The following is a 51,018-nucleotide window of genomic DNA, read 5'->3' on the forward strand; positions in this document are numbered from 1 at the left end:
TTGAGCTGCACGTTCGCGACGGATATTGGGGAAAGCCTGCGGCACAGGATGTCACGGTGCGCTATTTCCCAGACACCATCTCCTCGGTCAATGCGCTGCAGGCCGGCGGCGTGGACGTGGTCTGGGGCGTGCAAAACCCGGAGCTTCTCGACGACGTCAAAGACGGCATCGCTACCGAGGTCGGCACCACCAATGGTGAGGTGCTGTTGTCCATGAATAATGCCCGAGCCCCCTTTGATGATCCGCGTGTGCGCCAGGCAGTCGCCTATGCCGTAGACCGCAAGGCAGCCAATGACGTGTTGTGGAATGGACTAGCCAAAGACACCGGCGGCGCACCGATCCCGCCTACGGATCCGTGGTTCGAGGGTAAGCACTACTACGACCACGACCCAGAAAAGGCCCGCAGGCTGCTCACGGAGGCCGGCGCAGAAGGGGCCGAAATCACGCTGACCACACCGACGTTGCCCTATGCCCAGACCGTCGCCGAGCTACTGTACTCGCAACTCACCGAAGTTGGTTTTAAGGTGACGCTGGAATCCGCCGAATTCCCGGCCGTGTGGCTAGGCCAGGTGATGGGAGCAAAGGACTATCAGATGTCGCTCATCTCCCACGTGGAGCCGCGCGATGTGCCCACCTTATTCGGCGATCCGGATTATTACCTCAACTACGATTCCCCGCGCACCCGCGAGCTTTTGGCCCAGGCCGATTCCGCACCCGAGAAGGACTACCCCAAGCTCATGGCACAGGCCGTGGATCAGATCATGGCTGATGCCGGCGCGCTGACTTTGATGAATATGCCCAATATCGTGCTCACCCGCGCCGGCGTGCGCGGATTGCATCCGGATCAGGTCACCGACGCGCTCATCCTGCGCGACCTGACTTCTGCCGACGCGGACGTGGACGCCAAAGCTGCCGCCGCAGATAACATCGAAAAGGAGGCCCGATGAGTTCCCTTCGCAATACTGGGCGCGCCATCGTGCGCCCGCTGCTGCGCTTTGCGTTAACGCTCTTTGCCGCCTCCATCATCATCTTCGCGCTCATGCGCGCGGTGCCAGGCAACCCGGCGCGGGTGGCGCTGGGAGTGAATGCGACCGAAGAGGCCGTCGACGAGCTCAGCTCTGAGCTGGGGCTGGACCGCCCGCTGCTTACCCAATATTGGGAGTGGGTAAAGGGCTTATTTACCGGCAGTTTTGGGCAGTCTTTGTCCTCGCAGCAGGATATTACGCCGCTGGTGGTAGACCGCGTCCAGGTCACGCTCATCCTCATTGGCCTGGCGATGCTGCTTGCGCTGGCCGGGGCTATCCCAATGGGCATGTGGCTGGCCCTGCGCAATCGTACCCGCAGCGCGGATGTGGTTTCGGCCGGCACGCAGCTGGGCATTGCGGTGCCCAGCTTCCTGCTCGGCATCATTCTGGTGGCCATCTTTGCCGTCCATCTGGGCTGGCTGCCGGCCAATGGGTGGGTGCCGCCGAACCAGGGCGCGGGTGAGTTTATCCGCCACCTTATTTTGCCGGTCATTGCGCTGGCCGTGGTGCAGGGCGCAATGCTGACTCGCTACGTGCGCTCGGCGGTGCTTGATGTGCTGCAGCAGGACTATATCCGCACCGCTCGTGCGCTCGGCCAGTCCCCGTGGGAAGCGCTAAAGCGCCATGGCCTGCGCAATGCGGCGCTGCCGGTGCTTACCGTGGCCGGCGTGCAGCTAACCACAATGGTCGTGGGTGCCGTGGTGATCGAATCCGTCTTTGTCATCCCCGGTATTGGTTCCATGCTCTTGGACGCGGTATCGGTGCGCGATCTGACCACGGTGCAAACCCTGGTCATGCTGCTCGTTGCCTTCGCCTTGGTAGTCAATGCCTTAACGGATGTGGCCTACCGATTCATCGATCCGCGCATCACGGCAGGTGAGAAGTAATGAAGCTGCGTTTTTCTGGCTGGCTGGGAGCCATCCTCGTCGCCGCCACGGTACTGGTGGCGCTGGTTTCGCTGGTGTGGACGCCCTATGACCCGACGCTGGCGCACCCGGATGTGCGCCTTGCCGGTCCCAGCGCCGAGCACCTCCTGGGCACGGACCGCTTTGGGCGCGATACCGCCTCCCGCATCATGGCGGGAGCCCAGATTACTGTCTTCGTCGGGCTCATTGCGGTGGGTATCGCCGCCCTCGTGGGCGTTCCATTGGGCATCCTCGCCGGCATGCGCCGCGGCACGTGGGCCGATGCGCTGGTGATGCGCGGCGCGGATTTGCTGCTTGCCTTCCCCGCCCTGCTGTTGGCGATTATTGCCGGCGCGGTCTGGGGCCCATCGACGCTTACGGCCATGGTTGCCATCGGCATCGCCGGCATTCCCTCCTTCGCCCGCGTGGCGCGTTCAGGCACGCTGCAGGTCATCACGCAGGACTATATTTCCTCCGCGCGCATTTCCGCGGTTCCGGGCTGGAAGGTAGCATGGCGCCATATCCTGCCTAATATTGCGGGCCTGCTCATCGTGCAGGCCTCTGTCTACTTCGCCCTCGCCATCCTGGCTGAGGCCGGCCTGTCCTACCTCGGCCTGGGCACTGCCCCACCGGCGGCCTCGTGGGGCCGGATGCTGCAAGATTCCCAATCGCTGCTGGGCACCGCTCCCCTGCAGGCCTTCTGGCCGGGACTGGCCATTGCGGCAACGGTGCTGGGCTTTAACCTGCTTGGCGACGCCCTCCGTGACCTCCTCGATCCCCGCCTGAAAGGATCCGCGCGATGAGCCTGCTCAAAGTAGATAACCTGGCTGTGACGACCCCCGGGGCCACCACTGCCCTTGTGGGGCCGCTTAACTTCGAGCTCGCGGCCGGTGAAAAGCTCGGCATAATTGGTGAATCCGGCTCCGGAAAATCGCTCACTGCGCTATCCATCATGGGGCTTTTACCCGATGGGGTACGCGCGAGCGGCTCCGTCACCGTGGATAGCCACGAGGTAGTCGGCGCACGCGATGCCCGCATCCGCCCCCTGCGCGGGAAAACCATGGCCATGGTCTTCCAAGAACCGATGAGCGCGTTGGATCCGCTTATGCGCGTGGGCAAGCAGCTGGCTCAAGCCGGGGTGCGCGATGCCGCAACCGCTCTCGAAGAGGTGGAGCTTGATGCCGACATTGCCTCCCGATTCCCACATCAGCTCTCCGGCGGCCAGCGCCAGCGCGTGCTCATTGCCATGGCCATGGCCGGCCACCCCGATCTGCTCATCTGCGATGAACCAACCACCGCGCTGGATGCCACCACGCAAGATGGAGTGTTGCGCGTCATCGAGCGCGTAACCAAGGCTCGCGGCACCGCTCTGATCTTTATCACCCATGACCTGGGCGTCATTCGCCGCATGTGCCCCAACGTCCTAGTCATGCACCAGGGCGCGGTGGTGGAATCCGGCCCCACCGAGCGCGTGCTTGGCCAACCCGAGCATCCCTATACCCGCACGCTCATCGTCTCCTCGCGGCCGCCGGAACTTAGCCTTTCTCCGGCCACGGCGGAAGATGCGTTGGTGACACTACGCGGGGTCAGCAAGGTCCACGGCGCACATGCAGCACTCGATGGCATTGATCTGCGTGTGCACCACGGCGAGCGTCTGGGCATCGTGGGCGGCTCCGGCTCGGGCAAGACCAGCCTGCTCAAACTCATCGCCGGGCTCGACCAGCCCACGAGCGGTGACATCGACGTCCGCGGCCGCGTGCAGATGGTCTTCCAAGACCCACAAGGCTCGCTCAACCCGCGCCTGAAAATCTGGAAATCCATCGCAGAGGCCATCCCTGGCAACCCCGGCAAGGCCGACAAGCGCGCTCGCGCGGCGGCCGCGCTCGAAGAGGTCGGGCTGCCATCCGAGAGCCTCGATCGCTTCCCGCACGAGTTCTCCGGCGGCCAGCGCCAACGCATTTCCATCGCCCGCGCGCTGTGCGGCGAGCCGGATATCTTGCTGGCCGATGAAGCCGTCTCTGCCCTCGATATGTCGGTGCGCGCACAGGTTTTGGAGCTACTGGCAGAGATCATCGACAAGCGCAAACTCACCTTGCTCTTTGTCACCCACGATCTCGCGGTGGTGCGCCACCTGTGCGAGAGCGTTGCGGTCCTTGAACGCGGCCGGCTCATCGAGCACGGAGCGACCGACTCCGTGTGGGCCTCGCCCAGCACGAACTACACGCGCCGGCTTATCGCGGCCGCCGAGATGTAAAGCGGGTGGCTTCGGGCGTAAGGTAGTCGGGTCAGATAACTCCGCCGAGAAAGGATCCTGCTGCTCCGTGGCCACCCAGCTTGATTATCCCATCCCGCAGCGCCCCAGCACCACCCAATTGCTCACCGCGTTTAATAGCGCCTCGGTGCGCTGGCCTGGTGCCCTGCGCGCGGGCTTGGCGATTCTCTTGCCCGGCGCCATCGCGCTGCTGACCGGCCACGACTACGCCATCCTGCTCATTTCCACCGGCGCGTTCACCGTCATCTTTGGCGAGGGCCACCCTTATCGCACCCGCCCGCGCGTTATGCTCACCGCCGGCACCGCACTCATTACCGTCGCGGCCGTGGGCGTGCTGGTAGGCCACCTCATCTTTGCGCCTGGCCACGGCCATTGGTGGCTGCTGCTGGCGGGCCTGTACACCACGGCATTGGCCGCCGTGTGCGGCTTTGCCCAAAATGCCCTGCGCTTGCCGCCGCCGGGCACCTTCTTCTTGGTCATGGTCGGCGGCGGTTCGGTGATGCTTGCGCGCACCGATGTCACCGTGGGACAGCTGCTCTTTTGGGCGCTGACCGGCATGGTAGCCAGCATCGTGCTCGGCATGGCGCCGGCGCTTATTGACGCCCACGGCCCCGAGCGCCGCGCGGTTGCCGCACTCGAAAAGGCCGCGGCCGCCTTCAAGGATGACCGCGACGATTCCTTGGCCCGCCACCACCAGGCGCAGACCGCGCTCTTTGCTGCCTGGCAGGCGCTTTCCGACGCCCACATTATCCGCGGCGGCCGCATCATCGACTCCCAAGGTGCCCACCTAGTGGAGCGCGCCCTCGCAGCCCAGCACACCATCGTGGCACATAACCGCGCCCTCGACCTCGGCTCCGATTCGGATCAGCTCACCGATAATGTCACCGACGTCGATCCGGATCGCACCGCCATCCCGCACACCCGCCCCACCGGCCGCTACCGCTTGTATCGCGCCGCGGTCCGGGATTCGCACGCCATGGTCACCACCCAAAAGGTTGTCCTCTCGGCGGCCATTATCGTGCTGGTGGGCCTCTCCCTCGGCTTCGACCGCCCGGACTGGGGCGTGGTCTCTGCTTTCCTCATGCTGCAATGGGGACCCGACCATGTGCCGGGTACTGTCCGCGGCATCCACCGCATGCTCGGCTCCGTCGTCGGCGTGCTGCTGTTTTCTATTCTCCATTACTTTGGCATCAGTGGCTGGACGCTCCTGCTCGCGCTGGCCGCGTGCCAATTCTGTGCCGAAATCTTCGTGGCCAAGAACTACGCCATCTGCGTTATCTTCTCCACCCCACTTGCCCTCCTCATGGGCAACTCCGCCACCCGGCCCCTGTGGCCCACCATCCAGGCTCGCTGCGGCGAGATCGTCCTATCCATCCTCGTCGCCACCGCGGTGCTGTGGCTATGGCAGCGCAGCGCCCCCGTGCGCAATCAGGCCCGCCTGCAGGTCCGCGCGATGGAGTCCATGGCCACCCTGCTCGGCCTGCTCTTTGTTAATACCCCAGATGCCGTACTGTCCGCGCGCCGCGACCTGCAATACGAGCTGCTCTCGGAGCGCCGCGCCATCCAGTCCCTCGCCGTGGATAACCCCGATACTGTGCGCCAATTCTGGGCACGGCACATTGCCGTACAACACGCCGGCTACTTCCTGCTAGATTTCTGCACCACCCACCCAGACCGCACGGCTACCCGCGCGGAGCTCGATTCCCTGGTGCACGAAGTCCGTGCGGCCCGCGCCGCCTAAAACAGCGGATACTCCTCCATCACCTCGTAGCGTGGGCCCCCACCACGGCCCTCACCGAGGTGGGATTGCATAAGGCAGACCCGGTCCGCGCAAAATTCCGGTCCCCGATACACCGAAAGTGCGCGCACATAATCCGCCAGTGCCCACGGCTCGCGGGTCCGCCGGCCGGCACGCGCGACGGTGAGGTGGGGGCGGTGGTGGCTAAAGGGGACGTCGGCAAACTGGCACTCCGCCATTAACTCCCGCACACCGCGCGCCTGCCCGCCGACGCCCACCCACAGCGTGCGCTGCTCAAAGCTCCCCGCCCCGCTTAAACGCACATCCAACGCCGCGCGCCCTGCCACCGCGTGAGCTAAGTGCTCGCGCACCGCCGCGGCATCATTGGGCTGCTCGCCATAAAACGCCACGGTCAGATGCCAATTATCCGGATCCGTCCAGCGCAGCTCATTAGTAGTTGCCGCGTGGATGGGACGCAGCGTATGCACCAAATGCTCGCGCGCGGCAGCCGAGGGCAATAACGCAGCAAAGACGCGGATCATGGCCTAGCTGGCACAGACATTGAGGCGCAGTTCCGCGTCCAGCACGTGTTCTTCCTCGCGCTCAAAGACGGCGAAGGCATGCAAAATATCCGCAACAGCGGTGGAATTATCATCAAACTCGGGCATGCGATTACTTCTTTCAAACCACAAAGGAGGCACAAGAATCACGCTCGATTCTTCTGCCTCCACATAGTAGCTGACAATGATGTAATTATCCGCCCTTGACCACCGTGACCTGCCAACCAGCATCGCCCGAGCGATGAAAATCACGAATCTCGTGGCCCTCATCGGCCGCCCACTGCGGAATGGATTCGGTGGCCTGGGTGCAGTCAAAGTCAATAACCAGCGCCTCGCCTGGCTCCAGCTCCGCCATGACCTGCTTGGCCTCAATCAGCGGGAACGGGCAGACCGCGCCGAGGGTATCGAGCGCATAGCGCCCGCCGCCTAGGGCACGGGCCTTATCCTTCGCCTGCGGTTTGGTCTTGAGCGCTACCGCCCCGGTGGCAGTGGCAAAGCTCGGCAGCACCTTATCCTCGGCGGAGACCACCGAGTTATCCACGGATTCCTCGGTGGAGTAGGTCTGCGGCTGCTGCGGCTCACTCTTGGGTTTCAGCCACAGGCGCGCGCCCGCGCCGACGCCCAGGGCCATAAAGAACAGCGCTACCCATCCCTGGAAGCTAAACAGGGAGGTCTCCACCATGCCATTGCCCACGGTGCAGCCGCCGGCCAGCGACGCACCCACGCCCATCATGATGCCGCCCCAAATAGCGCGGATTGCAGTCTGTGCATCCGGGACACGCACGCGAAACTCACCGGCGGTCTTGGCGGCGATAAAAGCGCCCACCAATAGGCCGATGACCAACAGGGTGCCCCAGTTCATGCGCGCGGAATCGCCGGTGGCGCTCCAGCGGACGATGTCTGCCGTCGGCGTCGTGATGCCGAGGCCGCCATTGCGGCCAGCGTTGGCCGAAAGCACAAAGCCCACCGTGCCAATGATGCCAACGAGCACGGCCGCGATGTTCATGTTCAGCGGCTTGGCGTACCACGGCTGACCCAGGTCCACCTTGGGGCGGCCGGCGTCTTTGGCGCGATAGTGGCGCCACAGCAGGAAGGTCACGACCCACAGGACCGCCACCAGGATCCACGGCGAGATGTGCAGCGCGTCGTGGATGGTGGTTACCGGGAGGCTCCACTGCTTGAACCAATCATTGGCACCGGACAGCGGGCCGGACTTCATGGCCGCGGCCGAAAGCCCATAAAACAGCAGCGCAATCCACGAGCCGACCAGGCCCTCGGCCGAGCGGTACCACGTGCCGGACGCGCAACCGCCGGACAAGATGATGCCGAGGCCAAAGATGAAGCCGCCCACGATGACGGCTACCGGCTTGAAATCGCTAATCTCCGGCGAAAGCACGCCCGTGCCAGTCAACAGCGTCAGGCCAAAGGCATGCACCGAAATCAAAATGAGCAGGGCGGTAAAGCCGCGCCACGTCTTATTGAGGAAAATATCGCGCAGCATACCGGTTACGCAGAAGCGCCCGCGCTGCAGCACGGCGCCGAAGACGATGCCAGTGAGAAGTCCGGTAATAATCACTATTTCTCCTTGTTTCGAGTTAAGGACTTCAGCCTACGACACCTAAGACAGAATTGTCTATAATTGACGTACAACCCGGTTCTAAGGTGGCAGATTTCCGCGTTTCCGTCGGCCTTCCCTATGCCACCTCAGGCGCCCCAGCCGCTCCGGGCACGATTAAGGAGAATTAACCTATGGGAATCCCAGATGACGTAGTACTCGATGGATATACCCTCATCGAACAACACGCAATCGACCACGAGTTCTTGCTACGCGGCTCTCCGCTGGGCACCGAAACTCCCCTCCTCTTCACCCTGACCATTGCGGGCGTACTGCTGGTTGCGGCGAGCTTCTTTCTGCGCGGTGGCGCGCGGGTTGCCACCGGCCTGGTGGGCGCGATCCTCACGCTAACCAAGCTCTGGTGGATGCCCTTCGCGCTATGGCAGCAGTTCGACGACGGCCAAGTATTCGGCTACACGCTCAAGTACTTCCCGCAGTACTGGCCGGCAGCCTCCATCATCGTTGGTGTCATTGCGTTCATCGGCCTAGTCTCCGCCATTTTCCGTCGACCCTAGCCGGCCCCGCCCCCAGCAGGAGCTAGCCGCCAAGCACTGCAATGGCGATGTGCACCCGGTTAGTGCCATCGATCTTGGCCAGGATGTGTTTCATGTGCGTCTTGACCGTGGTCAACGAGATGAATAGCTGCTCGGCAATCTCGGCGTTGCTCAGTCCTTGGGCCACCAGCTGGGCGATTTCATTTTCGCGCTCGCTCAGCTCGGCCAGCCCGCTGGGCTGAATCATCTCTTGTTCCGGCTGCGGCGGCGTGTCCGCCAGCCCCACCAGGTTCCTTAGTACCTTCGGGCTGAGCTGTTGCTGGCCTTGGGCCGCCGCTCTTACCGACGCCACCAGCGCCTCCGGCGCCGTCGTCTTCAACAAGAAGCCCACCGCCCCAGCGCGCAGGGCGTGCAGGATGAATTCGTCGGTATCAAAGGCGGTGAGCATCACCACCGGGATATCACGCGCGCCGGCGAGCGAATGCAGCTGCGCCGTCGCCTCAATGCCGTCCATGACCGGCATGCGGATATCCATCAGCACCACGTCCGGCTCCTCGGCCAGGATAAGTTCGATGCCTTCCTTGCCGTTGCCGGCCTCGCCAATGACGCTAATGCCCGGCGCGCCTTCCAAGATCATGCGCAGCCCGTGGCGCAGCAGCGGCTCATCATCGACGAGCACCACCCGAATCTCACTCACTGTATTTCCTTCCTCGGCAGGCGCAGCGTCCACGAGAAGCTTTCTTCCTCGTCCTTTACCTGCAGCGATCCGCCCACAACACTAGCGCGCTCGCGCATGCCGACGATCCCATACCCGCCGCTGTGCACGCTGCCCTTCTCCCCAGCCTGGGCTGTGGGGTTAGACATGGTGATAGACAGGGCGTCGGCAAGCGTAGCGATGGTGATGGTGACCGGCTCGCCCGGTGCATGCTTGCGGGCGTTGGTCAGGCCCTCCTGGACCGCGCGGTTGAGCGCGTGGCCGGCCATGGTGCTCAGCTCTTCCAGCGATTGCGGCCCCGCGCCCGCCTGGTAGCGCACCTCCACTTTCATGCCCGCCTGGCGGGAACGCTCCACCAGAGATTCCACGCCCTCGCGCGGATCTATGCGCCCCTCACTGCGCAGCGAGTGCAACGCCTCGCGCAGATCTCCCACGGCTGCCTCGGCTTCATCGCGAATCGTACGCGCGGATTGCCGCGTCTCTTCCGGATCTAGGTCCTTGCGGTAGGCCAGCCCACCTGCGTAGACCGCAATCATGCTCAGCCGATGCGAGAGCGTATCGTGCATATCCCGCGCAATCCGGTCGCGCTCTTCCTGCCGCGCAAAATTCTCCCGAGTGGCCATTTCCTCGTGTGTGAGCTCCGCCTGCGCCTGCAGCGCAATCGTGCGCTCTTTTTGGTTCGAACGAACCAACCCGACTACTAGAACGACTACTGCTGGGAGGATGTAGCTAGAGAAAAATCCCAGCTTCCCGGGAGCACTAAGCCCTTCGCTTCGAGATAAATCGAGAGTGACCAGCTTCGAGGCCACCATGGCCGCACATACCGTCGCCATCCACAACCGGCTCCGGCGCGAGGCCACAGAAAACGCCGCCATAAATACCGAGGGGCGGGGCTCAGCAATCGTCACCGTCGCCGAAATAATGGTTGCGGCTACCAACGCGCTGCGCGGGCCAGGCTGTGCGCTGCGCGGGTCACGCTCCCGCGCAGCATGCCGGAGAGCAAAGGGCAATAAGATCCACGTTCCGATCGTCGCCGCGAAAAGAATAAACAGCCTTTCGGGCGATCCGTCGCTCTCGCTCACGCGGACGGATAAGACGGCAAAATCGCCTAGCACTGCCACCGCCGCAATGATGAGCTTCCGCCACAGCGGGCGCCGGAGCATCTCGTCGGATTTTCGGAATAACTTCATAACGCGCACCAGTCTAAGCCGACCCGCCGCCAGCGCGGTATCCCCCGCAGGGAGGATTCTCCGGCGTTAGCCGCGCGCCTCTAAGACCATAATGGCGATGTGCACGCGGCTCGTGCCGCCGATCTTTTTCAAAATGTGCTGCATATGAGACTTCACCGTGGCCATGGACACCACGAGCCGGTCGGCAATCTCCTGATTATTCAAGCCCTGGGCCACCAGCTCGGCGATTTCCCGCTCGCGGGAGCTAAGCCTACCTAGGTGGTTGCGGGCGGTGCGGGCGTGGTGTGAATGGGCGTCGGAAAGCGCGGGGCTTTGCATGCCTACCAGCTTGTCGACGACCTGCGGGCTCAACAACGGCTGCCCCGCCGCAGCCGCGCGCACAGCCGCCATGAGCGATTCCGGTGGCGTCGACTTGAGCAAGAACCCGGCCGCCCCGGCGCGCAGGGCCCGCAGGATGAAGGAATCGGTATCGAAGGCCGTGAGCATGATGATCGGCACTGTGTGGACGGACAGAATCTTCTCCACTGCTGCGATGCCATCCATGACCGGCATGCGAATATCCATCAGCACCACATCGGGCTGCGCGTCGAGCACGGTAGCCACCGCGTCTCGGCCATTGCTTGCCTCGGCCACGACCTCGATATCGGGCGCGTTGGATAGCAGCAGGCGCAGGCCGCTGCGGACTAGAGCCTCGTCATCAACGAGCACTACGCGCAGGGCATCGGCCATCATGCTCCCTTTCCCACTGGTTGATTCCACCGCGCGCGCCACATTTGTGACGCGACGGGCGTATACGCCACTGTAACCGCCACCACTGCCGCAAGCGCTATCGGCACGATTCCCACATGGCCGGCCACTACGCCGTTGAGGAACGAAGGCACGAGAATATCGTTTAGCTTTTCGAAGAATTTGGGGAAAAATTCGATGACTAGCGTGGCCGCAATGAATGTCAGCGCAGTCTGCAGGAGCAACGTCCACAGACTTATCCGGTGCAGCTGCTTATCGATGTCCGGCTTCCCCACCGCCGCAAACATCACCCTCGCGCCTTGCCCGCGAAACTCCGGCACGACGTAACCGCGGCGCTCCACCAGCTCGACGCGGTCTGTGTCTTCGGGCGCGTTATCGTCGCTGTGCCCGCGCAGGAATTCCACGCTATAGGCCGAGTCATCGGTATCGGTATAGCTGAGCTTGCGCGAAGTTCCGTCAACGGTGGAGGTAAAAAGACTGCGCTGAAAGTCTAAGTATTTTCCCGTCCACCCCTCACGGGCCGTGGTTTCTTCTAGGTCGATGCGCATGAGCCCGTATTCGGGATGGCGCAGTTGCCAGCTCATCTCGCTCATTGCGCAGCCTCCTTGTGCGTTAGCGGTAGCTGGATACTCCAGCCGAATTCCTCGCCTTCCTTTCCTTTCGGACTTCCCTGGTTAGTTGCGATGCTCATGCGCCCGCCGGAAAGCTCCACACGCTCGCGCAGGCCCACCAGTCCGTACCCACCTGAGGTGTCCGCGCCGTAGCCCGTGTCGGCTCCTGGGGTCTCGCGCGGCACTGGGTTTCGCATCTCGATGTCCACCGCGCCGGACGTCTCGCGCACCGTGATGCTTACTGGCTGGCCGAGCGCGTGCTTGCGTGCGTTCGTCAGGCCTTCTTGTACTGCGCGGTGCACGGCGTGCTGCGCCATCGTGGACAACCCAGTAAAAATATCCGGGCCGGCACCGTCCGCGTAGGTCACCGTCACTTCCGTGCCGGCCTCGCGCGCGGCCGCGACCAGCTCCTCTAAGCCGCTGCGTGGATCCTGGGAAAGGTCTTCGCGCAAGGCGCTTAGGACGGTGCGCAAATCCTCGACCGCGTTCTGGGCCTCCGTGCGGATGGTGCGCGCTGCGTCTGTGAACTCGGCCGGCACGCCCTCACGCGGATAGCTCAACGCACCCGCATGAATGGCCACAAGGCTCAGCCGATGCGAGAGCGTATCGTGCATGTCCCGCGCGATATTCTCGCGCTCCTCTTGCCGCGCGCGTTCTACCTTGGCACGCATCTCTTCGCGATTCATCCGGGCTTGTTGTTCCACTCGCCACCGCTTTTCGCGCAGATTGGCGCGCTTTTGGCCCACCAATAACCCCGCGACCATCACGACCACGACGAAGATGGCACCAAACCACCCGATCTCGTCCCAGCTCATATAGGGGTTGAAGATGGTATCAATCGCAAATGCCGCCACGAAGCACGCCACTGCGGCCACCGAGCGCGAGGTCGAGCGGCGCGAGACCATGGAAATAAAAGCCACGAGGCCACTAGCCGCGCCAAAATAGGAGCTAGACCCCAGCAACACGATGCAGCCAGCGATGAAGCTGCGGGTGGAGCCGGCATAGTCGACGTCGGAAAGCTCGCGCGGCTGGTGCTCCAGGGCAAAGGGCAGGGCGATAATCCCCAGCACGCCCACCGCAAACCCGGTGCAGATATAGGGCCCATACTCCGCAAACGACGGCGAATACTCCTCAATGTCGAGGTTCATCAGCACCATGCCGATGAGCCAATTCGCCACCGCGCAGGCAGCCACAATGCCCGCCGTGCTCCACTTCGTTCTGATCATGGCCTCAAGCTTAAGCCGGCGGCCATAGTCCCTAGGGATGAATTATTTTTGCACCCCGGCCGCATCGCGCATGGCCTTCGTCTGCGCGGACGGATGCTCATTTTCGGTGGCTAGGCGCTCAAACGCCACGGCAGCCAGCGCCGCGGACTGCATTCCCAACACCGAGTCATCGAAACGCATCATCGGCGAGTGGTTCCACTCGCGCTGATTTTCGGGCTTGTCCGGATTGGCCGTGCCCATCCACATAAACGTGCCCGGCACCTGCGCGAGGACATAGCCGAAGTCCTCCGAGGCCATCATGGGGGCGTCGAAGGGCTGGACGTTCTCCGCGCCGAACATCTGACCCCACAAAGTGGCGGCGAATTGATTCTCGCGCGGATTGGTCTTGGTGGTGGGGTACAAAATCTCGAATTCCACCTGCGCGGTACAGCGGTGCGAGGCAGCGACGGAGCTGGAGACCTCCGTAATCATCTGCCGCACGGCGTCGATCTTCTCATCGCGCAGTACGCGCACCGTAGCGCCCAAGGCCGCACGCTCCGGGATGGCGTTATACGCGCCGTCTCCCGCCCACAGGTTGGTCACGGTAATAACGATGGGCTCGAGCGCATCGAAGCGGCGGGTCAGTGCGGTCTGCAAAGACATCTGAATCTCCGCCAGCGCCGCCACCGGGTCGATGGCATCGTGTGGGCGGGAGCCGTGCCCGCCCTTGCCCAGCACAGTAATGGTCAGGTTGGATGAGCTAGCCATCATCGGGCCTGGCACGTAGTGGAAGGTGCCGCGGTCCTGCGGGCCAACGTGGAGGCCGTAGGCGGCAATGGGGCGTCGGCCAGCGGCGTCGAGGACGCCCTCTTCAATCATCGGCAACGCGCCGCCTGGGCCCTCTTCCCCGGGCTGAAACATAAAGGTGACATCGCCGTGCAGCTCCTCGCGGTGCTCGCACAGAATCCGCGCCGCGCCCACCAGTCCGGCGGTGTGCAAATCGTGGCCGCAGGCGTGCATATAGCCATTCGTCGAGGCAAACGGGCTGCCGGTCTGCTCGCGTACTTCGAGTGCGTCCATGTCCGCGCGCAAAAGCACCGACACCGGCCGCTCGCCGCGCTGACCGCCGCGCAGCACGGCCACCACCGAGCTCAGATCCTGGCCCACGTGGATCTCCAGCGGTAGGCCCTCGAGCGCTTCCAGGACCTTCTTCTGCGTGCGCGGCAAATCCAGGCCGATTTCCGGATTGCGGTGCAGGTCGCGGCGGAAGTTCTGCAGCTCCTCGAGCATCTCCTCGCCCATTTCCTGGAAGACCTCGGTGGCCATCCGCTCGCCAATGCGCGCCCGAGTCACCGGCAGGGGCGGCAGCTGCTGAGCCTGGCGCGGCGCGGCCAGACGTCCGGGGGTGGTGGGGCGAATCCGCTTGGTCGGGTCAGTCATGGGGGCTCCTTTTCTCGCTTTCGCATTCGAGGGTACCGCAGGTTATCCACAGGCCGCCGAGCGGGTTCGGGGTTGGTGTGACAGGTGGGGCGAGTTATCCACAGGCTGGCGTGGGTGGGCTACCACGGTCTTGCGGGGTGACTTAGGCTCACCGGCATGACCCGCTTGCAGGACTACGCCCGCCAACTTAACTCGCCGATGGAGCTTCTCGGCGAGGTCTCTGGCGCGCGCGAGGCCGACCTGCGCCGGCTGGGGCTTCCCCGTCAGGAGGCCCGGAGCCTGCTTGCGCTTGCCGACGTCTACTTTGGCCCCACCTCCTTCACCCGCCGGCAACGCTCGTGCCGGGCGACCAAGCATTGCTTGGCGACGTTGAAGATCATTGAAAAGTACGTTTCGCGCACGAGATCCAAGCGGGATGCGTGGGCGCTGCGCGCTGAATTATGCGCGACCGACCAGGACGTGGAGTGGCTCGCGCGCACGCGGTTGAAAGAGCTCTATCCGCCGCGACAGCCGGAAAAGGGCGTACGGATGACGCGGCGCAAGGGCGGCCCGTCGACGCTTTCGATTACCGGTGATTCCGATTTCATCGCTGACCTGCACGCCAGCATCAATGAGGAAAAGCCGCTTGATTCCGTAGAGAATATCTTCTTCCGCGGCGGGGCTACGGCGCGGCCTACTGCCACGACGAATATCATCATCCAGCTCGATGAATTGGATGAAATCCTCGACGGTGGAGGCGAGGAAATTACGCTGCGGTTGACCAATGGGGCCGAAATCAGCGGCGCCAAACTGGTGGAAAAGCGCCTTGCCGACTGCGGGCTCGTCACCCTCGTTCATCCTTATGAGGGAGCGGTAAACCTGTATCGCACCTCGCGGCATGCCTCGGAGAAGCAGCGGCTCATGGCGGGCGCGGAAAACCCCACCTGCCCGTGGGCCGAGTGCAACTATCCGGCAGATAAGTGCCAAATCCACCACCTGCAGGCGTGGAAGCACGGCGGCGAGACCAATATGGCGAATCTCAGCGTGGCGTGCCCGTATCACAACGGCGTCAACGACGACGATCCGCACGCGCCGCCGGTGCGCGGCCGGTTAGAGCGCCGGCAGGGCCGAATAGTCTGGGTCCCGCCTTGGACCAATTCAAGCTGAACGCCCTGCCTCGCTATTTACGAACTCAGCTCACCCTGCACAGTTTTCGCATATACTGCAGGGCAGCGAAGCTTGCCTAGGCTTGGAGGAGCGAGCGGCCGAAGAAGTCGGAGTCGTCGGCAACGCCGGGCAAAGCATAGAAATAGCCGCCGCCGTAGGGGCGGATATAGTCCGCGAGCGGTTCGCCCTCGAGGCGTTTTTGCACCGTGATGAACTGACGCTCTAAGTCCTGCTGGAAACAGATGAAGACCAAGCCGACATCAAGGGTGCCGTTGTCACGCACTCCGTTGTCATAATTATAAGCGCGACGCAACATGAGCTGGTCGGAGGTTTCTGGCGTGCGCGGATTGGCGAGGCGAATATGCGCATCGGTAGGGATGACGTCACCGGTGGCATCGTCGAGGTAGTTCGGCTCAGCGTACTCGTCACCACCGGAAAGTGGGCCGCCGGTAGCACGGTCGCGGCCGAAGATTTGTTCCTGCTCGGCAATGGAGATGCGATCCCAGAATTCGGTATACATAGCAATCAGGCGAACCACCATATAACTGCCGCCGGCGGCCCAGTCTGGCTCGTCCGCGCCGGCCCACACCAGCTTGTCTTGATCCTTTTCGGCCGGATTGACGATGCCATCTTTGAACCCAAGATGATTTCTTTGGGTACCAGAAGGCCGCGGCTCGTTCATATAGCCGTTTTGGCGCCAGCGCACGGCGACGTCGCCGCGGGTGTGCCGAAGGATATCGCGCAACGCGTGAATGACGGTATCGTGCTGATCGGCGCAAATCTGCAAAGCTAGGTCGCCGTGGCACAGCTCGTCCTTCAAGGTGTCATCAGCGAAAGCCTGCATAGAGCTCAGGTGGCTAGGCTTGTGGGGTTTTAGGCCAAAGCGGTCGTCGAAAAGCGAATCGCCCACGGCAAGGGTTATGGATAGACTATCGGTGGGAAGCTTTGGACCCAGCTCGCCGGAATCACCGGCGGGATAGGCTATGCCATCGGCCGCGGCGGCTCCGCCGGTGGTAAGAACGCGGGCGCGCTCGGTGATGGTACGAAACAGCTCTTCCAAGCGCGATTTTCCTGTGAACTGTATGTCGAGGGCGACGACCTCGGAATACTTTTGGGCTGGGTTGACAATGCCCTGCTGGTGCTCGCCATGGAAAGGAAGACCGAGGGGGTCATCCGCATTGGTGCGCGGCGAAGACACAGCGGGGTCGACCGAAGAATCCTTGCCATGCTTTGAGGAACCGAAGGAGGAACCAGCAAAGCTTGACTGCGCGTTGGCGGCCGCGGCTGGGCCGGTAAGCGCGGCGGTTGCAGCAAGGCCAGAGAGAAAGGAGCGGCGGGAAAAATTAAACGGGCAGGGCACTAATCCATCCTTCTAATAACGGTCATCGTGGCGACTGGGGCAAGCAACTCATTAGCACGGGCAACGGCCGACTGCAGGCGCATCCGATCCTTTTGCGACCATTTGTCAAAAGCGGTGTCATACTTTTCATCGAATTCACCGGCGATCTTGTCGAGCTCATCCAGCTGGTCATAGATTGGCGCGGTATCCAACCCACGGCCCTCAACGAGGGAGCGGACGGCATCCAGTGTCAGCCGAGTGGAAGTAACATCGCCGCGCAGCGCGGTGGGCAGAGCATGAGCGCCGAAGTCACGCTCGCCACGCATGTCGAAGCGCTCAAATTCCTCCATCACCTCGTGGGTGCGCAGGCCGTAATCGGGTGCGGGAATGGCGAAGTGGGAGGTCTCGAGGGCACGGGCGGTTTTATCGACGGCGTCGGCAAGCGCGCGGGCAGGCTTGGCCGCATCCTTGACAGGACGCTTGGACCACAGCAGCTTTTCAACCTCCGCGTACCCCTCCAAGTCCGGCCCAGGCCACATTTCGCTGGAATCGTCGAAGGAGCGGTAGGTCTCGAGATAATCGAGGTAGGCCGCTCGGGCGGTGGGACGGTCTTTAGAGGTGGCATCGGCAAGAGCATGAGCCTTTTTCTGCAGCTCAGGAACGCGCTTTTTCTGCGCAGCTGCCTGCTGGATAGCAACGGCTGCGACCTCGCGGTCAGTAATAGGAACCATCTTGGGGGCTTCGGTGAAGGTGGAACCAGTGACCGTGAAATCATCAGACTTCACGGCCGAATCATTGTGGAAGACACAGGTGAGGTGGTAGGTGCCGTCCTGCAGCTTCGGGGCCCACGCGCGCTTGGCTGGAGTACCCACGCGCTCTAGAACTTGGTAGGCATTGCCCGCATCGTCTGCAACGTAGACGGTAAGCGCCAGTCCAGAGGTGTTATAGACCTTCCACTCCGCTTGCCTCTGGACTTTGTCGGGGGTAGGGCACGAATACACGTCGCGCACATTTAGCTGCGGTTCTTTCGGCTTCGCGCTTTTGCTTGTCGACGGCGCCGCCGACTGCGAGTCTCGGGAGCTGGAGCCGAAGGAGCTTAGGGAGCTTTGGGCTACAGCATTTGGGGATACGGCCGCGATGGCAAGCACCGCAGCCGTGGCGATGTGGAAGGTCTTCATGGGTTAGAACGGGAGGTTAGGCAGTGGTGGGAGCTTGAAATCCTGCAGCTTTTTCAGGTCCAAGCCGGGGTGGCCATTCATGTACCAAGCTACGATGCCAGCGCCTACGCCTAGGGCAGTAAGGACGGCCGCAATGACGCCGCCCTTGGAAGAACCAGCAGAAGAATTGGAGCCCGAGTCGGCAGGCTTGTTCGTGTCAGGCCGCGGCTTGGACTCTTGGTGCAACTTAGTGATGGAAGGCACGCCCTGTTCAGTAACCTTCGGGTCATTCATGTCCTCAACAACGTCCTTGAGGTTAGTGCCAGCGCGAGAGGAATTATCCACCTTTTCGATAGATGCGTAATCCTTAGCAACGGTGCCATCGGTCTCGTTCAGGAAGAGCTTCGGTGCCTTCTCGCCGGCGTTGAAGTCGAACATGTTGTTCAGCTCTCCGGCACGCTCGTCAAAGGCGATTCCACCCAGGCGGCCGAGGCCCCAATTGTCCTGGATGAACTTAGTGACGGAGGTCTGCTCGGTGTAGGTGGAGTCGATGTGATTGGTCTTTGCGTACGGGGAAATGACCAACAGAGGCTGGCGGGTGCCTGGACCGCACTGGCCATGCTTATCGCCGGCAACGCCTACCTTTGCTGCGGCGGCGGTACAGATTTCCTTGTCCTGATGCGGGTCATTGGAACCATTGCGGATTTCTGGGGCCTTGTGGTCGTACCAGCCATCGGAGTCATCGTAGGCGATAACGACCGCGGTGGAATCCCACTCTGGGGAATTTTGCAGCTCATTGATGTAATGGGTGATGAAGGCCTGCTCGTCTAGCGGGTTGGAGTAACCGGCGTGTCCGTCTTGGTAGTTGGCAGCCTTCAGGAAGGACACGGCCGGCAGGTTGCCCTGCTCCAGAGCGGTATCGAAGTCCTGCAGATCGTACTGGTGGTTGGCGCGGTCAGTCTTGCCAATCATGTCATCGCTCGACGGCGCCAAGTGGTGCGGATTCGCGGTGGAAGCGTAGTACTGGAACGGCTGGTGGTGCGGGTTATAGTCCGTCTTGTTCTGGCCGGTCAGCGTGGTGTGGGAGGCGCCGCAGCGTGCGCGAGCGTCGTCTGTAGCTTCCTCGGTTGGCCGGAAGCCGCCTTGGAACCAGCCCCAAGTGACGTCCTTGTCATTGAGCTGGTCACCGATGTTCTTGGAGTGCATCGCGGTGACCTGGTTGGTGCCGGCGGAAGAGTTATTCGAGCAGTCGTCGTAAAGCGGATCTGGGTCGCCGACAACAGTGGCGGTCTTGCCATCCTCAGATACCCCAGCGAGGGCGTGGTTCTTGCCAGGTTCGATCTTCTTCTGCTCGCCCGTGGCTGGGTCATGCATGGTACCGCCGGCCACAGTTCCGGAAATCAGATTCAGCGCGCCTGGGGTGGATGGGCCGAAGATGGTGGAGTAGCTATTGTCGTTCATCGCGAAGTTCTGCGCATAGTTCCACATACCGGTGACGGTATTGCCGTCGTAGTAGCCCATGGTCATGCCTGGGACGGCGTAGTAGCCGTTGGAGGATTTATCGATGTCGGTAGACACGGTCTCCGGGAACTTGTCCATCTTGCCGCCGTTGTACGCGGCCTGCTCATCGCCGTAGTGGTGGTTCTGGTCCGTAGTCACTGCATGGTCTGGCCCGATGCGGAAAGGTTTGACGGAGTTGGGGTTCTTGTCCCCCATTACGCCATCATTTTCGAGGTTTTTCGCCTTAGGGGTGTCTTTCTTGGCGGTGAATTTCGGGGCGTCCTTCTCGCTTCCTTGCAGCTTTTCGCCGTCCTTGTTTAAGGCATTCGGATAGGTTCCGAAGTAGTGGTCGAAGGAGATATTCTCCGAGTAAATGACTACAACGTGTTCAATCGGGGTGGTGGTGGCCGCCTGGGCGATGCCGGGGACGAGTGAAGTGGTGGCGGCTGCGGTAGCGCAGACGGCCACAGCGCGAGAGCGAAGCTTCATGAAAAATCCAACCTTGGTCGAGAATTAGCGGGGCAGGTCGAAAGTGGCTGTGGCTCACCGGCGAGTCATCGGTCGCTTTCGAGTCGAGATTTAACGCCGCTAAAACATAAACCGCAACTAGTTTAAAAGGGCGCCCCCAGCCGAGAGGACGCCCTAAAGGGGCAGCTCACCTTGAAATTTTTGACGGCCACACCCCGGGGGTTGTTAACGAAGAATTAAGAATCTATTTGGATTCGCTTTGCCAATAGGGGGTGCGAGGTTAATCGTCGGCGTCGGTAGACAGCGCGGCCACGAAGGCCTCCTGCGGCACCGAAACGGAGCCCAGCGTCTTCATGCGCTTCTTGCCGGCCTTCTGCTTCTCCAGCAGCTTGCGCTTACGGGAGATATCGCCGCCGTAGCACTTGGCCAGCACGTCCTTGCGCATAGCGCGGATGTTTTCGCGGGCGATGATCTTCGAGCCGATGGCTGCCTGGACGGGCACCTCGAACTGCTGGCGCGGGATGAGCTCCTTGAGCTTCTTGGTCATCTTATTGCCGTACCACTGGGCGGAATCGCGGTGGACGATGGCGGAGAAGGCATCGACAGGGTCACCGTTGAGCAAAATGTCGACCTTGACTAGGTCCGCGAGCTGCTCGCCGGCCTCTTCATAGTTCAGCGAAGCGTAGCCCTTGGTGCGGGACTTGAGCATATCGAAGAAGTCGAAGATGATTTCGCCGAGCGGCATGGTGTAGCGCAGCTCCACGCGATCCTCGGAAAGGTAGTCCATGCCGCCCATCTGGCCGCGCTTGGACTGACACAGCTCCATGGTGGGGCCGACGAATTGCTCGGGCACGATGACGGTCATCTTCACCACGGGCTCATAGACCTCGTTAAGCTTTCCTTCCGGCCAGTCAGACGGGTTATGGACCCACTTTTCCTCGCCGTCTTCAGCCACCACTCGGTAGGTCACCGAAGGCGCGGTGGAAATCAGGTCGAGGCCGAACTCACGCTCCAAGCGGTCGCGGGTGATTTCCATGTGCAAAAGTCCCAAGAAGCCGCAGCGGAAACCAAAGCCGAGGGCGACGGAGGTTTCGGGCTCGAAGGTTAGGGAGGCGTCGTTAAGCTGCAACTTTTCCAGGGCATCGCGCAGGTCCGGGAAGTCGGCCTGGGAAATGGGGAAAAGGCCGGAGTAGACCATCGGGTCCGGGTCCTTGTAGCCCTTGAGTGGGGTGTCGGCACCACCGTGGGACCAGGTGACGGTATCGCCCACTTTGGTCTCGCGGACGTCCTTTACGCCGGTAATGAGGTAGCCCACCTCGCCGGGGCCCAAACCCTCACACTTTTGCATCGTGGGCGAAACGATGCCGATTTCCAACAGCTCATGGTTGGCGTTGGTCGACATCATGGTGACCTTCTGGCGTGGGGTGAGCTTGCCATCCACCATGCGGATATAGGTCACCACGCCGCGATAGGTGTCGTAGACGGAGTCAAAAATCATGGCGCGGGCCGGCGCATCGGCGTCGAATTCCGAAGACGGCGGCGGAACCAGCTCGCAGACTTTGTCCAGCAGCTCGACGACGCCCTCGCCGGTCTTGCCCGACACGCGCAGCACCTCTTCCGGCTCGCAGCCGATGATATTGGCGATTTCCAGCGCGTATTTTTCCGGATCAGCGGCCGGCAAGTCGATTTTATTGAGGACCGGGATGATTTCCAGGTCGTTTTCCATCGCCAGGTAGAGGTTGGCGAGGGTTTGGGCTTCGATGCCCTGGGCGGCGTCGACAAGCAGGATGGCGCCTTCACACGCCTCGAGCGCGCGGGAGACCTCGTAGGTAAAGTCCACGTGCCCGGGGGTGTCGATCATCTGTAGGACGATCTGCTCCCCCTGCGCGGTGCCGGACTGGGGCACCCAGGGCAGGCGCACGTTCTGCGCCTTAATGGTGATGCCGCGTTCGCGCTCGATGTCCATATTATCGAGGAACTGGTCACGCATATCGCGCTCCGCAACCACCTTGGATAGCTGCAGGATGCGGTCCGCCAGCGTCGACTTGCCGTGGTCGATGTGAGCAATAATGCAGAAGTTTCGGATTCGAGCGGGATCCGTAAACGTCGTGGCCGCAAAGTTTTCAGACATACGTCTACAATAGTCGACATGAAAAGCGCCATGCTCACCCGTCTGCGCCAAGCGCTGGGAATCAGCGAGCGCGAGCCGATAGACACCGGCCTGAGCCGCATTAATTCCCGATTGGGGCTGGATAGGTCGGATGAGTTCCACGAGCCGCGAAAGGCCGCCGATATCCAGATAGAGGCCACTGCCTCCCACCCCCGGTCCATATTTTTCACCCCCGATATGGACGGCCAGGCTGATTCCGGCGAGGTGGTCTGGGTGTGGGTACCGGCCGAAGGCAAGCAGGCGCCACCGCGCGAGCGCGCCATTTTGGTCGTCGGCCGCACCCGCACCACGGTGTTGGGTTTGCTTATCTCCCCCAACCCAAAGCACGCGCTTGACGACGCCTGGCTGGAAATCGGCTCCGGCGAGTGGGACGAGTCCGGCTGCGATTGCTGGGTGCGCCTCGACCGCCTGCTCGAGGTATCCGAGGAGCAGGTGCGCCGGCAGGGCACGCTTTTTCCGGAACGCAGGTTCGAACGAATAGCGAATAGGTTGCGGGCGCGCTATCACTGGGCCTAGCCGCCGCGCGGCCGGCGGATAGGGAGCCAGCGGGCTGGGAGCCAACAGCCTGGGAGACGGCGGCCACGGGGAGGGTTTTGGCAGGTCGGGTTCGGTACTGCTATTGTGTGTTGGTTACTTACTTGCCGGGCGCGTTGGTCGGGGCGGGCAGGACCTTGGGTTCGCTCTTCGAATACCAGCGCCGAGCGCCAGTGAATGCTGGCCGCGGGAGTAGTCCGAGTAGGTCGGTTTCTACGTCAATCATTTTCGATTACTAAGAGGTATTTTTCATGGCAAATATCAAGTCCAAGCAGAAGCGCGTTATCACCAACGAGAAGGCACGCCGCCGCAATAAGGGCGTTCGCTCCGCCGTCCGTACCGAGATCCGCAAGTTCCGCGAGACCGTTGCCGCTGGCGACAAGGCTGCTGCTGAGAAGCAGCTGCGCGTGGCATCCCGCGCCCTGGACAAGTCCGTGTCCAAGGGTGTCTTCCACCGCAACACCGCAGCCAACAAGAAGTCCGGCATGGCTTCCGCGTTCAACAAGATGGACTAAGAGCCATTGCACAGATCATCCCCCGGTCGCACTCTACGGAGCGCGCCGGGGGATTTTCTTGGCCCACTTTAGGCCGCGGAACCGGCAGGCAAGGCCGGGCGGGACTTAAGCGAGGCGCTTAGGCCAGTTCGTCGTTGAAATAGTCTTCGAAGATGGCACCGGCGTTGCGGAAGGCGTCGGCAAGCGAAGTGCCGCCGCGGGTTTCCACGAAGGTCTCGAAGGCGGTCAGGAACTGGATGTAGATGATGTTGACGGTCGGCGTGAGCCGCGGATCGGAGGACTTCCAGCCCTCGCGGGCCTGCACGGCCTGGCGGACGCGCTGAATGATGCGGCCATTGCGCTGGCAGTACAGGGCACGCAGTTTCGTATCCTTAGCCAGCGCCTGGGCCGTGAGCTGAGAAATTTCGGGGAAAAACTCATCGCCTACGGCACGGTTAAACTCGGCCATGGCTATGATTTCGGAATCTTCGCGCAGGCTTCCGGTGGGCAAGCCGGCGGCGAAGTTTTGGAATTGGTTCTCCACTTCCTCCGACATTTCGGGGCCTAAAACTGCCGATTCTTTGTCTTTTATGTAATTAAAAAGCGTACGGCGGGAAACGCCCACTTTGTGGGCGAGTTCCTCCATGGTGAACCCGTCATAACCATTCTCGATGACGAGGTTGAGCGCAGCGACTCGGATTTTTGATATACGCGGCATGAATGCCCCTTTCTGTCCCGACGCTCTACAAGCTTCAGTATCTTTTCTTTCGCCCCACGGAATTGCGCGGAAATTTTATTTTGTCTACAAACTAAGGGATTTTGAGGCGATTTTATTACCTTATATTCGGTCAGGGAAACCACTATGCGCGCCATGGAAATTCCCCGCCGGTGCGTCTGCACATTTTCGCCCGTCATGGCACTATTTGGGAAAACTGTGACGTTAGACAACCAAAGGCACTAAGCCCGCCCGGCCGCGCACCCGATTTATCCGATCGCGCGTTCGAAAGCCCGATGGTGCTCGTGTCCGGTAGGGCGGCTAAGATGAGTCAACGATGAAAAACGTTAAGCCACTGGTCAAATGGGCGGGCGGGAAGCGCCAGCTCTTGCCGCATATCCACGCCGCCCTGCCGGCGGATGCCCCGCGGCGTTTTTATGAACCCTTCATCGGTGGCGGCGCGGTGCTTTTCTCTCTCGAGCCGGCCAGAGCACGGGTCAACGATCTCAACAGTGAACTCATCAACCTCTATGAGGTGGTGCGCGACGGCGTCGATGAGCTCATTGCCGAGCTCGCGGCCTATCCCAATGAGGCAGAGTTTTTCTATGCGCTGCGCGCAATGGACCGAGATACCCAGCGGTTTGCCGCCCTCTCCCCTGTTGAGCGCGCCGCGCGGACGTTGTACCTCAACCGCACCTGCTATAACGGCCTGTATCGCGTGAACGCGGCGGGGCAATTCAACGCGCCGTTTGGGCGTTATAAGAATCCCACCATCTGCGATGAAGGCACGCTGCGCGCGGTCCACCGGTATTTTGCGGATAATGATGTGACCTTCTCGCAAGGCGATTTCGCCGCGGCGGTGGCAGAGGCACGCGAAGGAGACTTTGTGTACTTCGACCCTCCCTATGACCCGGTGAACGTGACGAGCTCGTTTACCGGCTACCAAAAGGGCGGCTTTGACAGAGCGGAGCAAGAGCGGCTCAAAGAGGTCTGCGATGACTTGGATAGGCGCGGGGTGAAGTTCCTCTTGTCGAATTCAGCTACCGATTTCATCCGGGAACTGTACGCGGACTATGAAGTAGGCATCGTGGGGGCGACGCGGGCGATTAACTCCGTTGGCTCGAGGCGGGGCAAGGTCGACGAGGTCCTGGTACGCAATTACGAGGTCCGCGGTGACTAGCGGGTCACAGGCGCAGGAGTTGCGGGAGCAGGAGTTGCGGGCGCGCTTTGGCGTGCCGGAATCGATGAAGCTCGGCGTCAATGACTGGGGGTGGCTGCGCATCCTGGCGGCGGGATACGACGCGGAGCTGGAGCGGCGCGGGTATTTCTATATCGGCGCGCGGGAGCTAGAACAGCTCTCGGGCCGGCAGCCACGGCTGATGGCCAAGCATGATTTCTCTACCTCGCGGCCGTGGATTTTTCAGCGTCTCCAGCTGGGAATCGTGCCGGTCAGCCGGAGCGAATACCTGGTGGGACGATTCAACCTGTACGAACGATTTCCAGAAACGCAGCGCGGCGAGGTGCGCACGCTGGAGCTGCCGGCGGGGCTGGACACCCTCTCGTTGGAGGCAGTGAGCTCGGAGGCAGTGGCGTTAAATGGGGCGTCGGCAAGCGGGATGCTGGAGGACTTCCTGGGGTGCGCGCCGTTGCAGGCCACGGTGGCGGGGCGCATGTCCACGCACGGGCTTAAGGTGCGGCTGCCGGACTTGGGCGTGGATGTAGCGGTGGACCGCGCGCAGATGGAAATCGACGGCGGCTTTGAATCGCTCGAGCACCTAGTGCTGGTGGAGGCGAAGAACCACCTGTCGGAGGATTTCAATATCCGGCAACTGTATTTTCCGTATCGGCGTTTCCAGCAGCGCCTGGCCAAGGATGTGGTGCCGGTTTACCTGGTGTATTCCAATGGTATTTTCCACCTGTACCGCTATGAGTTTCGGGACCCGGCGGATTTTCGCAGCATTTCGCTGGTCGATAGCGCCCGCTACGCGCTGTCCTCCTCGCACTTGGATGCGCAGGCGGCGCTCGACATCGTGCGGGCGGTAGCGCCCGAACCCGAGCCGGCTGTGCCCTTCCCGCAGGCCAATAGCTTTGAGCGGGTGGTCAACTTGCTGGAGCTCATAGCGCTGCAGCCGTTAAGCAAGGCGGAGATTACCCAGCGCTATGATTTCGACCCGCGGCAGACGGATTATTATGCCAACGCCGCGCGCTACCTGGGCCTAGCGGAGCCGGTGGAGGACACGTGGGAGCCGACGGAGCGCGGGCGGCGGGTTATCGAACAGCCGCAGCGCGACGCCCGGAATGGGGCGCTCATACGGGCGCTGGCGGCGCGGCGGGTTTTCCGCGAGGTGCTTGAGCTCAGCCTGGCCCGCGGCGCGGTGGCTAGTACCGCGGAAATTTGTGCGGCCATGGATGGGCTGGGGCTCAGCTTGGCGACGTCCCGGCGGCGCGCCTCCACCGTCGCCCGTTGGGCCCAGTGGGTGCTGGACACGGTGGCCGAGGGCACGCCGCGCCTATTTTAAGCCAGCAGGTTCTGCCCGCCGGAGATGATGAGAACAATGCCGGCGATGACGAAGAAGAGGCCCGAGCCGATGTCGATCCACGGTCCGGCGGCGATGAGCTTGCGGCGCACGGCATTGGTGGAAATTACCGTGGCGACGACGAGGAAGAAGAGGAAGGCCGACAGCGAAAGCGAGAGGGTCAGCGCAATCGCCAGCCAGACGGGTGGGCTGGCCGGGAGCAGTGGGGCGATCATCGCGGCGAGGAAGAGCACGATTTTTGGGTTGGACATATTGGTAGCCAGGCCGACCTTGAAGGCGGTGCGCAGGCGGCCGAGCTGGGCGGCTGCGTCTTCAAGGTCTACCGGTGGATTGGCGCGCTGGGCAATGCCGCTGCGCAACGCGCGGGTTCCCATAAACACCAAGAAGCAGCCACCGACGGCTTGGACTGCGCCGAGGATTTCTGGGAAGGCGGTCAGCAGCGCGGCGGCGCCAAAGACGGTGGCGGCGCACCAAAAGAGCACGCCGATCTGGATGCCGACGGCCGCGGCAATGGCGTGGCGGCGCGAGCGGGTGGCGTAGCGGGTCACCAAAATAATGTCCGGTCCCGGCGAGGCGACGCCCACCAGGTTCATCAGCAAGAGGGTGAAGAAGGATGTCCAGGTCACTCCCCCGCCTCGCTTTCGAGCCGCGGGATAAGGTCCTCGCGGCCAAACAGGCGGGCGGAATCCAGCGCGGAGGGATGGCCGGCGGTGGGGTCGGCGTGGGCGGAAAGGAGGGCGTCGATAACCGCGTCTTCCTTCTTGAAGATGGCACCGGCCAGCGGGGACTGGCCGCGGTCATTGAGCAGGTTGACGTCCGCGCCGGCGCGGGCAAGTGCAGAAACCAGCTCGGCGTGGCCGTGATAGGCGGCGAGCATAATAAAGGACTGGCCTTCGTGGTTGACGAGGTCAATATTCACGCCGTGGTCGATATAGGCGAGGAGGTCCAGGTTGCCCTCGCGCGCCATGTCAAAGAGTCGACCGGCGAATTCTTGCACTTGCGTCTCAGACATAGTTTCTAGCTTATCGCGCCAGTTCCGCGACGCGTTTGACGGCCGCCTCTACGGCGAATTCGGGCTCGCCGCCTTGTCCTTTGACGGCGGCATCGAGCTCGGAGACAAGGATAACCGCCTTGGTGACATTATCGGCGGACCAGCGGCGGGCCACCGGCTGGGTTATCTTGACCACGTAGGGCGCTAGGCCGGTTTGGCTCGCGAGCGAGTACTGGTCCCCGCGCGCGGAGTAGAGGCGGGCGACGGCGCCGACCTTATTGGCCAGCGCCGCGGCAATCGCCACGGGGCTCGCGCCCAGCTGGAGAGCGCGGCGGCAGGTGGATACGGCGGCTTCGACGCGGCCGGCGACGGCGGCGTCGGCAATGTCCCAATTGGCTACCTCGGCCACGCCGACGTAGTAGTTTTGCACCGCCTCGCGGGTGACATTGCCGCCGGTATCGGAGACCAACTGGGAGATGGCTGAGGCCAGCTCGCGCAGATCAGAGCCCACGCCCTCGAGCACGGCATGGATAACGTCCGGGGTCGGGCGCACGCCGTGGCTGGAAAATTCGCGGGTGGCCCACTGACCCAGCTCATTGGGGTAAAGCGAAAAGACCTCGTGGACCTCCGCAATCTTGCGCAGCTTGGCCACGAGCTCGGGTTGTTTCTTCTTTTTCTTCAGCGTCTTGGCCGTCACGGAGTAGATAATGACCATGGTCATGCCCGGCGCGGGATTGGCGCAGGCGCGCAGAAGGATATCGACTACTTCTTTGTCGGCGCGCTCGCAGTCGCTGATGACGATGACGCGGTTATCGCCAAACAGCGATGGGCTGGTGGCCTCGAGGATCTCGCCCTCAGAGACCTCGGAAGCTTTGAGCTTCGTCAGCTCGGGCCGGGCACCGGTGGGGCCGCTCTCCTCGGCCGCGGCGCGCTGGATCTGCAGGCGGGCGCGTTCGGTGAGGAATTCATCGTCGCCGAGGATGAGGTGTACTGGAGGCATGCCCGCCATTCTAGCCTGCGGCCAGGCCGAGCCAGGCGATGCCCGCCAGCGTCAGCGCCAGGGTAAGCCACGGGCGGTGATAGAGGAGGCCGGCGATGATCCAGGCGTAAGCAAGCAGCGTAAAAAGCGGGTTGGCGGGGATGGTGACCACGGGCAGGTGGGCCACGCCGTGGGCGATGGTATTAATCCACCACGAGAAGGGCTCAATGAGGCGCAGCAAGCCGGCGCCCAGCACGTCCAGCGGGCCGAGCTGGGCGAAGATGGCGGCGATAAGCCCCACGATGGTAATCGGCACGGTGGCGGGCTCGACGAGGATATTGGCCAGCACGGAGACGACGGAGACCTCGCCGGACATAAGCGCGACCAGCGGGAGGGTGACGATATCGGCGGCGATGGCCACAGCGACCGCGCGCAAGAAAATGGCGGGCCAGCCAGTCACGGCCAAGTGCTTGTAGATGAGCGGGCTAAGCGCCACGATGCCGAGCGTCGCCGCGCAGGATAGGGCAAAACCAAAGTGCACGGCAAGGTCGGAATCCACAAAGAGCAGCGCGATGATGCCGAGGCTTAAGGCATGGATGGGCTCCATGCGCGTGGAATTGAGCACGGCGAGCAGCCCCACTACCCCAGCGACGGCCGCGCGCTGGACGGAGGGCTCGAAGCCCACGAGCAGAACATAGGTGGCGAGGGCGCACAGGGAGGCGGCCACGCGGGCGCGGGGCCCGAGCGCGAAGGCGGCGCAGACCACGGCCGCGGCGGAGCAGACTATGGCCACATTGGCGCCAGATACAGCGCTTAAGTGTGAGAGCCCAGTGGCGATATACAGGTCGCGCTCGGCGGTATCTTGCAGCGCGGTATCGCCGAGCACCATGCCAGGAATCAGGCCTTGGCTGGAGGGTCCTACGGTATCGAGGACCAACGCGCGGAAATTCTCGGCCACGCCGGCCGCCCAACCGTCCAGGCCTTCGGGCTCGGCGGTTATCTGCACGTCAGTGGCATTGGCACTGAGCTTTCCGGCGCCCGCTCTATCCGACTCCCCTACCTTCACCCTCGCCGTAATTTCGGCACCCGCGGCAGCCGGGACCGGATCCGGGCTAAAGACCGGCAACTGGGTGGGATACCCCGGCACCTTCAGCCGCAGCAGCCAGCCGCCCGTACTGGTCTGCGTCGGTGCGGTAACGAGTCGCCCGGTGACTTCGGTACCGAGGTCGAAGGCGGCGGCGCGGGCCTGGCGTACCGCGGCGACGAGCGCCGCACCCCCAGCGACCGCCCCGCAAAAGAGCGCCTGGCCCCACTGGCGGGCAACCAGGCACAGCGAAACGACGACTACGATGAGTGCGATGGCCCAGCCGCGGCCGGCGAGCAGCACGGCAATGACAGCCAGCCAGGCGGTGGCCGCGCCGGGGACGAGCCGCAGTTCTCGCATCGCACGCTCGAGCTCGGGTTAAAGCTGGACCTGGTCTTTAAGCTGTGCCAGCTTCGCCGGTCCGATGCCAGAGACCTCGAGGAGCTCTTCTACGTCCTTGAAGCCGCCGTGCTCTTCGCGGTAGGCCACGATGGCTTGCGCAGTAACCTCACCAACGCCCTTGAGCTCCGTCAGCTCCTCGGCGGTGGCGCTATTGAGGCTCACGCCGCTGCCGCTAGCGCCACCGCCGGGGCCGCTAGAGTTGCCGCCGGCTGGGGCGGGCTCGCCGGATGCGGGAGGTGGGGCGGCGCCGGAGGGCAGGATGTGGAGCTGTTGGCCGTCGGAAAGCCGCTGAGCGTGGTTGAGAGCCAGGGTCTCGGCGCCGGGTAGCGGCTGGGCGGCGTCGAGGGCATCGGCCACGCGCGCGCCGGGCTCGAGCGTTTTCAGTCCGGGCTCAGCCACCTCGCCGATGACCGAAACGATGATTTCACTGGGTTCGTCGCTCGGGGCCACGCCTGGGCTCATAGCCGCAGGCTCGGGCATGCCGGAGGATTCTTCGGAGCGCGCATTGATGCCGAGCCAGACCACCACGCCGATAACGAGAATGACCGCCACTGCGCAGGCCTGCCAGGGGCTGATGCGCAGTCGCGGGCGCGGGTAATCGACGGCGAGGAGCTCTTCCTCGCCGGTGGGTTGGGTAAATTCGCGGAGTCGTTCGCTGATCTTGGGTGCCGCCATGGCGCTGAGACTAAGCGCGGGCGCAAACAAGTGGTAGGTCGAGCGAAGGTGGGCTGTGGATAACTTGTTGTGGGCGTCAACTAACCCGGCGCGTTGGGTCTAGTTATCCACAGATCGGCGTGGCGGGAAGGCGCGGGGTCGACCACGTGTGTGAGAATGCACAGGTTCCGCGGGCGGCTCGGAGCTAAACACGGCGGAGACGCCGATGGCGGAGGGGCCGGCGTGGACAGAGAGGACGTCGTTAAGCGGAGTGCAAATAAAGGACGAACCCTGCGGCAGCGCCACTGCAAGGAGCGCCTCCAACTTGGCGGCCGCGTCTTCGGCCTGGTTGTGCTGGATGGCGACAAAGGCCGGCTCACCGTCCGCGCGGGAGGCGATGAGGTCCACCAGCTTGGTAAAAGCCTTGGTCTGGGTGCGGGTCTTGCCCACCAGCTCCAGCTTGCCACGGGTAATCGACATAATCGGCTTAGTAGCCAACAACGCCGTAGACAGCACAGCCGTGGCCGGGGAAAGGCGGCCGGATCGGCGCAGATCCTCCGTGGAATGCAGGTAAACCCAGGTAGCCGCACGCTTGAGTGTATCTATGGCCGCGGCGTAGCACTCGTCCAAGCTGGCGCCCCGGGAGGCGAGCTTAGCCGCGGACATCGCGGCCGCACCCATGGCCATGCCGGCCGAACCGGAGTCAATCACCCGCACCGTGTGCGGAAAGACGCCGGAGGCCGATACCGCAGCGGCATAAGTGGAAGATAGCTCTTTGGACAGGTGAATGGCCACCACTCCCTCATCCTGGGCGCGCTCCATTTCGCGGCCGTAGGCGGCGGCCAGCTCTAGCGCGCTCAAGCCCGAGGTGGAGCGCTCCAGGCCATCTTTGCCGTGGCTTTCCATGAGGTGGAGGTCAATGACCGTGATGGATAGCTGCTCCGCCAGCTCTGGCGGCAGGCCCGCGGAGGAATCCGTAATGACGCGAACGGCCACTAGATATCCGCCCCGCCGTCACCGGTGACCTCTCCGCCCATATTCCAGCCGTCGAAATACCACTGGGCGCTGCCCACATTATCTGGGGTGAACTCCAGCGAAGACAGCGGCGTGTCCGGGTTGAAATCAGGGCGAGCGGTCAGCTGTGACCAGTGGGTATTTTTCAATCCGGAAAGGATTCCGTACTGCGCGTGGTCAAGGCCCAGCAGGTGGCAGGTCAGCGCCGAGATAGCGCCGCCATGGGCCACGATGAGGACGGGGCCTTGGTCCCAGCCAGCGAAGTCTGCCATGAGCTCATCGACGACAGGCCGGGCACGCTCGGCCACGTCCACGCGGGATTCGCCCTGCGGCGGGGCCCAAGTGGGGTCGTGGCGCCAGATGGCGCGCGCGCCGGGGAACTCGGTATCTACCTCGGCGGAGGTTCTGCCCTGCCACTGGCCTAGGTGCGTCTCGCGCAGGCGGGCATCCGTGGTGAAATCCATGCCGAGGGCCTCGGCGACCACGCGCGCAGTTTCGCGCGCGCGGAGTAGATCGGAGGCGACGATTTTAGACACGCCCTGATCCTGCAGCAGGCGCGCGGCCGCGCGGGCCTGCTCATAGCCCAGCTCGGACAGCTCAGTGTCCAAGTGGCCCTGCATGCGGCCGGTGGCGTTATAGGTAGTTTGTCCGTGGCGGATCAGGATCAGGCGGCGGCTCATGCGAGTTTAAAGCTCCTCGTCCTCACCAGGGACCTTATCGGCCAGTGGGAGCTCGTCGATGGAATCAACTTCGCGCGGGTTGACGCCATTGGTCCATTCACCCGGGCGCTCTGGGGCCTCGATGCCCTCGATCTCCAGTGCTGGGCAATCGTGGTACAGGCGGTCCAAGCCGTAGAACTCGCGCTGGTCATTGCGCTGAACGTGGACGACGATATTGCCGTAATCCAGCAGCACCCAACGGTTCTCGCGATTGCCTTCGCGGCGCTGCGGTTCGAAGCCCTGCTTGGTCATTTCGTCTTCGACTTCATCCACGATGGAGCCGACCTGACGCTCGTTATCTGCAGATGCGAGCACGAAGACCTCGGTAATAGCGAGGACATCGGAGACATCAATGGCCGCGATATTGGTGGCCAGCTTTTCTTGCGCGGCGTGGGCCGCGGTTTCTGCCATGCGGCGGGCGAGATCAGAAGTAGACAATGTGTAAAAATTCCCTTTTCGCGTCTGAGTATATTCGGTATGAACTATCTCTATTGAGAGTCTATTCTTGCACGTTTAGCAGGCCCGTGCCCAAAATCTGGGGAAGGCCGCGGAAGTTTCTACAGGGGCTTATCTGGGTTAGGCCCATAGAGATTGTTCTTGGTGATGTACTGCACCACCCCATCCGGAACGAGGTACCACACGGGCTGCCCCTGCCCGGCGCGTTCGCGGCACGCCGTGGAGGAGATGGCCATGGCGGGAATATCGATGAGATCGATAGCCTCTTGCGCATCGGCAGGTAGCATATCGGCGCTTAATTCATAGCCGGGGCGGGTCACGCCCACAAAGTGCGCCATCTCCAGCATCTCTTCCCAGTTATGCCAGCTCATGATGGAGGCCAGCGAGTCGGCCCCGGTGATGAAGTAGAACTCCGCTTCTGGGAAGAGTTCGCGCAGGTCGCGCAGCGTATCGATGGTATAGGTGGGCCCCTCGCGGTCAATATCTACGCGCGAGACGGTAAATCGCGGATTGGAGGCCGTGGCCACCATCGTCATCAAGTAGCGGTGCTCGGCCGCCGTGACCTCGCGGTGGGACTTTTGCCACGGCTGGCCGGTGGGAACAAAGACGACGGTATCGAGGGCAAAGCGGTGGGCGGCCTCGCTGGCCGCTACCAAGTGGCCATTGTGGATGGGATCAAAGGTGCCACCCATGATGCCGATGCGCTGTGGGCTAGTCATGGGTGGTGATTATAGCCGCACCACTAGGGGCGGGTCTGTCCGGTACCCTGCAGGATCCACTTAGAAGAGGTGAGCTCCGGCAGCGCCATTGGGCCGCGGGCGTGCAGCTTTTGGGTGGAAATGCCGATTTCCGCACCCATACCGTAAACCTCACCATCGGTAAAGGCGGTAGAGGCGTTGAGCATGACCGCAGCGGCATCTACCTCGTTGCCGAACTTCACTAGGACGTCGGCATCCTGCGCGGCGATGGCCTCGGTGTGGCCAGTGGTGAATTCGGCGATGTGGGCAATGGCACCGTCGACGCCGTCGACCACCTTGGCGCAGATATCCATGGACAGCGACTCTTCGCGCCAGTCCTCATCGGTGGCCTGTACGGCATCCTTGACGCCGAAAGCCTCGAGCTCGGAGACGTCGCCGTGGATGGTCACGCCCGCCTCCTGCAGCGCGGTGATGATGCGGAGCTTGGCGGAGTCGTCCAAGGCGGCGTCGATAAGCACGCACTCCGTGGAGTTGCACACGGAGGTGCGGCGGGTCTTGCCGTTGATAACCATGTCGATGGCCTTGTTCAGGTCCGCAGAGGCGTCCACGTAGAAGTGGCAGTTGCCGGTGCCGGTCTCAATTGCTGGGACGGTGGCACCGGTGACGACGGCCTCAATAAGCTTGGCGCCACCGCGCGGAATGACCAGGTCCACCAGGCCGCGAGCGGTGATGAGGTCCTGGACGGAATCGTGGGTCTCGCACGGCAGAAGCTGCACGGCCTCGCGCGGAAGGTCAAACTCGGCGAGGGTATCCTGCAGGATTTCTACCAGCTTGGCATTGGAGTTGCGGGCGGATTTAGAGCCGCGCAGCAGCGGCACGTTGCCGGACTTAATAGCCAGGCCAAAGGCGTCCACGGTGACGTTCGGGCGGGCCTCATAGACCATGCCCATCACGCCGAGCGGAACGCGCACCTGCTTCATCTGAATGCCGTTGTCCATGGTGCGGCCCTGCAGGATCTCCCCTACTGGGTCCTGCAGGCCGGCTACCTGGCGCAGGCCACCGGCAATGCCTTCGACGCGCGCGGCGTCGAGGGACAGGCGGTCAATAAGAGACTCGGACATGCCGCGTTCGCGGCCGGCGTCGATATCCTGCTTATTGGCGGCGAGAATATCTTCGGTGTGGGCAATGAGGTTTTCGGCTGCGCGCTGCAAGATCTCATTCTTGCGCGGCGTGGACAGCTGCGCTACGACGGGCGCTACGTCCTTGGCAGCACGGGCTTTGGACAGAACTTCTTCGCGTTCAGTGTTGCTCATGCCATACCAGCTTAACGAAAGGCCGCGCGCATTTCAGCCGGTTGGGCAGCAAGCACTCGCACGGTGGCCTACTTATTAGCCGAGCTCGCGGCGGCGCTAATCGGATGCACGGCGGCGGCGCTTCTCGTCCTTCCGCTCGAACATGAGGTATTCCTCCTCAAAATAGCTCAAATTATAAACGTGGCGGGCTCCGGCCGAGCATACAAAACAGATGATCGGGATAACCCAGAAATAGGTCCAGTGGAAGAAGAAATAGCCGAGCACAACGGAAACAATGGTGGCTGCCAGGCAGCATAATCGACCGTCTTCACTTTCTTCCGACGCTCCCTCATATCCGCAACCTCAGCCGCGGTCGGGTTGAGCTGGCCATCGTCAGCGCGGTTACCGGGGCTATCCATCAGTAGCCAGCTTCAATATCTACTTCCGTGGGGATTGCCTCACCTGCGGCAAAGCGCTCCATGGCCTGTACTGTATGCGAGCCAATGCGCCGGCGCACCGAATATGGTGGGTTGGCCAAGTGCGGAGTGATGACCACGTTAGGCATGTCCCACAGCGGGTGCCCATCAGGCAAGGGCTCGGGGGCGGTGACATCTAGGCCGGCGCCGGCGATCTGGCCGGAGCGAAGAGCGTCAACAAGGGCCTCGGTGTCCACAAGCGGACCGCGGCCGACGTTAATTACCACTGCATGGTCGGGCATGGCGCGGAAGGCAGCAGCATCGAAAAGCTGGTGTGTCTGGTCCGTGAGCGGCGCAAGTGCCACAAAATAGTCGGCGGCGGGCCACACGCGCTCAATATCGGTGGTGGCGAAGGTTTCATCGGCACCTTCCACTGGGGTACCGGAGCGATTGACTGCAATGATGCGCGGGCCAAAGCCTTCCAGCATGTGAATTAGCCGCTTTCCGATGCCCCCAGCACCCACCACCGCAACCGTCTTATCCTCAAAAAGGAAGCTGGTATGGGCTTCCACCTCATCGCGGTTATCCCAGCTCGTCCCCACGCGCTTATGCGCATGCAACTGCGCGAGTAGAAGTGCAATGGTGGATTCAGCCACGGTGGCGTCATATAACCCGGCCGCATTGGACCAGCGGGCGGTGGTATCGCGCATGACGCCGAGCAGATGGTCCACCCCAGCGAAGGGGACCTGCACCAAGCCCACGTTCGGCGGCAGGGGCTGCGGGAAATCATCCGGGCCACCGTTGAAGATGAGCACCTCGGCCTCCTCCAGCGGGGCACGCTCGTGGCCGGCAGCATCGAGTGCCTGCAGGGTTTCCTCCCACGGGGTGGGCAACATCGCGTACTTCATTAGTAGCCAGCCTCCGCATCCACGCGGGTGGGCATGGCCTCTCCCCTCTCCCACGCCGCGGCATTGGCGTTGAAGATAGCGCCCAGGTGGTACTGCGCCACGTGTGCGGAGGCGGCCATGTGCGGCGTCATGGTGCAATTGGGCAGGCCATAAAGCGGGTGACCATCAGGCAGCGGCTCGGGATCCATAACTTCCAGCCCGGCGCCGGCGATCTCACCATCGCGCAGGGCCGCCACGAGATCCTCGGTTACCACGGTGCTGCCACGGCCGACGTTGATGAAGATGGCGGAGGGTTTCATGGCGCGGAAGGTGGCGGCATCTATAAGTCCCTCGGTGTCCTTGGTGGCCGGCAGAATGCAGAAAATGAAATCCGCCTCACCCCATACGCTTTCAGCTTGGTCCATGGGTACGACCTCATCGGCGCCTTCCACCGCGCGACCAGAGCGATTGACGGCAGTAATGTGCACGCCAAAGGGCTGCAGGAGCTTAATGAGCTGCTTGCCGATGCCCCCAGCGCCAAAGATCGCTACCCTCTTCGGCCCTTGCTGGTCATAGAGCCAGGCCTGGGATTCATCCAATTCCTTGGCCACCGACCAGGTAGCGGCTTGGGCGAAGGCCTTGTGGTGGTGCGCCTGGGAAAGGGCCAACCCGAGTGCGGACTCGGCCACTGGCTGGGCAAAGGCACCGGCGGCGTTGCACCATGGTATGCCGCCTGGGGTAATGACGGCGGCATCGATGAGCTGGTTTACGCCGGTAAAACAATGCTGCACCCAGCCAATATTCTCCGGCATCTTGGGGATGCGGCGCGGGTTCGGAGCATTATTGATATAAACCTCGGCCTCTTCAATGCGCTCAACGCGTTGGTGCCCGGCAGCCTCGATGTCTTCTACCATCGGCTGCCAGGTTTCCGGTCCCATGAAATATTTCATGCCCCAACCATACGGGGAATCTCGGACCTAGGTTTAAATACGCGAGGCGAAGTTGGAAAGGTAGTCCGCGTGGACAACGGAACGGCGCTGGTCCTCGGGCAGGTCTTCCATCTTCTTGCCCTTGATGACGTGGAGCTCCTCGGAGTCAAAGCGGACTTCGCCGCGGCCGATAACCTCACCATTCGGGCCCAGGATATCGATAATTTCTCCCTTATTGAACTCACCCTGCACGTCGGTAATGCCGACAGCGAGCAGCGAGGTGCCGCCCTTGGTGACGGCCTCCTTGGCACCCTCGTCGAGGCGGACGGCTCCGCCAGTATCGGCGCAGTAGAGTGCCCAGAACTTCCAGGCGGACAGCTGGCGTTCCTCGCGGGTGTGGAAGACGGTGCCCACAGAGGCGTCGGCAAGCGCGGGGCCGATATTATCCGTGGAGGTCAGCAGCACTGGAATGCCGCCGCGGGTAGCCAGGCGGGCCGCGGAAACCTTGGTGGCCATGCCGCCGGTGCCAACCTTGCCGCCATCACCAGCCACAACGCCCTTCAAGTCCTTGCCGGTGCGCACCTCATCGATGAACTTGGCATCCGGCTCGGCGGGGTTCTTATCGTACAAACCGGGCACGTCAGAAAATAGGAAGAGCGCGTCCGCGCCCACCAGGTTGGCCACCAGCGCGGAAAGGCGATCGTTATCACCAAAGTGCATTTCCGACGTCGCCACCGCATCGTTCTCGTTCACGATGGGGATGGTGCGCAGCTGGCGCAGGCGATCAATGGTGCGCTGGGCGTTGCGGGCGCGATCGCGGTGCCCCGTATCGGAGGCGGTGAGGAGGACCTGGCCGATGGTGCGCTTATAGCGTGCAAAGGACTGGCCCCACACAGAGGCCAAGTGCACCTGGCCGACGGACGCGGAGGCCTGCTTAGTAGCCAAATCGGTGGGGCGCTGGTGCAGGCCGAGCGGGCCCATACCTGCGGCAACCGCACCGGAAGAGACAATGATGACATCGGAGCGGCCCATGCGCGCATGGACGGCATCAACGATGTGATCAATCTTTTCCTGGGAAACACGGAAATTTTCATCCGTGAGAGAAGAGGAACCAATCTTGACCACCACGCGCTTTGCCTGCGCGATGTCGCGGCGGAGATCCGATTCAAAACCGGACGCCACCGGATTTTCATCGAGCGGTTCCGGGAAAGGGGTATCAGCGGTAGGTCCAGCAAAAGGCTCTACCGGAAGTGGAAGGATGGACTCTTTCTGTTCATCAGAAGACATGCCAACCGAGTTTACAAAGCCCACCCTCCAGCACACCCCAAGAATAGGGGGATCTGGGACTAGCCCTGCCACCTATCGCGGTTAGCGCCCTCGCGAGTGACCTCTTCATCGGTGCCGTAATCGTATTCATCGATAAGACCACGGCGCGCCTGGGAGGCACGCTTGCGCTCCGCTGCAGAAGCACGGGTGGTTCCTTTAAGGCGAGCATCCTCGCCGCGGCTAGCCATTGTCGGATCACCACCGGTCATCGGCTCCCACTCAAAGGTAATGCCACCGATGGTTACCGGGCAACCTTCTACTGCACCCTGCTCGCGCAGCTCATCCTCCACGCCCGCTTTGGCCAAGCGGTCCGCCAAGAAGCCCACTGCCTCATCATTTTCAAAGTCAGTCTGGGTAATCCAGCGATCAATCTTCTTGCCCTCTACGATGAAGCCGCCCTCGACTTCCGGATCACGCATGATGGTGAAATCAGCGAAGGAACCAGTATTCTTCTTATGCGCCTGTGCCTTCGGATGAATGATGGTGTGCTTCGGATCGCGCTTTGGCCTCGGCTGCGCATTATAGTGCTCCGTCACCATCTCCATGAGCTTATACTTCAGCGGATCCAGGCCTTTACGTGCCGCCGCGGAAATAATGAAAACGGGCCAGCCGAATTTCTCCTTGAGGTCATCCTTGACGAACTCCGCCAGCTCCTCCGCTTCTGGGACATCCGCTTTATTGAGAATAATAATGCGTGGGCGCTCGCGAAGATCGCCAAGACCGGTGTCCTCCTGGAGAGCTTCCTGATACTTAGCCAGCTCGTTTTCCAGCGCTTCGATATCGGATTCCGGATCACGGCCCGGTTCGATGGAAGCTGTGTCGACCACGTGAGCAAGCACCGCGGTGCGCTCGATGTGGCGCAGGAAATCCAGGCCCAAGCCCTTGCCATCGGCTGCGCCGGGGATAAGGCCTGGCACGTCTGCGATGGTAAAGGAACTATCCCCCATATCCACCACGCCGAGATTCGGTTGCAAGGTGGTAAACGGATAATCGCCGATCTTTGGCTTGGCTGCCGAAAGCACCGAAATCAGCGAAGACTTACCTGCCGAGGGAAAGCCCACCAGTCCGACATCTGCCATAGACTTCAGTTCCAGAATGAGATCATGGGCTTGGCCCGGCTCCCCCTGGAGGGCAAAGCCTGGTGCTTTGCGATTCTTGGAGGCCAGCGCGGCATTGCCCAGTCCGCCATAACCGCCTTCCGCGGCAACGAAGCGAGTGCCCGGGATGGTGAGATCCGCAAGGGTCTCCCCTTTTTCCGTGCGCACCACAGTGCCCGCGGGAACCTCGAGAATCAAATCCTCTCCGCGGGCGCCGTTGCGCATATCGCCGGCACCATTGCCGCCGCGTTGGGCCTTAATATGCGGGCGGTAGTGGAAATCCATAAGCGTATGGATTTGCTCAGATACCTCGAGGATGATGTCGCCACCGTGGCCGCCATTGCCGCCATCAGGTCCGCCCAAGGGCTTAAACTTTTCGCGGTGGACGGACGCACAGCCGTGTCCACCATCGCCTGCTTGCAGGTGCAGGACGACGCGGTCAATAAAACGTGCCATGTTCGCCTTCTCCTCGAAATATCGTGGGATCTGAAGTCTATCAGTTACCTTCTAAATTCAAACTAAAACGGCGGCCAGCGAGGCTTAGTGCCCAGCCCCCGATCCGCCTTCAGCATCTTCACCCGCAGACTGGTGCTCCTGTGCGGCTTCTTGTTCTTCCCGCTCTTTTCGCTTCTTTCGCCGGCGTCGGTTCTTCCACAAAATGAGAAACAGAGTAAGTAAAATGATGAGGACGACGGCAATCATCCACCATGACCAACCGAACCCGGCGGGCGATGGCTCCGGATTCCCGGGATCCAATGGATAGCGCTCCGCATGAACCAATAACCTATCGGTATTAAGCCCATATGGGGTACACGTAATGAGCGTGATTTTATCGTGCCCTGGTTCATAGGTAACGGCTTCATAATCATCGGGTTTAACTACTTCCCGGCTGGTCATTTTGTACCGTAAACGCTCCCCCATTACGTCGATGAAGATATCATCGCCTTCTTTAAGGGTGGGCAAACGGTCAAACATAGATGCATTGACCATGCCGGTATGCGCCGACAGCACCGCATTGGTCCCATCCCCACCCACCGGCAAGGTTGACCCAAACATGTGGCCAGCACCCTGATACAACACCTTTGGCGCGGTGGTATGGAACACCGGCAAATCCACATCAATCGACGGAATACGAATGCGGGCAATCATTCCCTGGGGCCCATCCACATTCAGCTGCGACATATAGTCTTCCATCCCGGGCTCTGTGTTCACCGGTGGCCGCGCGTGTGGCCCCTCTGCCAAAAGACGGTCATTGTATTCGTGGGCCCGTTGTAGCTGCCGCTCCTTTTCGTCTTGGCTTAAATCAGCGACCTTTCCACTATAGGCTTCTGTTTGGCGCATCAGCTTATTATGGTTTGCCAGTGTCGATACCACTGGGTACAACAGCAGCAAAGCCCCCAGAAGCAGCGCGATGATAGACACTGCATTGCCCTTCTTGCGCTTCTTTTGCGTCGAGGCCGGCCTATCTTTCGCGCTTGCTGTCACAATTAACCCTCGTCCTTTTCGGTTGGTGTGGCTGAATCTTCCTCGTCATCTCGGCGCCGGATCAATAAAATGATACCTACGAGGATCAACAGCACTGCTAGAACTGTCACGCCAATAATGGAAGCACCCGTGGAAGCGAGGCTGCCTACAATACCGCCGTGTTCTCCAGATTCATCACTAGTTTCGGGATCGCCTTCTTGGGGCGTCAACGGCCCTTTGTGCCCATCTTCATCTGGAGGCGTGGGGAAACCTGGAATATCACTTGGCCTATCCGGGCGCGGCTGAGAGGAGCCTGGTTCTGCAGGTTCAGCGGCAGGTCGCGACGTGGAAGGTGCCGAGGCAGAAGGCTCCGGCTCCGTATGCTGCGTTACCGCCGGAGTGGGTTTTGAAGTGGTGGTGCTTGACTCAGAGGGTGGAAAACACGATTCAAATTTATAGATAGGAACGTTGGTGCTTGCCGACACCTCTACCTCACTGCGCTGTGCATCCATGCCGTCCGTGGCTAATGTAGTTGTTGCACGCAGCTCTCCCGTAGCATCTTGCCTAGCCCGTGAACGAAGCGTGACCTTAACTGCGGTATTAGGGTCTAATTCACGAAGCTGCGCCAGCTTATCTAGAGCTTCCTTTTTAAGTTCAATAGTGACGCTGCCTTTTTTCTTTTCCACGGTGTAGCTCTTCACATCAAGCTCGAGAACTTCCCCTGCACCTACAAGACGTACGGACTCGACTTCAACGAAGGGAGCTGGTTTTGGCTGAACCGAGTCCGTGTCACCTTCCTGTGCCTCATGCATGTCCGATAACTCTGTGGTGAGCCGATAATGGCCAATCGACCCATCCGTGCTCGTATTCGGGGTAGCAGCAGAAATCTCGTATTTCACCACACCACCAGGGGCGACCGCATAATGCTCACCAGGAACTAAACACGATGTCCGCGGGATAATACTGACGTTGAGGACTTGTGCCTTCAATTCCACCCGATGCTCTTCACCATCGCCAGTAATAGCTATGACAAAGGGAGAATAGGACACGCTCGGATCTTGGGATCCTGGGTTATCTGCGATGTCAATCAAATAGATCCCGGGCTTAACACCGCGGAAAGTGGCCTTGCCATCGGCAGTCAAAGCCTCATCTATGCGGACGAAGTCCTCCGGGCTGTCTTTGAGCAACCGGGGAACATCCAGGGCCGGAAGATCCTTAGTGCCCACGCCATTGATGCGCGAAAGCACCAGTTTTCTATCTCCAATTTTCCCGAACCACTCGGCCCCCACTGACTCAGTGAGATCGACGTGCACGTCGCTGGCCCGGCCGTTCAACGTTTGAGCAGCTGCTACCGCAGTTTCTCCTGTATCGAAAGATGGCGCTACCAATGGTTGCGCCGCCAAGCCCGTTAAGAGGCTAGCCGCAACAACTCCCGCGCGTAATAAGCGCGGCCGTGGTTGTCGTTCACCCACTGTCAAGACCTTCCTTCAACAGGGCGTTAAGGGCACGCATAGCCACGAGCCCTTGCTGCTCAAAAACTATTCCGACGCCGGCCCTAGGCCGCGCCGGAATAGGCAATACTCGCAGACTAAGCGTTGCGACGCTTCAGCTGATAAGCAGCACCACCGATGAACAGTAGGGCACCAAGTCCCAGGATAATCAACATAGTGCGCATACCGGTGGCTGGGAGCTTGCCCCAAATATTATCTTTCACGTCATCCACGGTGGCGGTAAAGATGACACGCTCATCACGTTTGTCCTGCGAAGCTGTCAGGTGCTGTGGATCCGGGTTCACCAGGTAGCCTGCCGGCGCCTTAGTCTCAACCGCACAGTAGTCCTTTTCCGGATCAAATTGCAGGAAGTAGCCGTCTGCTACCGCTGCCTTGGTCTTATCGGCACCTACAGCCTTAAGGGTGGCGTCCGCAGCAGCTGTACCTTCAGCGTTGGCACCCTTAATCGGGGCAGCACCATCAGCTACCGTCCACTTTCCACTTTGTTCGGTACATTCAAAGACCTGGAATTCAGCACCCTCACCATTTTTATCGTCCTCGGTGGGATTACCATTCAGGTTCTTAGTAATGGAAACATCGTTGTAGTGGGTGACCGTCGGGCCATCTGTTTTATCTGTCGGCGAGGTGTTGATGTCATTTCCGTTGATATGCTCAACAGCGGTGTTGGTGATCTGACCGTTGGCCGGAATCTTTACAACTTTTGCATCGAATTTAATTTCCACTGCCAAGTCTGGGTGATCAGCTCGCGCCTGCGCCAGCTTTTGAAGTCCCGATTCCGTGAAATCGACGGTCAGGTTCTTACCAGAAATCTGTACGGTGTAGTCATCGCCACGAACAAGATCGACACCCTTGACTGCAACGGAAACTTGGTCTGCGGTGCTTGCATAATCGAGGTATTCGGACAGATCATCCGTCACCTGCAGCTTAGGCAGGGTACGCGCACCACTCTTATCGACGTCACCAGCGGGAACCGGTGCGGTGATGGTGTAGCCAATATTATCTCCCACGTTGGCATTGTTATTAGTGGAAGTCTTCTTTGGCTGAATGAGCTGGTTCTTTGGCGATACAGTCGGATTGTAGTTAATAGATCCGTCTTCTTGGGTCATAGGAATAGTGACCAAGAACGGCGAACCAACGGTGTACTTGGAGCCTGCTACTGGAAGCTCAGTAACCTTGTACAGGCCTACTGGAAGACCATCAAACTTAGCGGTGCCGCTTCCATCGGTGGTCAGCTCCTTAGCCTGAAATCCAGAGTCAATAGTTGCGGCACTAGGACCTGCAGCGACTTTATCCCCGGCTTCCTTCCAGCCTGCAGCGGTATCGAGAGTATTGTCCATTTGAACTTTCTCGATCTGGAACTTCATGCCCTTGAGCTTGTCCTCGGAGCCTACTTCACCGCTACGCTTGTCAAGCGTAAGGGAACCCGTTGCTTTGGCATCAATGGTTTGACGGGCCGAAGCAGAAGGAGCGGCAGCGGTTGTGGTGTCGCCAGGTGCAGCAAATGCCGCAGGGCTAGCAGCGGCCAATCCGGCGGCGAGTGCAATAGTGAAAGTCTTGGAAACAATACGAGACATATAAGGGTTGTCCTCTCGTTAATACCCATTTCGACTTTTCCAAATGAGCCGACAGAGTTGAGTGAAGGAAATTCTGAACAGAGTATATGTGAATACATAACCCCAGCACAAGCGGAAGAACCATTAAATCCAAGCATCGCAAAATAGTATCTAACAAATACTAATTCCAGATCCTCGCACGGGCGCTACTACCCATGGAGATACTTATTGCGAAGCTCCTCCCGCCGGCAAAGTTTTGGGTCATATCTTAGTTTTCTTGCAAACTAATCCTCCTTAAATAGGACTGCTATTAACCGAAATTCGGCTCTAATCGCCGCGAAATCTCGCGGCTATAAAACACGCGCTCTAGCCGTTCATATACCGCAAAGCGCTGCGCATTCTCTGCGGACCCTGTCCCACTGTTCCCGCCTCTTTAATTTCAAGGAGCAGGAACAGTGCGCGGCGCTTTAATCTTGAACGGTTGGACGATCTTCTTCGCCATCTTCATCTGGACGACGTAGATAGCGCCACAAGCCGAAGCCTAAGAGGATCAGCCCAAGTACCAGTACCCACACCAAAGTCTGCATTCCGGTTTCAGGCAATAGACCTCCGATGAGCCCAGAAGGTCGAAGCGCTCCGTGAGAATCACTAGCTGAGGTAGTGAACTGATGTCCGTCCTCAGAGGCCTGCGCGGTCACCTTAACTTCAGGCTGGCCTGAATCCGGATAGCGATAGGTCTCGTCCTTGTCTGCTGGGATTACAACGTCGAAGGAGCAAGTGAAAGATTCTCCCCTAGCCAGGGACTGTGGCGGTGCGCATACGCTCGACGGAACGACTCCGTCTTCGCCTACTTCTACCGATGTGCCGTCCTTAACCAGGGTTAGTCCTGCAAGAGAAGCATCTTGGATTCGGAAGTCGGACAGATCATACGCGCCATCATTGGCTACCTCGTAAGACATACTCATCTTCTCGGCCTCAGCAGGCAACAAGGTGGTTCCAAAGAGATCGCCGGTTAGGTTGCCCAAAGGCGTGCCCTCAATCGACTTCGTGACGCTTATGCCCGCGAATTTATTATCGGCGGTCAGCGTCCAACGGTCACCAGAGCGGGAAGTATCTTTCCCGTCTGCCACCGGCCGAACCGTGAACGATACTGGTCGAATCGGCTCAGAACCATTTTCCTTGGGGTTGCTAGGAATAGCCGCAGAATGTTCAGTATCTGCTTCTACCAAATCGCCATGCTGCGAAATATGGAAAATCGAATCATTGTTCTTCACACCGTCATCTATTTCATTAACGGTGCAAGGGCTGTTCACCGGAATGTTTTTAATCGTATAACTTTGTCCTGCCTTAAGCGTGAATGCATTGCTCTGCGAAGAATCGCTCAACGCTGGATCGCTACACGAGTGCTCGAACCGGAAAGTAGCATCCTTGCCCACGGCCCCATCTGCAGTCTTGGTAAAGGTGGCATCATAATGAGCCCTAGGGTGGTAAATATCCACACCGATTACTAGCTCCGTCTGATCCGAAGGCAGATTTCCAGCCGTAGCGAAAGAGTACTTGAGGTTCTTGTTTTCGGCAGATACGTCTTCGGTAGAAATATCCGAAAGCAATCCTCGTGCACCCTCACGCTCGCCTTGCGACCATTTGGTGTACTGCGTCAACGGGGTTCGTTCGCCGTTCGTCACCTCAAGTTCGCCGCGGGGTTGTAGTGCTGGACCGCTGAGCTCCAGTTCACAGTCAACGCCCACTGGCAGGTCCATAGTTTGGCCATTTGCTGGGGCCTGGTCCGATTGGGAAAGCTCTGTTGCAGCAACAGAAGCTAGTGGGAATTGTTGGGAGGCTGCCGAGTCTGCGGGATCCTTGCACACAACATTAGCTTCATATCCTTGGGAATCGGCGCCCACCAGGTAACCAAAGTTACTCAAGACTAGTTTCACAGGAGCAGTCCGTCGCTCAACGCGATTGACAAAATGCAGGTCCTGAGCGTCACTTGTGTCTGGGGCTGGCGCATACGCAGTCACGGTTCGCTCGTCTGGTGTAATCCGCAAAGTCTGCGGAGTGCTAGAGCTCTCTTCTTCAGCGAACCTGCAGTACGAACCAGCAGGCACGATAGCTTCGTCCGAAGCGAAGGACAATATGGACTCATCACCGTTTGAACCAGTGCCGTCAAATTCCGATTTCTTCAACGTCGACGGCAAGATATAACTCGACTGCGGACGCAGCTTCTCTGGAATAAAAGAGGTCTCACCAATATTATTTGTCTGATAGCCAATGGCCTTGCACTGCATAGTGAAATTGAAAGGATAATCCTCCGGAATTTCCTTCAGGTTGCCATCTTTGCCTACTAGATCCTTACTGATCTTTACCTTTGAGGTTTCGTACTCATAGTGGTTGTCGAGACGAATCTTATTGTCATTCGGTTCATCCACAGTAAGGAATGCTGGCGAGGTTGTCTTTTCATTATCCAGCTTCTGATCTGGGTAAGCGTTTCCACCTTGCCTATCCACCACCCAGTCAATATACGCGGGCCGTAAGTACGCATTTAGATCATCGCTGCCATCGTTCATGGTCAGCTTTAGGGAGCCAAAGTGGTCACCAGTAATTTGGCAATCCGCACCCACCGGGACACCGGTGAAGGTAGTCTTGCCTTCGCCCTTAATGGATCCGCTTTGGCTCTGCAGTACTGCCTCGTCTCCCGTTTCCGGATCACGGCATACTAAATCAAAATGGTGATCATAAAGCGCATCCTGCAGATCCTTATTGGCATTCTTGTACTGATCACGAATGCTATCGCTCGGCAAAATTGCCTTTTTGCTGAGCTCAATATACGTGGTTCGACGGGAATAGGTATTTACAAAGGTTACGTCGACACTGTCGGAATTGCCTACGGTAAACTTCGCCGTTCCTCCTTCTGTGGGGGTTCCATTGACGTTAATCGACTTATCCAGGGTGATGCCCACCGCTGTGGTTGTTTCTCCCTCTGAGGCAGTACAGTCAGAGCCCACGTTGACCTGAATAGGTTCGCTTGGCCGTCCTTGTTGAACGGTCGTTGTGACGTCAATGCCTGCGGAGCCATCTGGGTTAGTACATTTCAGTTCGACAGGGAAGACACGCTCCGACTTAATTTTGCGGCGTGCATCAGAGATCAAGGAATCAGGGTCGTTAAACTCCACCTGCTTGGAGTCCTCAACCGAAGCTTGGATGAAGTCATAGTGATGATGCACATCCATGGTTGATTGGTCACCAATAGTGAACTGTGCCCCGTCGCCAATATCGTTACCTTCATTATCGTCTGCGGCGTACAAGTATTCTGAATCATTGCGAATCGGATATTCGTTGCCACTTTCAGAGGTTCGTTTATTTGAGTTACCAGACTCTTTTAGCGAGCAATTAGTGCCCTTCGGAACTTTCTGGGCAGGAATGACTACCTGATCGCCGGAATTAAGGTCAAAATTGGTGGTATAGCCATTGTCACAACGCAATGAATACGACAACGATTCAGGCGCAAGAGTGCTCCGCCCGCCGGTACGCAAGGAAACCGTAAGGCCTTTTCCGGCAGCGGTGAATTTATTGGTTACCGTTGCGGGATTGTTCTCGGCGTTGACCGTTGTCTTTGCGCTATCAACATCTGTGCTGAAGATAATTCCACCAGCAACATTTGGTGTCTCTTCAGTGAAGGTGCAGTCATTGCCGTAGGGAACGCCCAACTTTCCATCTTGGCTATTTAGCTTCGAGGCAAGGCTAGGATCATCAGATTCCAACCGCATCGTTCCATCACCTGGCACGACTACTTTACCGCTTAGCTCAACAGGCAGAACCTTACCGTTATCTCCCGCAATGTTTCGGGTTCCACATCGATACGTAAAAGTATAGGAATCGGGTAGCACACCCTCGACCTGTGAATCTATAACTTTATGCAGGTCCACGGTTCCCAGTTTTGGATCGTAGATGTTTGAAACCGTCACAAGGTTGCGGTCTGAGCCAGAAACCTTGCGAATAGTGGTTATTTTTTGAGATTTTGCGTCGGAATTATCCAGTTCCGTTACCTTGTCGCTAGCATCCGAGGCGCGAACCTTAGCACCTTGAAAGTGCGTAGAGGTGGTATCTCCTGGTTCATTTTCCCAGACTAGACAATCTGCACCGATTCGTACTTCGCCGACGCTCTTTTCGCCGTCCTCTGCGGTGATTGTAGTACTACCCTCACTTACGGTTTGTCCCTCAGAAGAGCAACGATAATTAATATCAAAGTTTAAAGCCTTTAGCCCGTCGGTACCCGCGGCCAAACCTGTTATCTCTTTGCGGATAACTAGAGGCGAAGTTAAATAGGAATAGCTAGTTTCGAAATGTAGTTCCTTTGTTTCACCTTGCTTATCCAAGGTGAAGTGAAAGCCATTGTTTCCATCAGGATCAAGGTGCTGGCCGTTTAGGGAACCGTCGCGCTTATCCAGTTTGATCGTTTGGCGTTGCTGCTCAGTGAGGTCAGTCAACGGGGTTAAGACGCAGTCACGCCCCACTGGAAGATCCGGAATCGTCACTGCGTTGGTGGGGTTGGATTTAGTCAGATCAAAGGAGACTTCTCGTTGCCCCAAATTTGTGCCCTCACACCGCACGCCGAATCGGTAGGTTCCCCCTACCTTCCCGTCGCTGACAGGCTTTCCCAGAATGTGCTTGCTCAGTTTCAGCGAAGCTTTTTGATAGTCATACTTATTTAAGGCTTTTGCTGACCCCGCAACAACACCACTGGTGTCTCCTGCTGCGGGGCTAAGATCGACCTTTACAGGGCTATCAATATTTCCTGTGGCCTGTTGCCCATTCCAAGACAGGCTGAAATCGATCCCTGCACCGGGTTGACCACCATCCGTCAACTTCTCAGTTACAGTACAACTAGAGCCCTGAGGCAATCGGTCGATTACGGTGTTTGTACCACGCTCGAGCTGTACGTCATCTTCCAGCTTGATGTCTGGGTATGCAGTCGTGAACCCAGCAGGTGCAGTGCACTTATAATGCAGCGTAAATTTTTGTAGCTGCACGTCACTAAAGTTCGCAGCTGAACCTTCTACGTTCTTGCCCAAGGTTAAAGAAGCGGGCTTAAATTTTGACCTCCATACAACGCTACAATTAGGTTGTCTTGTTTCGCTTGAAGGCAACAGCAGCCGAGACGTTCCACTCGCGGTATCTTTTTCAAGAGAGTATCCATCAGGAACGCTGCCCCCTTTAATTACCTTGGTCTCGCTAGTGGCCTCGGAGGAATTAAGCGTACAGGTCCATACAGGGTCATACCGATCGAATGCCTTGTCCGTTGGATTAGTCTGCGACCGAAAGCCAATCCGGTCCTGCGCAGTACCCGTCGTGTCCAACCTGCGCATCGCGGTGGTATAACCATTTTCTGGTGCCGGCAAATCGGTATCCGCATTCCCGTCACGTAGGAACGGAGTATAGCTAGCAGTTCGGGTTTGACCGCTCAGCTTTTCCTCGGTAGTGGATTCTACTTGGGCGAAATCCTTGGCGGAACCGAAATTGATTCGGCTCAATGCCACGCCCATAGCGACGGCTTGGGTACCGCTGCTATAAGAGCCCATGCTGATTTCCATTTTTTGCGGTTTATCCACTCCAACGATCCAGGAAGCGTGACTGCCGGTTTGCTTTGAATGGCAGACAAAACCGCGACTCCTTCCATCGGCCATTGGACCCCACCGATTATCCACAGGCTCATTATCCGCACCAAACTTGAGTTCACAGGCACGTTTCTCACCGGCTCCTGATTTAAGCTCGGTGGGTGCGCTTACTTGTCCTCCGTCCACGCTGATCATTTCACCGGGACCGCCCGCACCGGTTGCTTCCGCATCGGCGACTGCGAACCGATAATTCGACACGGGAGCAGAGCTTTCCCCTCGTTTGACCACTATGTTATCCAACGTGAACCTAGTGAAGCTATTGTTGCCGCCCGTCATTTGCAGGACGTCCTTGAGATTTTCACTTCCTTTTTCAAAGAAACCAGGCTTGCCAAAGACGGCTAGGTTCCACGAAGGATTGGGTTCCGCAGTATATTTGGTCGCCGAGTCTTTAGCATCAATCGAGAGATCAAATTCAATGGTGTAGTCGCCAATCTTTCTGGTCTTGTGACCAGGCGTGGTCATGTTGCTAACATCCAACCAACAAATTTGGCTCGCCCATGGCTCGGTTACGCCGGTTCCCTTTCGGAAGGCGCAGTCCCCAAATGGCGAGCCAGTGGTCGTCGAGGTAGTAGCGGCCTCAGCCTGAGGCTCATTGTGAGGCGCTACTAGGAGTGCGAGCCCGACTAAAAGGATCGTTACACAGGCCATCAACCGCACGGCGAGCGGACTATGGAAACGATGCTGGCTATTGGCAGAAAAAGCCATACTTGCGTAATCCTTCCGGTTACAAAACCGCCGAAACAATATGATCTGTTTACCTCATAAACACACAATCTCAGCGCTATTCCCAAAGTATGTTACTCGGTAAATTAAACCTTTCCAACCGCGTGACAAGGATAAATGGAGAAAATTTTGGGTTCCCGTCAAGCTAATATCCAGGAATTTATTGCCCCATAGAATCTATTCCTTCAAGTGCTCCATCACTGGCGAGTTGGACGAATGGCTCTGCATGCAAGTCGGTTCTTGAGAAGCAAAACTTGAAGCATTCTGAGCGAAATTGCGCCATAGCTATTTCAATAGCTCAATTACCCTGAAACCACCGCATTCCTTGCTATTCGCATATGCAGCACAGTGTCACCTGGGTGATGCCTACTAGATTCCTAAAGCTCTGCATCGGTGAGGCAGCTTAATTGTCCTCCCCCCCAAAGCCGACGTGAGAAGGGAGCGGTCTGTGGGTTAAGGGTCAAAAAGTGTGTCCGGAATCGCGGATTTTCACGGATTGACCTGTAGGTTTCCGGAAAGTATATGCTCCGGAAGCATATATCTAGCCCCCGACGGGAAATCCTCGGTGTGG

The 51,018-nt window shown here is 60.0% G+C and carries 45 protein-coding genes (1 of these 45 running past the window's edge); 11 read left to right on the forward strand and 34 right to left on the reverse strand.

Annotated elements, in window-relative coordinates:
• The 5 genes from RAE04_RS08285 to RAE04_RS08305 form a co-directional block, all read left to right on the forward strand.
• Positions 1-947, forward strand: the 3' portion of a protein-coding gene (locus RAE04_RS08285) for an ABC transporter substrate-binding protein (RefSeq protein WP_317027046.1). 634 nt of this gene lie to the left of the window's left edge; 947 of the gene's 1,581 nt are visible here — the last part of the coding sequence; its start codon lies off the left edge, out of view; it ends in the stop codon at positions 945-947.
• Positions 944-1,912 carry an ABC transporter permease gene (locus tag RAE04_RS08290; RefSeq protein ID WP_317027047.1) on the forward strand — a complete coding sequence of 323 codons (969 nt, stop codon included), beginning with the start codon at positions 944-946 and terminating at the stop codon, positions 1,910-1,912. Before RAE04_RS08285 ends, RAE04_RS08290 begins: the two co-directional genes overlap by 4 nt.
• On the forward strand, positions 1,912-2,733 hold the full coding sequence (locus tag RAE04_RS08295) for an ABC transporter permease (protein ID WP_317027048.1): 822 nt from the start codon (positions 1,912-1,914) through the stop codon (positions 2,731-2,733). The genes RAE04_RS08290 and RAE04_RS08295 overlap by 1 nt, the downstream gene beginning before the upstream one ends.
• Complete coding sequence (locus tag RAE04_RS08300; protein ID WP_317027049.1) at positions 2,730-4,184, forward strand: ABC transporter ATP-binding protein; 1,455 nt, start codon at positions 2,730-2,732, stop codon at positions 4,182-4,184. Before RAE04_RS08295 ends, RAE04_RS08300 begins: the two co-directional genes overlap by 4 nt.
• A gap of 67 nt (positions 4,185-4,251) precedes the next feature.
• On the forward strand, positions 4,252-5,943 hold the full coding sequence (locus tag RAE04_RS08305; protein WP_317027050.1) for an FUSC family protein: 1,692 nt from the start codon (positions 4,252-4,254) through the stop codon (positions 5,941-5,943).
• On the opposite strand, the gene thpR is transcribed toward RAE04_RS08305, so the two are convergent.
• From thpR to RAE04_RS08320, 3 genes are all read right to left on the reverse strand, one after another.
• A complete protein-coding gene (gene thpR / locus RAE04_RS08310; protein ID WP_317027051.1) occupies positions 5,940-6,482 on the reverse strand; it encodes an RNA 2',3'-cyclic phosphodiesterase in 543 nt (180 codons plus the stop codon). The genes RAE04_RS08305 and thpR overlap by 4 nt on opposite strands.
• Before the next feature lie 3 nt (positions 6,483-6,485).
• Positions 6,486-6,608 carry a hypothetical protein gene (locus tag RAE04_RS08315; RefSeq protein WP_317027052.1) on the reverse strand — a complete coding sequence of 41 codons (123 nt, stop codon included), beginning with the start codon at positions 6,606-6,608 and terminating at the stop codon, positions 6,486-6,488.
• An 85-nt stretch (positions 6,609-6,693) separates the two neighbouring features.
• The gene (locus tag RAE04_RS08320) at positions 6,694-8,076 is read right to left on the reverse strand and encodes a YeeE/YedE thiosulfate transporter family protein (RefSeq protein ID WP_317027053.1); all 1,383 of its coding nucleotides are present in this window, start codon (positions 8,074-8,076) and stop codon (positions 6,694-6,696) included.
• A 173-nt stretch (positions 8,077-8,249) separates the two neighbouring features.
• Between RAE04_RS08320 and RAE04_RS08325 the strand changes: the two genes are divergently transcribed.
• Positions 8,250-8,630 carry a hypothetical protein gene (locus RAE04_RS08325; RefSeq protein ID WP_317027054.1) on the forward strand — a complete coding sequence of 127 codons (381 nt, stop codon included), beginning with the start codon at positions 8,250-8,252 and terminating at the stop codon, positions 8,628-8,630.
• A gap of 22 nt (positions 8,631-8,652) precedes the next feature.
• Here RAE04_RS08325 and RAE04_RS08330 read toward each other — a convergent pair whose 3' ends face one another.
• The 6 genes from RAE04_RS08330 to RAE04_RS08355 all read right to left on the reverse strand — a co-directional run bounded on the left by RAE04_RS08330 (position 8,653) and on the right by RAE04_RS08355 (position 14,517).
• Positions 8,653-9,306, reverse strand: coding sequence for a response regulator transcription factor (locus RAE04_RS08330; RefSeq protein WP_287556291.1), 654 nt, complete (start codon positions 9,304-9,306; stop codon positions 8,653-8,655).
• A complete protein-coding gene (locus tag RAE04_RS08335; RefSeq protein WP_317027055.1) occupies positions 9,303-10,514 on the reverse strand; it encodes a sensor histidine kinase in 1,212 nt (403 codons plus the stop codon). Before RAE04_RS08335 ends, RAE04_RS08330 begins: the two co-directional genes overlap by 4 nt.
• A 66-nt stretch (positions 10,515-10,580) precedes the next feature.
• A complete protein-coding gene (locus tag RAE04_RS08340; protein WP_317027056.1) occupies positions 10,581-11,246 on the reverse strand; it encodes a response regulator transcription factor in 666 nt (221 codons plus the stop codon).
• On the reverse strand, positions 11,243-11,854 hold the full coding sequence (locus RAE04_RS08345) for a hypothetical protein (protein WP_317027057.1): 612 nt from the start codon (positions 11,852-11,854) through the stop codon (positions 11,243-11,245). Before RAE04_RS08345 ends, RAE04_RS08340 begins: the two co-directional genes overlap by 4 nt.
• Entirely contained in the window at positions 11,851-13,098 is a 1,248-nt protein-coding gene (locus tag RAE04_RS08350) for a sensor histidine kinase (protein ID WP_317027058.1), read from the reverse strand. The genes RAE04_RS08345 and RAE04_RS08350 overlap by 4 nt, the downstream gene beginning before the upstream one ends.
• Positions 13,099-13,140: 42 nt before the next feature.
• Entirely contained in the window at positions 13,141-14,517 is a 1,377-nt protein-coding gene (locus tag RAE04_RS08355) for a M20 family metallopeptidase (protein WP_317027059.1), read from the reverse strand.
• A 156-nt stretch (positions 14,518-14,673) separates the two neighbouring features.
• Between RAE04_RS08355 and RAE04_RS08360 the strand changes: the two genes are divergently transcribed.
• Complete coding sequence (locus tag RAE04_RS08360) at positions 14,674-15,663, forward strand: HNH endonuclease signature motif containing protein (RefSeq protein ID WP_317027060.1); 990 nt, start codon at positions 14,674-14,676, stop codon at positions 15,661-15,663.
• A 76-nt stretch (positions 15,664-15,739) separates the two neighbouring features.
• On the opposite strand, the gene efeB is transcribed toward RAE04_RS08360, so the two are convergent.
• The 4 genes from efeB to lepA all read right to left on the reverse strand — a co-directional run bounded on the left by efeB (position 15,740) and on the right by lepA (position 22,258).
• Positions 15,740-17,023, reverse strand: coding sequence for an iron uptake transporter deferrochelatase/peroxidase subunit (efeB, locus tag RAE04_RS08365; RefSeq protein ID WP_317027061.1), 1,284 nt, complete (start codon positions 17,021-17,023; stop codon positions 15,740-15,742).
• Complete coding sequence (locus RAE04_RS08370; protein WP_288211637.1) at positions 17,023-18,180, reverse strand: EfeM/EfeO family lipoprotein; 1,158 nt, start codon at positions 18,178-18,180, stop codon at positions 17,023-17,025. The genes efeB and RAE04_RS08370 overlap by 1 nt, the downstream gene beginning before the upstream one ends.
• A gap of 3 nt (positions 18,181-18,183) precedes the next feature.
• On the reverse strand, positions 18,184-20,148 hold the full coding sequence (locus RAE04_RS08375) for an alkaline phosphatase family protein (RefSeq protein ID WP_317027062.1): 1,965 nt from the start codon (positions 20,146-20,148) through the stop codon (positions 18,184-18,186).
• Between the two features lie 259 nt (positions 20,149-20,407).
• On the reverse strand, positions 20,408-22,258 hold the full coding sequence (gene lepA / locus RAE04_RS08380; protein WP_284810907.1) for a translation elongation factor 4: 1,851 nt from the start codon (positions 22,256-22,258) through the stop codon (positions 20,408-20,410).
• Positions 22,259-22,276: 18 nt separating this feature from the next.
• Here lepA and RAE04_RS08385 point away from each other — a divergent pair, with 18 nt between their 5' ends.
• Positions 22,277-22,813, forward strand: coding sequence for a type II toxin-antitoxin system PemK/MazF family toxin (locus tag RAE04_RS08385; protein WP_317027063.1), 537 nt, complete (start codon positions 22,277-22,279; stop codon positions 22,811-22,813).
• Positions 22,814-22,931: 118 nt separating this feature from the next.
• On the opposite strand, the gene RAE04_RS08390 is transcribed toward RAE04_RS08385, so the two are convergent.
• Entirely contained in the window at positions 22,932-23,057 is a 126-nt protein-coding gene (locus RAE04_RS08390; protein WP_317027064.1) for a hypothetical protein, read from the reverse strand.
• Positions 23,058-23,082: 25 nt separating this feature from the next.
• Here RAE04_RS08390 and rpsT point away from each other — a divergent pair, with 25 nt between their 5' ends.
• Entirely contained in the window at positions 23,083-23,346 is a 264-nt protein-coding gene (rpsT, locus tag RAE04_RS08395) for a 30S ribosomal protein S20 (protein WP_049378501.1), read from the forward strand.
• Positions 23,347-23,464: 118 nt separating this feature from the next.
• On the opposite strand, the gene RAE04_RS08400 is transcribed toward rpsT, so the two are convergent.
• Positions 23,465-24,043: a TetR/AcrR family transcriptional regulator gene (locus tag RAE04_RS08400; protein ID WP_284791421.1), complete on the reverse strand. Its 579-nt coding sequence runs from the start codon at positions 24,041-24,043 to the stop codon at positions 23,465-23,467.
• Positions 24,044-24,377: 334 nt separating this feature from the next.
• Between RAE04_RS08400 and RAE04_RS08405 the strand changes: the two genes are divergently transcribed.
• Together RAE04_RS08405 and RAE04_RS08410 are read left to right on the forward strand one after the other, a co-directional pair.
• Entirely contained in the window at positions 24,378-25,220 is an 843-nt protein-coding gene (locus tag RAE04_RS08405; RefSeq protein WP_317027065.1) for a DNA adenine methylase, read from the forward strand.
• A 64-nt stretch (positions 25,221-25,284) separates the two neighbouring features.
• Positions 25,285-26,559 (forward strand): type II restriction enzyme, encoded by a 1,275-nt coding sequence (locus RAE04_RS08410; protein ID WP_408933219.1) that lies wholly within the window; start codon positions 25,285-25,287, stop codon positions 26,557-26,559.
• Here RAE04_RS08410 and RAE04_RS08415 read toward each other — a convergent pair.
• The 19 genes from RAE04_RS08415 to RAE04_RS08505 all read right to left on the reverse strand — a co-directional run bounded on the left by RAE04_RS08415 (position 26,556) and on the right by RAE04_RS08505 (position 50,429).
• Positions 26,556-27,203, reverse strand: a complete 648-nt coding sequence (locus RAE04_RS08415) for a LysE family translocator (protein ID WP_317027067.1) — start codon at positions 27,201-27,203, stop codon at positions 26,556-26,558. The two genes, RAE04_RS08410 and RAE04_RS08415, sit on opposite strands and share 4 nt — an antisense overlap.
• Positions 27,200-27,589 (reverse strand): ankyrin repeat domain-containing protein, encoded by a 390-nt coding sequence (locus RAE04_RS08420; protein WP_317027068.1) that lies wholly within the window; start codon positions 27,587-27,589, stop codon positions 27,200-27,202. The genes RAE04_RS08415 and RAE04_RS08420 overlap by 4 nt, the downstream gene beginning before the upstream one ends.
• Before the next feature lie 10 nt (positions 27,590-27,599).
• Entirely contained in the window at positions 27,600-28,577 is a 978-nt protein-coding gene (gene holA / locus RAE04_RS08425) for a DNA polymerase III subunit delta (protein WP_317027069.1), read from the reverse strand.
• 1 nt (position 28,578) lies between these two features.
• Positions 28,579-29,991, reverse strand: a complete 1,413-nt coding sequence (locus RAE04_RS08430; protein ID WP_317027070.1) for a ComEC/Rec2 family competence protein — start codon at positions 29,989-29,991, stop codon at positions 28,579-28,581.
• A gap of 18 nt (positions 29,992-30,009) precedes the next feature.
• Positions 30,010-30,708, reverse strand: coding sequence for a ComEA family DNA-binding protein (locus RAE04_RS08435; protein ID WP_317027071.1), 699 nt, complete (start codon positions 30,706-30,708; stop codon positions 30,010-30,012).
• 99 nt (positions 30,709-30,807) lie between these two features.
• Positions 30,808-31,683 (reverse strand): DegV family protein, encoded by an 876-nt coding sequence (locus RAE04_RS08440; protein ID WP_308572884.1) that lies wholly within the window; start codon positions 31,681-31,683, stop codon positions 30,808-30,810.
• Entirely contained in the window at positions 31,683-32,381 is a 699-nt protein-coding gene (locus RAE04_RS08445) for a histidine phosphatase family protein (RefSeq protein ID WP_317027072.1), read from the reverse strand. Before RAE04_RS08445 ends, RAE04_RS08440 begins: the two co-directional genes overlap by 1 nt.
• A 6-nt stretch (positions 32,382-32,387) precedes the next feature.
• Positions 32,388-32,831 carry a ribosome silencing factor gene (rsfS, locus tag RAE04_RS08450; protein ID WP_179387589.1) on the reverse strand — a complete coding sequence of 148 codons (444 nt, stop codon included), beginning with the start codon at positions 32,829-32,831 and terminating at the stop codon, positions 32,388-32,390.
• Positions 32,832-32,977: 146 nt separating this feature from the next.
• A complete protein-coding gene (gene nadD, locus RAE04_RS08455) occupies positions 32,978-33,595 on the reverse strand; it encodes a nicotinate-nucleotide adenylyltransferase (RefSeq protein ID WP_308572882.1) in 618 nt (205 codons plus the stop codon).
• A 23-nt stretch (positions 33,596-33,618) separates the two neighbouring features.
• The gene (locus tag RAE04_RS08460; RefSeq protein ID WP_317027073.1) at positions 33,619-34,887 is read right to left on the reverse strand and encodes a glutamate-5-semialdehyde dehydrogenase; all 1,269 of its coding nucleotides are present in this window, start codon (positions 34,885-34,887) and stop codon (positions 33,619-33,621) included.
• A 96-nt stretch (positions 34,888-34,983) separates the two neighbouring features.
• Positions 34,984-35,151 carry a hypothetical protein gene (locus tag RAE04_RS08465; RefSeq protein WP_317027074.1) on the reverse strand — a complete coding sequence of 56 codons (168 nt, stop codon included), beginning with the start codon at positions 35,149-35,151 and terminating at the stop codon, positions 34,984-34,986.
• Between the two features lie 133 nt (positions 35,152-35,284).
• On the reverse strand, positions 35,285-36,190 hold the full coding sequence (locus RAE04_RS08470; RefSeq protein ID WP_317027075.1) for a D-isomer specific 2-hydroxyacid dehydrogenase family protein: 906 nt from the start codon (positions 36,188-36,190) through the stop codon (positions 35,285-35,287).
• Positions 36,190-37,119: a D-isomer specific 2-hydroxyacid dehydrogenase family protein gene (locus tag RAE04_RS08475; protein WP_317027076.1), complete on the reverse strand. Its 930-nt coding sequence runs from the start codon at positions 37,117-37,119 to the stop codon at positions 36,190-36,192. The genes RAE04_RS08470 and RAE04_RS08475 overlap by 1 nt, the downstream gene beginning before the upstream one ends.
• 33 nt (positions 37,120-37,152) lie before the next feature.
• Positions 37,153-38,385: a glutamate 5-kinase gene (gene proB / locus RAE04_RS08480; RefSeq protein WP_317027077.1), complete on the reverse strand. Its 1,233-nt coding sequence runs from the start codon at positions 38,383-38,385 to the stop codon at positions 37,153-37,155.
• Between the two features lie 59 nt (positions 38,386-38,444).
• Entirely contained in the window at positions 38,445-39,977 is a 1,533-nt protein-coding gene (gene obgE, locus RAE04_RS08485) for a GTPase ObgE (protein ID WP_317027078.1), read from the reverse strand.
• An 84-nt stretch (positions 39,978-40,061) separates the two neighbouring features.
• A complete protein-coding gene (locus tag RAE04_RS08490; RefSeq protein ID WP_317027079.1) occupies positions 40,062-41,006 on the reverse strand; it encodes a class C sortase in 945 nt (314 codons plus the stop codon).
• 2 nt (positions 41,007-41,008) lie between these two features.
• On the reverse strand, positions 41,009-42,457 hold the full coding sequence (locus tag RAE04_RS08495) for a hypothetical protein (protein WP_317027080.1): 1,449 nt from the start codon (positions 42,455-42,457) through the stop codon (positions 41,009-41,011).
• Positions 42,458-42,573: 116 nt separating this feature from the next.
• A complete protein-coding gene (locus tag RAE04_RS08500) occupies positions 42,574-44,070 on the reverse strand; it encodes a SpaH/EbpB family LPXTG-anchored major pilin (RefSeq protein ID WP_317027081.1) in 1,497 nt (498 codons plus the stop codon).
• A 446-nt stretch (positions 44,071-44,516) separates the two neighbouring features.
• A complete protein-coding gene (locus tag RAE04_RS08505; RefSeq protein WP_317027082.1) occupies positions 44,517-50,429 on the reverse strand; it encodes a DUF5979 domain-containing protein in 5,913 nt (1,970 codons plus the stop codon).
• Positions 50,430-51,018 lie beyond the last annotated feature (589 nt).

Source organism: Corynebacterium sp. CTNIH16 (assembly GCF_032821655.1).
GTDB classification, from domain to species: Bacteria; Actinomycetota; Actinomycetes; order Mycobacteriales; family Mycobacteriaceae; genus Corynebacterium; species Corynebacterium marquesiae.

What these genes read in the sequence shown, in the direction of transcription:
- RAE04_RS08290 (WP_317027047.1), top strand. Translation starts at nt 944, where the DNA reads ATGAGTTCCCTTCGCAATACTGGGCGCGCCATCGTGCGCCCGCTGCTG.
- RAE04_RS08295 (WP_317027048.1), top strand. Translation starts at nt 1,912, where the DNA reads ATGAAGCTGCGTTTTTCTGGCTGGCTGGGAGCCATCCTCGTCGCCGCC.
- RAE04_RS08300 (WP_317027049.1), top strand. Translation starts at nt 2,730, where the DNA reads ATGAGCCTGCTCAAAGTAGATAACCTGGCTGTGACGACCCCCGGGGCC.
- thpR (WP_317027051.1), bottom strand. Translation starts at nt 6,482, where the DNA reads ATGATCCGCGTCTTTGCTGCGTTATTGCCCTCGGCTGCCGCGCGCGAG.
- RAE04_RS08315 (WP_317027052.1), bottom strand. Translation starts at nt 6,608, where the DNA reads ATGCCCGAGTTTGATGATAATTCCACCGCTGTTGCGGATATTTTGCAT.
- RAE04_RS08325 (WP_317027054.1), top strand. Translation starts at nt 8,250, where the DNA reads ATGGGAATCCCAGATGACGTAGTACTCGATGGATATACCCTCATCGAA.
- RAE04_RS08335 (WP_317027055.1), bottom strand. Translation starts at nt 10,514, where the DNA reads ATGAAGTTATTCCGAAAATCCGACGAGATGCTCCGGCGCCCGCTGTGG.
- RAE04_RS08340 (WP_317027056.1), bottom strand. Translation starts at nt 11,246, where the DNA reads ATGATGGCCGATGCCCTGCGCGTAGTGCTCGTTGATGACGAGGCTCTA.
- RAE04_RS08345 (WP_317027057.1), bottom strand. Translation starts at nt 11,854, where the DNA reads ATGAGCGAGATGAGCTGGCAACTGCGCCATCCCGAATACGGGCTCATG.
- RAE04_RS08350 (WP_317027058.1), bottom strand. Translation starts at nt 13,098, where the DNA reads ATGATCAGAACGAAGTGGAGCACGGCGGGCATTGTGGCTGCCTGCGCG.
- RAE04_RS08355 (WP_317027059.1), bottom strand. Translation starts at nt 14,517, where the DNA reads ATGACTGACCCGACCAAGCGGATTCGCCCCACCACCCCCGGACGTCTG.
- RAE04_RS08360 (WP_317027060.1), top strand. Translation starts at nt 14,674, where the DNA reads ATGACCCGCTTGCAGGACTACGCCCGCCAACTTAACTCGCCGATGGAG.
- RAE04_RS08370 (WP_288211637.1), bottom strand. Translation starts at nt 18,180, where the DNA reads ATGAAGACCTTCCACATCGCCACGGCTGCGGTGCTTGCCATCGCGGCC.
- RAE04_RS08375 (WP_317027062.1), bottom strand. Translation starts at nt 20,148, where the DNA reads ATGAAGCTTCGCTCTCGCGCTGTGGCCGTCTGCGCTACCGCAGCCGCC.
- lepA (WP_284810907.1), bottom strand. Translation starts at nt 22,258, where the DNA reads ATGTCTGAAAACTTTGCGGCCACGACGTTTACGGATCCCGCTCGAATC.
- RAE04_RS08385 (WP_317027063.1), top strand. Translation starts at nt 22,277, where the DNA reads ATGAAAAGCGCCATGCTCACCCGTCTGCGCCAAGCGCTGGGAATCAGC.
- RAE04_RS08390 (WP_317027064.1), bottom strand. Translation starts at nt 23,057, where the DNA reads ATGATTGACGTAGAAACCGACCTACTCGGACTACTCCCGCGGCCAGCA.
- rpsT (WP_049378501.1), top strand. Translation starts at nt 23,083, where the DNA reads ATGGCAAATATCAAGTCCAAGCAGAAGCGCGTTATCACCAACGAGAAG.
- RAE04_RS08400 (WP_284791421.1), bottom strand. Translation starts at nt 24,043, where the DNA reads ATGCCGCGTATATCAAAAATCCGAGTCGCTGCGCTCAACCTCGTCATC.
- RAE04_RS08405 (WP_317027065.1), top strand. Translation starts at nt 24,378, where the DNA reads ATGAAAAACGTTAAGCCACTGGTCAAATGGGCGGGCGGGAAGCGCCAG.
- RAE04_RS08410 (WP_408933219.1), top strand. Translation starts at nt 25,285, where the DNA reads ATGAAGCTCGGCGTCAATGACTGGGGGTGGCTGCGCATCCTGGCGGCG.
- RAE04_RS08420 (WP_317027068.1), bottom strand. Translation starts at nt 27,589, where the DNA reads ATGTCTGAGACGCAAGTGCAAGAATTCGCCGGTCGACTCTTTGACATG.
- holA (WP_317027069.1), bottom strand. Translation starts at nt 28,577, where the DNA reads ATGGCGGGCATGCCTCCAGTACACCTCATCCTCGGCGACGATGAATTC.
- RAE04_RS08430 (WP_317027070.1), bottom strand. Translation starts at nt 29,991, where the DNA reads ATGCGAGAACTGCGGCTCGTCCCCGGCGCGGCCACCGCCTGGCTGGCT.
- RAE04_RS08435 (WP_317027071.1), bottom strand. Translation starts at nt 30,708, where the DNA reads ATGGCGGCACCCAAGATCAGCGAACGACTCCGCGAATTTACCCAACCC.
- RAE04_RS08445 (WP_317027072.1), bottom strand. Translation starts at nt 32,381, where the DNA reads ATGAGCCGCCGCCTGATCCTGATCCGCCACGGACAAACTACCTATAAC.
- rsfS (WP_179387589.1), bottom strand. Translation starts at nt 32,831, where the DNA reads ATGGCAGAAACCGCGGCCCACGCCGCGCAAGAAAAGCTGGCCACCAAT.
- nadD (WP_308572882.1), bottom strand. Translation starts at nt 33,595, where the DNA reads ATGACTAGCCCACAGCGCATCGGCATCATGGGTGGCACCTTTGATCCC.
- RAE04_RS08460 (WP_317027073.1), bottom strand. Translation starts at nt 34,887, where the DNA reads ATGAGCAACACTGAACGCGAAGAAGTTCTGTCCAAAGCCCGTGCTGCC.
- RAE04_RS08470 (WP_317027075.1), bottom strand. Translation starts at nt 36,190, where the DNA reads ATGAAGTACGCGATGTTGCCCACCCCGTGGGAGGAAACCCTGCAGGCA.
- RAE04_RS08475 (WP_317027076.1), bottom strand. Translation starts at nt 37,119, where the DNA reads ATGAAATATTTCATGGGACCGGAAACCTGGCAGCCGATGGTAGAAGAC.
- proB (WP_317027077.1), bottom strand. Translation starts at nt 38,385, where the DNA reads ATGTCTTCTGATGAACAGAAAGAGTCCATCCTTCCACTTCCGGTAGAG.
- obgE (WP_317027078.1), bottom strand. Translation starts at nt 39,977, where the DNA reads ATGGCACGTTTTATTGACCGCGTCGTCCTGCACCTGCAAGCAGGCGAT.
- RAE04_RS08500 (WP_317027081.1), bottom strand. Translation starts at nt 44,070, where the DNA reads ATGTCTCGTATTGTTTCCAAGACTTTCACTATTGCACTCGCCGCCGGA.
- RAE04_RS08505 (WP_317027082.1), bottom strand. Translation starts at nt 50,429, where the DNA reads ATGGCTTTTTCTGCCAATAGCCAGCATCGTTTCCATAGTCCGCTCGCC.